Source organism: Novosphingobium oxfordense (assembly GCF_044029435.1).
Classification (GTDB): Bacteria; Pseudomonadota; Alphaproteobacteria; order Sphingomonadales; family Sphingomonadaceae; genus Novosphingobium.
The window spans coordinates 1,828,029-1,883,625 of sequence record NZ_CP147005.1 but is presented as its reverse complement, the minus strand read 5'-3'; the positions used below and the strand labels follow the sequence as shown (position 1 = coordinate 1,883,625).

Sequence of the window (55,597 nt, the reverse complement as noted above, 5' to 3'; positions counted from 1 at the left end):
CCGGAGGCGGGGTATCTCTACTTGCGCTATCGCAGCTATGATTGGCTGAACGAGGTTGATCCGCAGCTTTCGATCGAATGCCTCGATCCCGTGCCGCCCAAGCCGCGCCTTGCGCCTGAGGAAATCCTGCGGCGCATCAAGGAGATGGCGAAGTTCCCCGGCCGCAAGACCAAGCTTTACTACCCGATGCAGAACGGCGTGAAGGAGCGTGTGGGCTTCAACGTCTTCGAACCGATCCGCATGCCCGGCGCGCTGGTGAAGCAGGTCTATTGGCCTGCGTGCTTCCAGCTTGAGGCGGACGAGGCGCTGATCATCGAGACGGAGATTCCGGCCAAGGCGCCGTACTGGAACATCCAGCTCAACGATCCGTACTTCAACGCGCTGGAGTACGTCTATCGCATCTCCAGTTCGAACGGCCATTTCGCGAAGCTGAGTTCGGACGGGAAGTACCGTGCGGTGATCGCGCTGGAAGATCCCGGCGTGCCGAACTGGCTGGACCCGGCCGGCTATACCGAGGGTGGCATCTATGGCCGCTGGTACGATTGCGACAGCGAGCCCACGCCGACGATCAAGCGCGTGAAGCTGTCCGAACTGCGCGATCACCTGCCTGACGATACGCCCGTGGTCACGCCCGAGGCGCGCGAAGAGGAACTGCGTCAGCGCGTACGCGCCTGCCAGCGCCGCCGCCGTTGGTAGTCATGGGCCGTCGGTAACAAGAATAAGATACGAGAGAGGATACCCGATGGACTTCGGATACGATCCGCCGGAGCGGTTCCGCACCGCGTCGGACCAGGCGCATGAGATCGTCGCGCGCGAACTGGGGCACGACGATTTCGGACCCGGCGATTACCTGCACGGGCTGAAGGTCATGCTCCAGTCGATGGACTACGACCCGCATTTCACCGAACAGGGGCGGCGCGCGGCATGGGGGCAGGTGATCGGCGTGCTCCGCAGCCGGGCCGGCGCCTTCAAGGCGATGAAGGACAATCCGGGCTTCGATGCGGAAGCGATCACGAGCCCCGTGGTCATCACCGGCGTTCCGCGCACGGGCACCACGGCGCTCCATCGGCTGATGGCGGTGGACCAGCGTTTCCAGGGTTTGCAGACGTGGCTGCTGGACGCGCCGATGCCGCGTCCGCCCTTGAGCGAGTGGGAAAGCTATCCCGAATACCGCAAGACCGTCGCGGTGCTGGAGGCGCGCTATGCTGCCGCCCCGCAGAAGCGCGCGGCGCACCATATCGCCGCCGAGGAAGTGCACGAATGCTGCATGTTGCTGCGCCAGTCGTTCGTGTCGAACCTCTGGAGTTGCGGGTGGTCCGCGCCGACTTACGATGCTTGGTGGCAGTGCCAGAGCGAGCAGGCGGCCTATGACTACTATTACCGCTGCGTCCAGCTGATCGGATCGAACGATCGCGACAAGCGCTGGCTGCTGAAGAACCCCGGACATATCGAGAATCTCGATCTGCTCTTCGCGGTGTTCCCGGAGGCCAAGGTGATCCAGACCCACCGCGATCCGGCCAAGGCGGTGCCCTCGCTGGTGTCGCTGCTGATGACGCTTCATCCCACGATGGAGGAAGGCCGCGCCGACCAGCGCGCCGCCAACATGCTGGAACGCGAAGTGGCCAAGTGGGCGAACGCCGTGCGCAAGGCCGATGCGGTGCGGCAGCGCCATCCGGGCAAGGTGCTGGACGTGGTGCATCTCGATTTCCATCGCAACCCGATGGACGTGCTAGACCGCATCTATGCCTTCATCGGCATGGACATTCCGGACACGACGCGCGCGCAGTTCGCGCAGCGGATCGAGGAAAAGCCGGAGCTTCAGCACGGCGTCCATCGCTACTCGATTGCCGATTACGGCATGACGCCCGAACAGGCGCGGGAGCCCTTCGGGGACTACATCGAACGCTTCGATCTGGTGGAGAAAGGCAAGTGAGGGCAGCGCTCTATCCGGGCGGCGGCCGCCCGATCGTCATCGAAAGCCTGCCCGATCCGCGCCCCGGCCCGGACGATCTGCTGATCCGCGTGGACCGCTGCGGCATCTGCGGCACCGACCTTTCGATGACCAAGGGTGGCATGTGGGACTATGGCGCGAACGTGCAGTTCGGCCACGAATATGCGGGCGAGATCGTCGAGCTGGGCAGCAATGTGCAAGGGTTCCGGATCGGCGAGAAGATCGCCGTCCTGCCCTCGGTCGCCTGCGGGAACTGCCGCCAGTGCCGTGCGCATGGCAACAATGTGCTCTGCCAGTCCAGCCCGGCCAAGGCGATGGTAGGCTTTGCGGAACTGGCTTCCGTGCCAGCCAGCGTGGCGACCAAATTGCCCTCGACGCTTTCGCTGGCCGATGGCGCGCTGATCGAGCCGCTGGCGATCAGCCTTTACGGCACCAAGTTCGCCTCGATCGCGCCGGGCGACCGGGTGTTGGTGCTGGGCGGCGGCACGGTCGCGCTCTATGCGATCTACTGGGCAAGGCGATTGGGGGCAGGGCGCATCGTCGCCATGTCGCGCTCGGCGCGGCGCAAGGATCTGGCGCTGGCGATGGGCGCGGATGCCTTTGTCGCCTATGGCGATGGCGAGATCGGCGAAGTGGCCGAAGCGCTGGGCGGCCCCCCGCAAGTGGTGTTCGAGGCGGTGGGTGCGGAAGGCATGCTCTCCAAGGCGATCATGCATGCCGACCAGTTCGGCCGCATCGTGTCGTTGGGGTTCTGCACTGCGCCCGATCCGGTGATCCCGGCCATCGCCTCCTACAAGTGCGTCTCCATGCAGTTCGCAGTGGGCTATTCGATGAAGGAATTCGTCTACATCGCCGACCAGATGGACAAGGGCCATGTCGATCCCAAGGCGATCGTCACCAATGTGATCGGCCTGAACGAGTTGCCGGACATGTTCGCCACGCTGCGTGGACCGAACGAGGAAACCAAGGTCCACGTGCGCTGCAACGCATCCTGACGGAGAGCCGATCATGACGAAGATACCCGCGCTTGTCGTCGGCACCGGCTTCGGCTGCCGCGTCCACGTTCCCGCCTTGCGCGCCGCCGGTTTCGAGGTGGTGGGCCTTGTCGGCACCCGGCCGGACAAGCTGGAGCGCAAGGCCGCCGATGCCGGCATCCCCGCGTTCTTCACCGATCTGGACGAAGCGATCGAGAAGACCGGCGCGCAGCTTGTCACCATCGCCTCGACGCCTTCTACCCATGCACCGCTGGCGATGAAGGCCATCGCGCGCGGCTGTCATGTCCTTTGTGAAAAGCCCTTCGCGCTCGATGCGGCCGAGGGGGCGGCCTTGCTGGAAGCGGCAGAGCAGGCAGGCGTCGTCCACATGGTCGCGCATGAATTCCGCTGGCTGCCGGAGCGGGCGCTGTTCGGGCGCGCGATTGCCGATAGCCTGATCGGCGAGCCGCGCTTGCTGGTGATGGACCAGTTCATCCCCTTCTGCGCCGATCCCGAGGCGCGGCTGCCCGGCTGGTGGTTCGATGAGGCTTCGGGCGGAGGCTGGTTGGGAGCAGGCGGATCGCACCTGCTCGACCAGATCCGCGCTTGGCTGGGCGAGTTCGACAGCATTTCCGCGCGCCTTCTCACGGTGTCCGACCGGACGGACGTTGCCGACGACAGCTACTCGCTGCGGTTCCGGCTCGCCAATGGGCTGGAAGGCTCGATGCAGCAGAGCGCGGGTGCATGGGGGCCACCGGCGACTTTGGTGCGCTGCGCCGGCAGCAAGGGCACGGTCTGGATCGATGCTGGCAAGGTGATGCTGGCCGACAAGAGCGGGACGCGGGAACTTGAGGTGCCCGAAGATTTGCGCCTGCCCGTGGCGGAGGCCTCGGCTTCCGGGCGTCCGCCAAGTTTCGAACTCGGCCCGTTCACGCGGCTTTGCGAAGCGCTCCATGGGGCGATCACTGGCGGGGCCGGGCAGTCTGCCGTCGCCATTCCGACATTCGCGGACGGGCTGGCCTCGATGAAGATCATGGATGCGATCCGTCGTTCCTCTCAGGAAGGCGGCGCGTTGAAGGCGGTCTGAGGAGCATGACGATGGACAAGCGCGAACGCGGCATCGATTATCTCGGCAAGTCGCTGGCGGCGGGCGAGGGGGATAGCTTGCGCGAGCATCTGGACGGCGCGGACTTCGGAAAGGAGTGCGCGAGTTGGGCGGCGGACTTTGCCTACGGCATGGTCTGGTCGCGCGAAGGGCTGGACCCGCGTTCGCGCAGCTGTGTGGTGATCGGCATCCTGATGGCGCTGCGCCAGACGGAGGAGTTGAAGCACCACGTCCGCATGGCGCTGGCTAATGGGATCAGCCGCACCGAGCTGGAGGAAATCCTCTACCTTGCGGTGCCCTATGCCGGGTTTCCGGCCGCTAACACCGCGAAGTGGGCGATGAAGGAAGCGCTCGCCGCGATCGACGCGGCCGAACGAGGCGACTGACGCCGCGCTACCAGCGGCGCCTGCGCTGGCAGGCGCGCACTCTGCGGCGCAATTCCTCCGCGCGTTCCTCCGGCGTGATGACGGGCGTGTCCGACGGCAGATAGTCGCGCAGATCCGCCAGCCTTACGCGCTTGATCGTCGGTGTCGGCTCGCTGTCGCAATCGTACCAGCGGCCGTAGATCGTCCCCTGCTTGAACCCCGCCGGATCGAGCCAGTTCGGCACGCCGGGGTCCTCCAGCGCGATCACGGCGCGGAACTTTCCGTCCGAACTTACCCGCGCATAGTGGCCGTTGGTGCTGGAGAGGCGATAGACGTATTCGGTGGCGTTGAAGTACGGATCGTTGAGCTGGAAATTCCAGTAGCGCCGGTGCGCGGGCAAGTCGGTTTCGACGATCAGCGCTTCGCCATCCTCCAGTTCGTAGACGGCCGGTAGATAGACCTGGCGCGTGAACGATCCGCCGTATTTGATCGGTTCGAACACGTTCACGCCCACACGTTCGCGAATGCCGTTCTGCATCGGATAGAACAGGCGCAGCGCGCGTTCGGGCATATGCGCCATGTGGTCGATGCGTTCGAGGATCTCTTCGGGAGACAGACGCTGCTTCGGCCCCGCGGGATCGAGGCATTCGATCGACATGCGCGGATCGACCTCATTCTCCCAGTCGTAGCTGCGGTATCGCGTCATCAGCACCCGCGCGCCGGGGGCGATGCGCAGCCAGTTGCCCTGATGGCCTTCGGGGCGTTCGGCGCTCAGCAGCAGTTCGAAGTCGCCATTCGCATCGACCTGCAGGTCACCGTCGTCGATGTCGTTGTAGTGCGCGCCGGTCAGGTCGTTTTCCCAGGGCATGCCGGCAAGGCTGAGCTGGGTGGTGAAGGTCACCATCTTCACGGTGCCGCGATTACCGCTGATGCGATAGCGCCGCTCGCTGCTGATCGGGCAGTAGAGGTAGATGTCGTCCGGATTGGGCTGGAGCGTATATACCGGGTTCCACAGCGGCCCCCAGTCCGGATGGTCCGCATCGGCATGGAAGAACGCGAAGTAGGCGTAGGAGAACTGCATCGCGATCTGGCGATAGACATCGGCGCGGTAGGCCGGATCGTCCGGCCGCCAGGTGTTCGCGATTTCCGTCACGGCGTCTTCCAGCGGGGCGAGGTATTCCATCAGCGGTTTGATCGCGCTCGTCATGCCGGTTTCACCCTCTCGCTTCGGCAATCTCGTGCCTGTCGAATTAGATGGTATATACTATCTAATCTTGCGCAAGGGCTCTGTCGTCGATTGCGTCATTCCGGATAGCGTGTACTATCTTTTGGTCGAGTCCCGCGGCCTCGCAAGCGCCCGGGCTGTTCAGAGTCGAGGGAAGAAAATGAAACTGGAAGAGATGATCCTGATAAGCGTCGACGATCACATCTGTGAGCCGCCGACGATGTTCGACAACCAGCTTTCCGGCGACCTGCTCGCCAGCGCGCCGAAGCTGCGGATCGACAAGCACGGCAAGAACTATTGGGAATATCAGGGGCGGCGAAAGGGATCGATCGGCCTCAATGCCGTGGTCGGCCGGCCTTTCGAGGAATACGGCATGGAGCCGACCTCGCTCGATCAGCTGCGTGACGGTTGCTACGACGTTCATGCGCGGATCGACGACATGGACGTGAATGGCATCGCCGCATCGATGTGCTTCGGCAACTCGATCGTCTTCGATGGCCAGACCTTCCACCAAGCGCCGGACAAGGCACTGGCACTGCGCCACATGCAGGCCGCGAACGACTGGCATTACGAGGAATGGTGCATGGCCTATCCCGGCCGCTTCATTCCGCTGGGCGTGCTGCCGACCTGGGACATGGATGCGACCGTGGCGGAGATTCACCGCCTTGCGAAGAAGGGCTTCCGCACGGTCCAGATGAACGAGAATCCCACCGTTCAGGGGCTACCCAGCATCCACAACGATTACTGGAACCCGTTCTTCAAGGCGATTGCCGACACCGACATGACGGTGGCGCTGCATATCGGCAGCGGCAATCCGGCGCCGCACGCATCGATGGAAACGCCGATCGAGGCCTGGATCTCGACGATGCCGCTCTCCGTCGCGCAAGGCGTGGCGGACTGGCTTCAGCTTGAGGAACTGCACCAGTATCCGGACATGCGCATCGCCATTTCCGAAGGCAGCATTGGCTGGGTGCCCTATTTCATGGAGCGGGCCGACTTCTCCAACTGGCGCCACAAGACCTGGACGCATTCTCGGTTCCAGGATCTGAAGCCCAGCGACTTGTTCAAGCGGCACTTCCTGAACTGCTTCGTGGACGATCGCTTCGGCCTGCGCCACCTGGACGAAATCGGCGAGAACAATGTCGCCTACGAATGCGACTATCCGCATTCCGACACGCTGTGGCCGGACGTGCCCGAGCATCTGTGGGATTCGGTGAAGCATCTGACGGACGAGCAGATCGACAAGGTCACCCACACCAACGCGCTGCGCTGGTTCCGCTTCGACACGTTCTTCGAACACAACAAGCGTGAGGATATGACCGTGGGCGCATGCCGTGCGCGGGCGAAGGCGAAGGGCGTCGATACCTCGCCAAAGTCTTCGGGCGGCGCGCGACCGGTCGACGGTGCGGAGCCGCGCCCGGTGACTTCGGGCGACATCATGACGATGTTCAAGCACCATGCCGACGAACGGGCGACGGAACCGGCGAACTGAGAATGCGGCCGCGGGAGGCGGCTGCGGCCGCTTCCCGTCCCAACGAGAACCCTCAGGACTTGGCCGTGTTTACGGTGAGCCCTTCCATCACGAAGGCCGAGATCGCCATCCTGATGTCCTCAACCCCTGCAAGGCCGGGCTCGAACAGCCAGTCCTGAAACAGCAGGCAGGACAGGATCGAAACGAAGGAAATCCTCGCCAGCAGCGCCGGATGGACCGCCGGTTCGCCATCGATGTTCTTCAGTGCGGTGGCAGAGGCCTTGTCGAAGAAATCCCGCAATCCCTGCACGCCGGCAATGCCGTCGATCCCGTCCGTCTTGTAGGATTGCGCGACCATCAGCGACATCAGGGCCCGCGCATGGCGGCCGACGAAGTCCTGCAGCTGGCCGATATATTCGACGGTGAGCGCGCGCTTGGTGTCGGCTGTCTGCAATTCGGGCGGGTGATCTTGCATGAAGGCATCGAACTGGCGGCTGAGCGGCCCGAAAATCGCGTCCTGAAAGAGCTGGGTCTTCGATCCGAAATGTTTGAACAGCAGCGCCTCAGCCACGCCGGCGCGGCGAGCGATGGCGGCGGTGGTGGCGCCGCCGAAGCCCTTTTCTTCGAACTCGTGGGTAGCCGCATCCAGCAGTCTCTCGATGACCTCTTCGGTGCTGCGCCGCCCGCGTTTCGCAGGCAATCGGTCTGCGGGCGAGGAAGGAAGCTCGGCCCCCACCATCAATCCAGCGGCATGCCGCCAAGCGAGGGGCCGCCGTTCACGGCGATGGTCTGCGCGGTGACGTAGGAGGCGGCGTCGCTCGCCAGGAAGACGATCATGTTTGCCATTTCATCGGGCGTGCCGGCGCGGCCGAGGGGGATCGGCTTGGCCATGTCGTCCCCCGTCAGGCCGGCTGCGTCCCAAGCGGCCGCCGCGCGAGGGCTGGCGATCATTCCGGCGGCCACGCAGTTCACGCGAATGCCGTGGCGGCCCCATTCCGCCGCCGTGACCGTCGTGAACATCTGGAGCGCGGCCTTCGCGGCCGAGTAGTGCGCGCCGCCCTTCACGCCGGTGATGCCCGCGTTCGACGATATGTTGACGATGGCGCCGGACTTGCTGGCGATCATGTGCTGGCCCGCTTCGCGGGTGCAGAGATAGGCCGACTTTGCATTGAGGTCGAAGATCGCATCCCAGCCGCGCGTGGGGATCGTTTCCAGCGGGCCCATCCGCGTGCCGCCCGCGTTGTTGACCAGCACGTCGATCCGCCCGAACGCTTCCATCACGCGTTCGACCATGCGGATCACCGCCTCTTCGTTCTTCACGTCTGTGGGGATGGCCAGGCATTCGCTGCCGCTTTCCGCTGTGATGCGATCGGCGGCGGCCAGGAGTTCATCGGCCGAACGGCTGCAGATCGCCACGCGGCAACCCAGTTTGGCGAGTTGCAGCGCGGTGGCATAGCCGATGCCGGTGGCGCCGCCGGTGACGATCGCCACCTTTCCCGAAAAATCGAGATGATCGGTAATCATTGTTCGCTCTCCCGAGGACGCGGTGCCGCGCTGCATTGGGCCTTTTCAGGCGATGGCGCCGCTGGCCTTGAGCTGTTCGATCCGGTCCCACTCCATGCCCAGTTCCATCAGGACCAATTCCGTATGCTCGGACGCTTGCGGCGAGCGGGTCGTCTCGACCGGCGCATGGTCGAACTGCACGGGGCCGCGCACCAGCTTCATCGGCTTGCCGCTGCCATCTTCGGGATCGATCTCGAAGATCATGTCGTTGGCGAGGGCCTGCTCGTCGTTGGAAAGATCGAGCAGCGTCTGGAACGGCGCCCACTGGCCGGAGAAAGTCTTCATCTGCTCCCGCCAATAGGAGAAGGGGCGCGCGTTGAACTGGCGGTTCATCACTTCGGCCGCCGCCTCCCAGTTTTCCATCAGCGATCGGGCATCGGCAAAGCGCGGGTCCTCGGCCGCTTCGGGCACGCCGATCGTGGCGAAAAGGCTGCGGATATGCGGGCCGGGGATCAGCGTGTTGAGGTTGATGGTGCCGCCGTCCGACGTCTGGAAATTGCCCATGAACGGGTTGCCGGGCCGCCCGCCGCCGGTCGGCAGCTTGGAGCGCAGGACCTGTCCGCTCTCCACCTGCTGGTCCAGCCCGGCGCCTGCTGCCCACCACGCGCTGAGCAGGGAGACGTCCAGTTCCACGGGCTGGCCGGTGCGTTCGCGATGAAACAGCGCGGCCGAAATGCCGCCGGCAATGTTCATGCCGCCGATGGAATCGCCGAAGGCGGGGATGCCCTGCGCCAGAGGGATAGGAATGTCGGACGGGCTCATCGACAGGCCGACGCCGCTGCGCGTCCAGAACGCGGTATTGTCGAAGCCGCCAATCTCACGCTCCGGCCCCTTGTCGCCATAGGCGCTGCCCCGCGCATAGATGATGTTCGGATTGGCGGCGCGGATATGCTCAAGGTCGATGTTCAGTTTCCGCCGCGCGGCGGGCAGATAGTTGGTCAGGAACACGTCGGCGCTGCGGGCCAGTTCGTAGATGACTTCCTGCCCCTCCGCCGTGGAGATATCGACGCCCACGCTGCGCTTGCCGCGATTGGGATGCTCCATCAGCGTATTGCGCCGGGGATCGAGCTTCATGCCGCCCAGGTTGATCAGGCCGCGCATGGCATCGCCGCGCACCGGATGCTCGATCTTGATGACATCCGCCCCCCAGTCCGAGAGAATTGCCCCGGCCGATGGCACGAACGTATGCTGGGCAACCTCCAGCACGCGGATGCCTTCCATCACTTTGGTCATTCGCCTCTCCCGGGGCAATTTCGATTAAATAGTGAGCACTATTTATTCTGCGGGAGCGAGTGCGATCAAGCGTGGGTAGCCGGGGTCTGGGCGTTCGGTGGCAACAGATCGCGGGAGCGTTGGCGGGGGGTCACAGGCCGAAACCCTTCCCGGCGAACCAGGCGAACAGCCCGGCAATCGTCGCGGCGGCCAGGAACATGGCGATCGGGGCCCGCTTCACCGCCGTAGTGCCGGGGGCGAGCGCGCGGTCACGTCCGGTCACCATCGGCCCGACGAGGTTGCGTCGCCGGAACAGCAGGTAGAACGCGATCGCCAGAACGTGCAGGCCGATCAGGGCCAGCAGAAGGTTGAAGCTGGCTGCGTGAATTTCGGCGGCCAGCCGCCCCTGGTCGAACGTCACCAGGAAGGACAGTGGCCCGGATTCCAGCCCATCCGTGTCGGTGGCGAACAAGCCGGTGCCAACCTGGGTGGCCAGCAGCAGCAGCATGGCCAGCACGCTGTATCCGCCCAGCGGATTATGCCCTGCGCGCGGTTCGTGGTGCCCTTTCAGATAGGCGATCAGCGCCCGGGGCGATGCGAAAAGCGCACCGAAGCGTGCCGTGCTGGCCCCGGCGAAACCCCAGATCAGGCGGAATGCCAACAGGCCCAGCAGCGTGAGGCCGGAGAGATAGTGCCAGTCCATGTGCTGGTTTTCCGCGCTCCACCATGAGAACGCGAACAGCAGCACCAACAGCCAGTGGAACAGGCGGGTGGGCAGGTCCCAGACCCGGATACCGGGGGCCGCGCTCATTTCGCGGCTTTCGGCGCGAAGGAATTGCACAAGGCACCGGCATTGACCGGCCCGCCGGTGAGCATCTGGCAAGTCCCGCATCCGGCCGCCGCCGCCGTGAAGAACGCGCAGAGGCTGCAATGCCGCGTGGCATCCGGCGATGCGTCCACATATCCCAGGGCCCGCCTGCGGCTTTTCTGCGTGAAGGGTAGGGCGGCCGGGTCATAGCAGGCCGGGCCATTGCTCTGCGCGCCAAGTCTGGCGGCGAACAGACCGGCCGATGCGGCGACCGTGATGCCGGTTGCTTGCCGAAGGAAATGCCTGCGCGTGCCGGTCACTTCGCGCCTCCCGCGCTGCGGTTGCCCTGGATCACTTCAAGGGGATAGCCTTCGGGATCTTCCAACTGGAGAATGCGGTAGCCTTGAGCGGCTTCGTGTACGCCTTGATGGGCAATGCCGGCAGCGTCGAGCCGCGCGACAAGCGCATCCATGTCGGCGATCCGCAGGACCAGCCGGTCGAAGCCGTTGCCATGGGTCAGCCGGGCGGGAGCATTGGCGGCGCTGTCGTGAACCAGGATCAGCCCCGGCTCGGCAGGATCGGCGGAGAAACGCAGCATATATTCGCGCCGGGTGCCGTGATCGAGCGTCATGCCCAGCTTCAGGCCGAACGCGGTCTGGTAGAAGGCAAGTTCCTTCTCGATGGCCGCCGCGTTGAGCACCGTGCCGACAAGGCGCGTGGCGGGCGCCTCCTGCGCCTGTACGGCGGCGGGCAGAAGGGCTGTGAAAAGGGCCACGGTGGCAAGCGTCCCCCTCATGCCACCAGTTCCGCGATGGGTTTGGACGTTTCCATGCTCTTCGCGCCCCACTTGTCGACCGGCACGCCCATCACTTGCTGAAGCGTGAGCCCCACGCGGCTGACGGGGGTGCCAAGCCCGTCGACATAGACGCCGGTCTTCACGCGGCCGCCGGCGCTTCCGGCAGTCATCATCGGAATGTTGTCGATCGTGTGGAACTTCGCGAATTCGGTTTCGGAGTGGGCAAAGACCAGCGTGTTGTCGAGCAGGGTGCGCGGCCCCTCCTGCACTTTGTCCAGCGCGCCCACGAAGTAGGTCCACGCCTCGAAGATGCGGTTGAGGAAGTAGGTCGCTTCCGGCTGATAGCCCAGCCGGTTGTCCAGTGCTTCCTCGTGCGTCAGCTGATGGTGGGTAATGGTGCTGCCGATCCGCGTGAGCGAGGAGGCGCCGTTGTTGAACATCATGTTGAACACGCGCGTCTGGTCGCAGGCCAGGGCCATGACCATCAGGTCGGTCATCAGCGCGTGATTGGTTACCACGTTCTCGATCTCCGCATTCACCGGCCGGTCGGCGACGGGCTTGGGGACGAGGCAGGCCTGCAAGGGTTCCGGCTTGGTCAGTTCCACGTCCAACTGGTTTTCCAGCTGGCGGACCGAGGTGAAATACTGGTCCAGTTTCTGCCGGTCCGCCGCGCCCACCGCGCCTTCCAGCGCCTTGCGCTGCTCGGTGACGGCGGAAAGCACGCTGCGGCGGGCCATGACTTCGGGATCGGGCGTGAAGGTACCGCTGTTGGGATCCTTGAAGCCGGTCCCGAAGATGCGCCGGTAGAGGCCGGCGGCCGACCCTTCGGAGGGATTGAGATTGCCGCCGCCGCGCCCGCTGAGCGAATTGCGCGGATCGCCGGAGGCGGAGGTTTCCAAACTGCGGAACCGGGTGTGCGTGCCGATCCGATCGCCGATGGTCACATCGAAGCTTTCGCCCGGCAACCCGCCTTCCGCCGTGATCGCCCGCCCGGTGCGGATCGCGGGGCCACCGGAGGTGTGCGGCAAGTTCGGCGCGCCATCCAGCATGACGTTGAAATTGCCCAGAATGTTGACCTTCTGCTGGTACGGTTTGATTATTTCCAGTTCGGGCTTCAGGTCGTAGCCGGGCCCGACCTTGTCCGGAAACCAGCGGCTGGGATTGACGCCAAGGCCCCAGAACCACGTGCCGAAGCGGATCGGCACCGGCGCGCCAGTGGCGGCCATCGCTTCGCCGTTGCCGTCCAGAAAGATGTCGAGCAGCGGGACGCCCACGGTGATCGCGGCGCCGTTCAGCAAGCCCTTCAGGGCAAAGCGGCGGGACATGTCGAATGCCATGGTATTCTTCCTCCTGCTTTTCAGCGGCGCGTGGCCACAAGCGTGGTGCCGGCCTTCAGGTCTTCTGCGGGAATTTCGTAAGTCTGCGGCATCGTGGCGACCGTCTCGATCAGGCGGCGCAGGCGATAGCCGTCGGACGCGAAGCGGCTTTCCAACTGCTCCACCAGCTCGCCGTTCTCGCTGGGCCGCCCAGTGGCATATTCCAACGCGCGTGAAGTGACGCACATGGTGGCATCGGGGCTGGCGGCGATCGCCTTGCCCAGGCCGTCCGCCCCGGTGAAGGCCGCATCGTCCATCGCGCCGGAAACGTCGATCGGCGCGTCGTTCTCGCTCGCGCGGAAGGCGCCGATGCCGTCGAAGCGTTCGAGCGGCAGGCCGATCGGGTCGGTGATCTTGTGGCACCCGGCGCAGACCGGATCAGTGGTGTGGGCATCCAGCCGGATACGCGCGGTGGGCATCGCCTTGTTGGCGGTGTCCTGCACTGCCGTGAAGTTCACGTTGCCGGGCGGATTAGGCACCGGCTGACAGAGCAGCAATTCCCGGATCGCACGCCCGCGCAGCGTGGGCGAGCTGCGCCCGGAATGCGAATACATCGCCAGGAAACCGGCTAGCCCCAGCAGCCCGGAACGGTCCGAACCGGCGGCGAACTCGTAAGGCACCCATCCTTGGGACTTGCTGACGGGCACCTTGTAGAGCGCGCCCAGCGGCCGGTTCATCCAGGTCTTGCGGGTGGTGAAAAGCTCCCGGTAATCGCCGTCCCCGTCGAGGAGCTGGGTCGTGATCGTGCGCAGCATCTGTTCGGGCAGGGCCTGCAACACGTCCTGGTTGAAGTAGGGGTAGATCACCGGATCCTTGGCGAGTTCGTCGAACTTCTCGAACAGCAGCATGTCGGCGAAGAAGGCGCGCAGGCCCTGCTCGAACCGGGGGGAGCCGACCATGTGGTGCACTACCGCCGTCAGTTCCGCCTGATCGTTCAGCTTGCCGGCCGCCGCCGCATCCAGCAGCGCGGCATTCGGGGTGGAATTCCAGAGCATGAAGCTGAGCCGTGCCGCGCGAGAGGCGCCGTCGAGCCGCAAGGCGCCGGGGTGGGTAGGGTCAGGCTCGGCCGTCTCCACCACGTAAAGGAACCAGGGCGAGACCAGCATCGAACCCAGCGCCAGTTCCAGCCCCTTGGCAAAGGACTTGGTGGGCGCGGCGCCTTCGTTCGCGATGCGGACGTAGAGCGCCAATTCCTGCTCAGCCAGCGGGCGGCGGAACAGCAGTCGGCCTAGCGGGGCCAGCGTGCGCCGGGCGCAGTCGGCATCGGCCGCCGCCGGATCGGTGGGCTGGCAGGCCATGAACTGGTCACGGTGATGCTCGTCGAACACCTGCCGGGCGATGTCGCGGCCCATGGCGTCCAACTGTTCAAGGCCGGATGGCGAGATGGCCGCGCTGCGCGCGCCGGAGGCGATAAGCTGGTGCGCGGGGCGAACGATCGGCTCGAACCGCCCGGCAACGCGGATGTCGCTGCCGAAGATATCGGCGATGGTGTTGCGATACTGCGCCTCCGTCAGCCGCCGCATGCCGACGACTTGCGCGCCGGGCAGCAGCGTCTGCGCCGAATTCGCCTCCGCATGGACGGGGGAGGAGGTGGAAGCCGTGCCCGCCAGCCAGACGGTGGCGGCAAGCGCGGCGGCCGCGATGCCCAGGGGCACGGTGCGCAAGGGGGTCATGGGGCCTGTTTCCCGGCGTGAGAGGGAGGGGTGGGGACGTCGTTGACGAAGGCCGGCACCGCGTAGAGGTTCATCGCGCTGGACACGCCGGTGCATTTGCCGGTCTTCGGATCACGAATGCCGTCCGCATATTTGCGCAGGGTGGCGAGGGTTCCGGCGCAGTCGATCCCGGCGGCCAGCGCCGCGCCGACGCCGCCGATCGACGGGCTCTGGATCACGTCGAACACCGGCCGATAGCCGCCGACCAGACCGCGCAGCGAACCGTCCGGCTGAAACGCCAGACGCAGCTTCGCGTGCCGGAAATCGTAAGCCGTGCGGGATCCGCGAATGTCACCCGCGCCGCCCTGGCCCCAGGTCTGCGTCAGCTTGATATCCTTGGCATCGGTGACGAGCACGCCATTGACGATGCGCCCATGCAGCACGTTGCGGTGGCGGGGCGGCTTGTCGGAGATGGTGAAGCTGTAGCCGGGCAGGAAATTGCCGTGGCTGTCGAGCTGCGGGCGATCGGGCGTATTGCCGTAGATCACTTCCACATCGTCGTCGTTTTCCAGGCTGTCCACGCCGCGCAGCAGGATCACTTGCGTCCATTCGCCCGATGCGTGGAACTGGCGCATGCCGGTCAGCAGGTCTCCGCCGATCCCGTCCTTGCCCCGCCATTCCAGCGTGCAGCCCATCACGCGGTATTCCTGGTTGTCGATCCCGGTGCGACCATCGGGCGCGGTGAATTCCTCGTGCGCGCAGCTCTCCCCAGGGTCATCGTTATCCAGGTCCAGCCCGCCGGCATTCGCGCTTTGCACCGTGCGCAGCAGCGGCCGATCGAACTTGTCGGGCTGGGAGCAGATGTTGGTGCCGTCCGGCCCGAAGACCGTCGCCTGCCAACGCTTGGTCAGCTCGGGCTCGTTCTCCTTACGCTCCAGCCTCGCGCGCTCATCGGCGGGCTGGGACGCCAGATAGAGATCGCGGATCTTGGGGCTGGTGCCGGTGGGGCAGGCGTCCTTGCCCTGGATCACCGGCGGCACGAAGTCCTGCACGACGAAGCCCATCACACCGCCCGGCGGCGGGGCGGGCAGCTTGAGCGTCGTGGCATCGGCATGGGCAGTCGTCTGCATGGCTGACGTGCCGAGAAAGGCGGCGCCCATTCCCAACAGGCCCACGGCCACGCCGCCGGCCAGCAACTTACGTTGCGATTTCGGGCCGATCTTCCTGTCTTTCATTATCTCTCTCCCCCGTCTTTCCTGTTTTCAGGGTCGCAGGATCTTGCCGCCCGGCGGCACGGCATGCGGGTCGCTCTCGTTGCTGACGAACACGCGCTTGCTTTGAACGGTCCATTCGGGCTCATCACCGGAAAGGCTCACTTTCCAGTCGCGAAGGCCGCTGCTGGCCATGGGGGCGGGCAGCGGGTTCCATGTGCAGCCGTCCCCGCATTTGCCGGTGAACAGCACGCGGCCTTCCTTGTTCGTAAAGGCATAGGCGCCATCGACGAACGCGGTGCCTACCGCGCCCGGCGCGTCGATTTTCGGCGGCGGGGGAACGTATTTCAGGGTGTTCCAAGTCATCCCGTCGGCACCGTCGAAAGCCGTGGAAGTTCGGCTGCCTTCGCGGCGCGTGAAGACAAGGTGCCAGCCCTTGTAGACCCACTGCGGGCCCTGCACGCCCTGGACCACCGTCCAGTCGGGCGCCTTGCGCGGATCCACGAAGCCGTCGTCTGTGGAGGCTTTCTCGAAGCCGCCGGGATAGCGGATGTTCACTGTCGCCCCCGCCGGAGCGGAGAGCGGCTGCCAATCGCGGCTGCACGCCTCTCCACAGAACTTTGCGGGATCGGGCGACCAGCGCAGGACCGTGCGCATGTCCATGCCGTAGAGCACGTCGCCATGTGCGTCGGTGTAGACTTCCGCGCCTTGTACCTGCCGCGTCCGCACGCCAGGCGGCAGCGCGCTGCCATCGGCTGCAGCGATCGGGAAATCGGCCGGCTGTGCGAAGGCGGGCGCTGCCGTTGCGATAGCGAGCAGTGTGATCGTCAGCGCAGTTATCGATCGAACACCCATCTCAGTTTTCCGGCCCGCGGAAAGCGTCGTGACAACCCTTGCAGGTACCGCCCAGCCTTTGCGCGCCGGCGCGGATGGCAGAGACATCCTTCCCGGAAGCGACCCGCTGGAAATCGTCCGCCGCCTTGGCGAAGGCATCCTGCGCGGCCTTGAACTTTGCCGCCTGTTGCCAGATTTCCGGCTTCGCGCGCGTCTTCACGCCGGCTTGCGGACCGGACCCGGCGGGAAACCATTCGTACTGGGCGTGCGCCGCATTGCGGATCTGGCGCGCGGATTGGGCGATCAGCACGGTCTGGACGTCGCCCCGCAAACCGTCGTTCACCGCCTTGAAAGCCGCGCCGAGTTCGCGAAAACCGGCGATGCGGGTCCGCACGGCATCGGCGGGGGCGGCGAGCAGGGGCGTGGCCACTGCGGCTGCGGCAAGGGCCAGGGCGCAAGCGCGCCATCGTGCTTTCATCGTGAACTCTCCCAATCCTGATCGTTGATTTTATTGTTGTCGGAGGCGGCCTGCGAACCGCCGCCGCCTCTCAGCCGAGGACGACGGCGAAGGCCACGATATGGGCCAGGACCGCCAGGGTGCCGGCAAAGGCAAGGGGACGAAAATCGCGAGTCATGATCCTGCTCCTCACGGTGCCGGGCGTAGCGCTCCGGCGTGGTTGAGCATCGGTTGACACGAGGCGATTGGCCCGCAATCGCTAATGCGTTACGTATGTGGAACGGGCGTCAAACAGGCGAAAATCGTGGAATTTTCCAGCTTGCGTCGCGTGAACGGGAGAGAGTTTCGTGAGCTGGCTGCGTCGCGTCCTGATCGAGATGTGGGGAATGGTGGTGTTCGCCGCCCTGATCGGATTCCTGGGTCCCTTCGGCACGTATGGGCAGGCCGAATTCCCTGGTCGGGTGTGGCACTGGTGGATGCTGCTGATGGGCGCCTATGTGCTGGTGCGTCCTTCGCTCCTGCTGTGGGCAGCGATCGCCGACGTTACGTCGCTGCCGCGGCGAATGCTGATTTCCTGGGGCGTGCTGCTGTCCAGTTTCCCGCTGGCGCTGCTGTGGGAGTGGAGCGCCAGTGTGTTCTTCCACGCGCTCGGCGGGTTCGGCGGGTTGCTGCCGTTCGCCATGCTCAGCGCCGTCGGAGTGCTGCTGGTGACGATGTGGGCCAGAAGCGCGGACGACCATCTGCGCGAGAGCTTCTCGACCGCGCGGCCCGATGATGGACTGGCGCCTTCGGTCGCTGTCGATCAAGCGCAGTTTGCGCTGGCCGATGGCCCGAAGGCGGCCAATGCGTCGTCCTCCGGCACCGCCTCACCGCGTCTGGCCAGGCGCCTGCCAAAAGGGTTCCGTGGCCCGATCATCGCCCTGCAGGCGGAAGACCACTATGTGCGGGTTCATGGGACTGCCGGAAGCGAGTTGCTTCTCATGCGCTTGCGCGATGCAGTGGCCGAAATGGACGATTGCCCCGGATCGCAGGTGCATCGCAGCTGGTGGGTGGCAGCTGGCGGGATCGCCTCGATCGACATGGAGGGGCGGAACCGGACGATCCATCTGGTGAACGGCGAAACTGCGCCGGTGGCGCGGGAATCCGTCCGGGATCTGGAGCGGGCCGGGTTCCTTCAATACCGGGATGGGGTTGCGTAAGTCCGCTCGGCGATGCGGCGGCGAGGGGGGCGCCACCGCATCGCGAACGAGGGTCAGCCGGCCAGCACTGCGTCGATATCGGCGGCCGAGTGGCGTTCGCGCACGAAGCCGTCGCCATTGCGGTTGACGATCCGGCCGCGCTGAATGCCCTTGCGCGCGGCCAGTTCCTCGCCCCAGCGGACGAGATTGGCGTAGCTGGGCACATCCAGGAACGTGGCGGCATCGCCATAGGCATCGCCGCGCAGGAAGCCGCCGAACCAGCCGTAGCAGGCGATGTCGGCGATCGTGTATTCGTCGCCCGCCAGATAGCGGGTTTCGGCAAGGCGTTTGTCGGCCACGTCAAGGATGCGCTTGGTTTCCATAGCGTAGCGGTTGATCGGATATTCGAACTTTTCCGGCGCATAGGCGTAGAAGTGGCCGAAACCGCCGCCGATCATCGGCGCGGTGCCCATCTGCCACATCAGCCATGACATGCATTCGGCGCGGCCGGGCTGCGTGGTGGGCAGGAACATGCCGAACTTCTCGGCAAGGTAGAACAGGATCGAGCCGGATTCGAACACGCGCAGGGGCTTTTCGCCGGAGTAATCGAGCAGGGCGGGGATCTTGGAATTCGGATTGATGGCGACGAAGTCGGATCCAAATTGATCGCCTTGGCCGATGTCGATCAACCATGCGTCGTACTCTGCACCGGTCACCCCGGCGGCAAGGAGTTCTTCCAGCATAATGGTGACCTTTTGGCCGTTCGGGGTTCCCAGCGAGTAAAGCTGAAGTGAATGCGTGCCGCGCGGCAGCGTCTGCTCATGGGTTGCGCCGGAGACGGGGCGGTTGGTCTTGGCCCATTCGCCGCCATTGTCCTTGTCCCATGTCCAGACTTTCGGCGGTGTGTAGGTGTTTTCGGGCATGCGGGCACTCCATGGGTAACGTCGCGGGAGAGGTAGGAAGGCACAGGCCGCCCGGCAACCCTTTGCAGTGCTTCGGAAAGACACCCGGGGCGTATTAATTAAAGTAAATAAATCAATCTTATGAGCCGAAAGTATGAGGAGCGGAAACCCGCTTAATGCGTTGACTGCGGAGACAGGGATGTCCAAGCAGGAGGGGCATGATTCAATCGATTGAAAAAGAGCCCGGCACCAGAGCGGGCGGAAACAACCAGTCGCGTCGCCGAAACAAGGGGTTCGAGGAGACGCACCTGATTCTGATCGAAACCGCGGTGAAGCTGGTTTCGGCAAAGGGAATGGAGGCCCTGTCGCTTTCGGAAGTCGCGCGTGAAGCCGGAGTCAACCGCACGACGGTCTACTACCACTTCGCCGATCGCGAGGCGTTGATCGATGCCATTCGCGAATGGTCGAAGCGGCAGCTTGCAACCGTGCTGGCGCCCGTGGACACGGCGGAGAACCGCACGCGGCTTGTCATCCGCTACGTTCTGGAAAATCCGGAAGTGGTCGCCTTGTGGACGGAAGAGTTCCTCTCGCCCGGCCGGATTGCCGATCGCTACGTGACGTTTGACAGGCTGGCGCAAGATCTGGGCGTGCATTTCGCAAACGAGCCCAAGGGGGAGGGGATGGAAGGGGAAGTCTTCGCGACGTTCCTGCTCACCTGGTCGATGGTGGCACCCCGGGTCTATCGCAACAGCGTACGGCCCGATCTGTCGGTCGATGAAACGGTGGAGCGCCTGACGCGCACGCATATGGCGATGCTGCGCCAATGCGGTCTGGTGGAGATCTGAGCGGGCTTCATTCCGGCAGAGACATGCAATGAAAAAGGCCGGCGGGGTGTTCCCCGCCGGCCTTTTCGTTTCAGGCGATCTTGTGGATCCAGTTGTGCGTGTCCGCCGCTTCGCCGCGCTGGATCGAGACCAGGCGGTTCTTCAGCTTGGCGGTGATCTGGCCGGGGCCGCCCGAGCCGACGACGAACTCGCCATCGCGGCCCGAAACCTTGCCGACCGGGGTTACCACTGCAGCGGTGCCGCAGGCGAAAGTCTCGATCAGCTTGCCGGAGGTGGCATCGGCGCGCCACTGGTCCAGGCTGTACTTGCCTTCCTCAACCTTCAGGCCTTCCTCGCGAGCGAGCTGCAGCAGGCTGTCGCGGGTGATGCCGGGCAGGATCGTGCCGGTGAGGGCAGGGGTGAGCAGGGTGCCGTCCTCGAACACGAAGTAGAGGTTCATGCCGCCCAGTTCCTCGATCCACTTGTGCTCGGCAGCGTCGAGGAAGACGACCTGGTCATGCCCGCGCGAGATCGCCTCGGCCTGCGGAACCAGGCTGGCGGCGTAGTTGCCGCCGCATTTGGCCGCTCCGGTACCGCCAGGTGCCGCTCGGGTATAGTCCGAAACCCAGATAGAGACGGCCGGCGCGCCGGACTTGAAGTAGTTGCCGGCCGGGCTGGCGATGACGATGAACTTGTACTGCTTGGCCGGACGCACGCCCAGGAACGCCTCGGTGGCGATCATGAACGGGCGCAGGTAGAGCGAAGCGCCCTCGGCAGCCGGGATCCAGTCGCGGTCGGCCTGGACCAGACGCTCGATCGCCTCGATGAACAGGGCCTCGGGCAGTTCGGGCATGGCCAGGCGTTCGGCCGACTTGTTGAAACGCGCGGCGTTGGCTTCGGGGCGGAACAGCGCGATCGAGCCGTCAGCCTGCTTGTAGGCTTTCAGGCCTTCGAAGATTTCCTGCGCATAGTGCAGCACGGCCGCCGCCGGATCGAGCGCGATCGGCTGGCGCGGGCCCACTACGGCGTCATGCCATCCTTTACCCTCGGTCCATTCGACCACCACCATATGGTCGGAGAAATTGGTGCCGAAGCCGGGGTTGGCGAGAATGGTCTCGCGCGTTTCGGCGCTGGTCGGCGCGGGGTGGGGCAGAGTGCTGAAAGTCAGGCCGGCATCGGCGAGCGTCGCCATCGAACGAAATCCTCTAGACTGCGATTGCCTGCGCCCTCTGAATGAAAATTACGCTTAAGGCAATCAGAAAGTAATTTTGATACTCACGCTTATAGCTTTAGCACGGCGTCGAGGCGGATAAACCGGGAACTTGGCCAATGCTGCAGCAGGATGCTCCTTGCGCCCGCTTCGGCGCGAGGGCCAGTGCGAAATGCGCTGCGTGGATTGCATCTGCGCTGCGGTTGCGAGCGTTGGACCCAAAATGCATTTGGGCCAAAATGAGAAGGGCCGCCCCGGTTGCCCGGTGCGGCCCTTCGCATGGTCAGCGGCCGGAAGTGCCGCCAGCGAAAGCCTTTATCGCGAATTCAATTCAGCGATAATGCCTCGCGACGGAAAAAGCCGACCTCTCTGCTGAACCATGAGACATCGGATCACCTCCTTTCGCGCTGTTTGAGCCATAGGGCGCCGCTGGTTAAAGCGGCTGGGCTTCGGGGTGCTTCCGGGCGCGTTTCCCAGGGTCCCTCTGCCCTGTTCAAATGTGTCTCCGATTCCGCACCGCACAACAAGTCTTGTATTCGTTTTTTTTGCGGTCATTATCGATGCTTCGGGCCAGTTATCCCCAGCCTTTGAGCCAGTCTTGGACTCGATTGCCGGGGCCGCGGAGTGCGGCCTGAATCCCGCCGATTTTGCTGCAAAAACGACTGTCGAGGGGCTGGCGAAACAGGCCTGCGGAACGCATTTTCGCGCGTTCGGCGAGTCCCGTTCACCAGTGCACTTTGGCAGGCCTTATCGGCAGTCCTCGACCACGCGCGACACTTCGGTCCAGCTGGGCACGTAAAGCGTGGCCGTGCCCGGTGCCTCGATGGCGAAGCGGCCCTTGCTGAAGGCCATCGAATCGAGCAGCCCGTCGCGCGCCGGCAAGTCCACCGAAAGACCGGTGGTGGTGGCAGAGGCCGCCAATGTGCGCGCCGATTCCGATGTGCGCACGGTCAGGCTGGGTGCCGAGGCGCTGCCGGACCGGGCCAGGGTGACGGTGCCGGCCTGCCGATTGCAGCGCAGGGTGACCAGGCCGTCGGCGAACGTGGCCGTCCCCGGCGCGGTCATGCGCCAGTCGCCGGCCGTTTGCGGTGCATCCTGCCAGCTGGCGGGCGGCGGGGCCGCCGGCGGGGGAGCCTGGGTCGGCACCGGGCGCGGCGTGGGCGGCGGCGCCTTGGGCGCGGGCACGCAGGCGGCAAGCAACGCCAGCACGGTCAGCGGGGCGCTTGCAACAAGTTTGCGGGGGAACGACGGGTCGGCTGCTAGCCGGCGCGGATTTGCCTTCATGGCCCCGGTATGGAATGAGGCGCGCTCCTTCTCAAGTGCACAAAGCCATGACCGACCCGTCCGAGCCCCGACATATCGAAAAGAAAAGCCCTTCCAAGGCGCGCGTGGACCAGTTGCTGGTCGATCGCGGGCTGGTCGAAAGCCGCACCCGTGCGCAGGCGATGGTGCTGGCAGGGCTGGTGTTTTCGGGCGAAACCAAGATCGCCAAGCCGGGGCAGAGCATCAAGGCCGACGCCCCGCTGGAAGTGCGCGGGCGCGATCACCCCTGGGTCTCGCGCGGGGGGATCAAGCTGGCTCACGCCATCGAACATTTCGAACTGGACCCGACCGGCGTGACGGCGATGGATATCGGCAGTTCCACCGGTGGCTTCACCGACGTTCTGCTGACCAACGGGGCGGAGCATGTCTTCGCGGTCGATTCGGGCACCAACCAGCTTGCGTGGAAGCTGCGGCAGGACTCGCGCGTCACCGTGCTGGAGCAGACCAGCGCCCGCATCCTTACGCCTAGCGAGATCGACCGACCGTGCACTTGGGTTGTGTGCGATGCAAGTTTCATCGCGCTGTCCAAGGTTCTGGAAGCGCCGCTGCGCCTTGCGGCACCGCAGTGCCGCGTGGTGGCCCTGATCAAGCCGCAGTTCGAAGTGGGCCGCAACGAAGTGGGCAAGGGCGGTGTCGTGCGCGATCCCGCATTGCATGAGCGCGTCTGCGGTGAGGTGCGCGACTGGCTGGAGGGTGAGGGCTGGGCGATTCAGGGAATCGTCGAAAGTCCCATCAAAGGGCCGGAAGGAAACGTGGAATTCCTCATTTCCGCGTCCCGTGGGTGATGCATAACGGGCAGATCGGGTGACTTTTGCGGCACGCATCATTGCGCGTTGGCATTTGTCGTACCACAAACCGCCGAACTTGATGGTTTTTCCTGATTCGGGGGTTGCCAGGGAATGAACCCGATTGCCTCACCGGCCCAATTGCGTGCCAGCCTGTTGCGCTGGTCGCTGGTGCTTGTGCCACTGATCGTGCTGCTGGGTTTTCTTTCGGGCAAGATTGCCGGAAGCGGGCCGGGCAACGCGTGGTTCGATGCGCTGGCCAAGCCCGGGATCTATCCCCCGCCGATCACTTTCGCGATCGTGTGGACCTTGCTCTACGTGCTGATGGGGCTGGCGCTGGCGATGATCTGCGCGGCGCGTGGCGCCCGCGGACGCGGGTCGGCGGTAATCGCCTTCGTCGTGCAGTTCGTGCTCAATCTAGCGTGGAGCCCGGTGTTCTTCGCGATGCACAAGATGACCGGCGGCCTGGTGGTGCTGGGCCTGATGGTGGCGGCAGTGATCGTGACGATCCTGATGTTCGCCCGCGTTCGCCCGGTCGCTGCGATGCTGCTGGTGCCTTATCTGCTGTGGATCTGCTTCGCGAGCTATCTGAACTTCGCGTTCCTCCAGCTCAATCCGGATATGGACGGGGTGGAAGGTCCGCGCGCGGTTGAGCGTTTCAACATCTAAACGTGTTTCAAAAATGTGCTGCGGCGCATTTTATGCGGCATGGGCCGCAAAATCCGGCTGCACCGGATTTTCAAACGAAGAATTAAGCGCGCTCTTGCGTACGGGGGCGCAAGCGACCAAATAGCCCCCATGCAAAGCGAAAACCCCTTCGTCGCCGATTTCGTCAAGATGATGAACAGCGCCGCCGGCACGCTGGCCGGTGTCGGCCGCGAGGCGCGCGACAATGCGCGCGAGCGCTTCCGTGAATTCATGGGCGACATGGACTTCGTCAGTCGCGAGGAGTTCGAGGCAGTGAAGGAAATGGCCGCGACCGCGCGTGGCGAGATCGAGGACCTGAAGGCCCGCATCGCCAAGCTGGAAGGCAAGTCGGGCGAGTGATCGCCCGGCGGCTGCGTCCTTGATCGGCCTGCCGCCTTTCACCGCGCCCCGCGTTTCCTGAAGCATCGCTAGCCGCAGCCCATGCAGTTGCGTGCCCCTGCCATCGTTTGCGCCACCCGGCCCCACGGCGAAACCGCGATCATCGCGCGCCTTTTGACCGAGGAGGCCGGCGTGGTTGCCGCCTATGTCGCCGGAGGGCGCGGGCGGCAGCTTCGCCCGGTACTGATTCCCGGCAATCTCGTCGAAGCCGACCTGCGTTCGAAAACCGAAGAGCAGCTTCCCTTCGCGCGGGTCGAACTGCTCGAATCTCGTGGGCCGTGGCTTAGTGAACCCTTGCCCGCCGCCGCGATATCCTGGGTGACCGCGCTGGCGGCCGCCGCGCTGCCCGAACGACAGGCGTTCCCCACGCTCTATCAGGCGCTAGCTGCCGTGCTCGATGCGATCTGCGTTGCGCCGTCCGCGCGCGGGTGGGTCATGCCCTTGCTTTCCTTCGAAGTCCTGCTGCTGCGGGAGCTGGGTTACGGGGTTCCGGTGGGCCGTCCGGCGGATGACGACTGGCAGGCCATCCTTACGACTTTCGACCGGCTCGGCCCGGAGCTGGCGCGCTATCCGCTTGCCGAACGGCGCGGAGACGTTATGGGGGCGCGCGTCCTGCTGCGCGAGCGGCTCAGGCGGATTCACGGCTAAACGCCAAACGGAGAATGTACATGCGCATTGCGGTATTTGCAGGAGACGGGATCGGTCCCGAGGTCACCGAGCAGGCAGTGCGCGTTCTCAAGGCGCTTGAACTTCCCGGCCTCGAACTCGTCGAGGGCGATGTGGGCGGCGTCGCCTATCGCAAGCACGGCCACCCGCTGCCGGCCGAAACGCTGGAGACCGCGCGCTCTGCCGACGCGATCCTGTTCGGTGCGGTTGGCGATTTCTCGTGCGACCATCTGGAGCGCCACCTTCGCCCCGAACAGGCCATCCTGGGCCTGCGCAAGGAACTGGGCCTCTTCGCCAACTTGCGTCCGGCGCGCGTGTTCCCGGGTCTGGAAGACCTGACCACGCTGCGCGAGGAAGTCGCGGCCAAGATCGACCTGCTGATCGTGCGTGAGCTGAACGGTGACGTCTATTTCGGCGAGAAGGGCATCCGCACGCTGGAAGACGGCCGCCGCCAGGGCTGGGACATGATGTCCTATGCCGAGGACGAAGTGCGCCGCATTGCGCATGCCGGTTTCCAGGCGGCGATGACCCGTTCGAAAAAGCTCTGCTCGGTGGACAAGGCCAACGTCCTCGAAACCTCGCAGCTGTGGCGCGACGTGGTGATCGAGGTGTCCAAGGAATATCCCGAGGTCGAACTCAGCCACATGTACGTCGACAACGCGGCGATGCAGCTGGTGAAGAACCCCGGCCAGTTCGACGTGATCGTCACCGGCAACCTGTTCGGCGACATTCTTTCCGACCAGGCCTCGATGTGCGTGGGCTCCATCGGCCTGCTGGCATCGGCCAGCCTTGCCGAAGGCTCCTACGGCCTTTATGAGCCGATCCACGGTTCGGCGCCCGACATCGCCGGCAAGGGGCTTGCCAATCCAATGGCGACGATCCTTTCGGCAGCGATGCTGCTGCGTCACTCGCTCGGCCTTGAGGCCGAGGCGGTGCGGATCGAGGCTGCGGTGGCGAAGACGTTGGCCGATGGAATCAAGGGCGGCGACCTTGACGGTTCCGCCGGCACCCGCGAGATCGGGGACGCGGTTCTGGCCCGTCTGTAATCAGGCGTCTTTGATCGCCACTAAGGTTTCTTCAGGTTTACCACGTAAAACAGGGCGCATGAACATTACCCCTACCGATCTTGCAGAGGCCGTAGACGCAGCCACCGCTCAGGCATCCAAGCCGCTTGAGCTGGCTGTCGTCCTGCCGACCTACAACGAGCGCAAGAACCTTGCGACGATGATCGATCGTCTCGACAAGGCGCTCAAGGGCGTTTCGTGGGAAGCGATCTTCGTCGACGACAACAGCCCTGACGGTACTTCGGACGAGGCGCGCAACCTGTCGCTGCGCGATCCGCGCGTGCGCTGCATCCAGCGTATCGGCCGTCGCGGCCTTGCCAGCGCGGCGATCGAGGGCATGTGCTCCACCGCCGCGCCGGTGGTGGCGGTGATGGACGCGGATCACCAGCACGATCCCGAACTGCTGCCGCAGATGCTGAAGGCGATCGCCTCGGGCGAGTACGACCTTGCCTATGCCTCGCGCTTCGCCGAAGGCGCCAGCACTGAGGCATGGGGCCGTCCGGACCGCGTGAAGGCGTCCGGCATTGCCAACAAGATCGCCAACAAGGTCACCGGCGTCGATCTTAGCGACCCGATGAGCGGCTTCTTCATGCTGCCGACCAAGATTCTGCGGGCCGACGCGCATCGGCTTTCGGGCGTGGGCTTCAAGATCCTGCTCGACATTCTCGCCACGGTGGATACGCCGTTGCGGGTCAAGGAGTTTCCCCTTCACTTCGCCGCGCGCGCGGAAGGTGAGAGCAAGCTGGACAGGACGGTCGTGTTCGAATTCCTCGTTGGTCTTTACGACAAGTGGCTTGGCCGCTTCATTCCCACCCGTTTCGCACTGTTCGGCACCGTAGGCGGGCTGGGCGCGGTGCTGCACATGACCGTGCTGGCGCTGGTGCTCCACCTGTTCGGCGCGGAATTCGCGATGAGCCACTATCCCAAGGAAGTGGCGTTCATCACCGGCCAGACGATCGCGGCGATCGTGGCGATGACGTTCAACTTCGTTCTCAACAACGAATTGACCTATGCCGACAAGCGCCTGCGCGGTTTCGGCCCGCTGATGCGTGGCTGGGCCCAGTTCGCGCTGACTTGCGCCTTCGGCATGATCGCCAATATCGGCGCGTCGACCGCGCTGGTGCGCATCGGCTTCCATGACTACGCTGCCGCCATCATCGGCATCGTGCTGGCGTCGGTGTGGAACTTCGCGCTGTCGAACAAGTTCGTCTGGGGCAAGTACTGATCCCCGCAGGTTTCGCGCGGCACGGCGTGCCGCGCATCCAGACGGCGCTGCTGCTGCTTACCGCGGCGGCGGCGCTGTTCAGTCTTGTCGATACGCCGTTTCCGCGCCTGGCGCCCTTGCAGAACCTGCCGACGCTGGCGGTTCTGGCTGCGATAGGCTGGGCGCTGCGTCGCTGGCCGATGCCGACGAGTGCCATCGCGTGCCTATGCCTGTTCCTGATCCTGCACACGATCGGCGGACGCTACATCTATTCCTACGTTCCCTACGAGGATTGGGCCCGCGCTTTGGGCCTGCCGTCGCCGGCCGCCATGCTGGGGCTGGAGCGTAATTCGTGGGATCGATTGGTCCATTTCGCGTTCGGTGCGCTCTGGGTCCACCCGATCTCGGCATGGTTGGCGCGGCACAAGGGGCTGTCTCCGGCTCTGGCGACCTACATCGCGGTGGAGTTCGTGCTGGCGGGCAGCGCGCTCTACGAAATCTTCGAATGGCTGCTGACGGTGTTCATGGCCGGGCCTGACGCCATGGCCTACAACGGCCAGCAGGGCGATCCCTGGGATCCGCAAAAGGACATGGCGATGGCGGGACTCGGCGCGGTCTCTGCCGCGATCGTCCTGCGGGTGCGGGCGCGCTTTCGGTAGCTGCGGTGTCGCTGGTCGGCGGAACTAGAACGTTCGCCGGATAGGCTTTGAACCGGCCGCGACAATCCCGTTTCTTCCTTTCACGAACAGGTCCCTCTTCGGGCCGGGGAGAAGCGCATGATCTTTCATCTTTCCATAGACGCGCGCGATCCGCAGCGGGTGGCCGAAGTGCTGGCAGAGCTGCTGGGCGGCGAAGCGACGCCGTTTCCGCCGGTGGCCGAGGGGAGCTGGCTTGCGCACGCGGGCGACGAGCGCAACACGATGGTGGAGGTCTACCCGCGCGGCACCCAGCTGATCGAGGCGCCGGGCAAGGGCGAGTATATGGGCACGCCCGGTGCGCCGGGTGAGGGCGGGCTCAGCGCCACGCATTTCGCCATGGCAACGCAACTGGGTCCGGCTCAGATCTTCCTGATTGCCGCGCGAGAGGGCTGGCCGGCCAAATACTGCAAGCGCGGCGGCGCGTTCGGCGTGATCGAGCTTTGGATGGAAGGCAATCGCATGGTCGAGGTGCTGACGCCGGAGATGCAGGCCGAGTATCTCGCAGCGACGACGCTGCCGAACTGGAAGGCGATGCTTGCCCAGCGCGACGCGACGCACCGGATCATGGCGTGAGGTGCCCAACCGTTTTTTGTCTAGAGCGTAGCGTTTCCGAAAACACTCCGTCGCCCCCGCGAAGGCGGGGGTCCCGCTTGTTCTTTTTCGCGACGTTGCCGAAGGAAAGCGGGATCCCCGCCTTCGCGGGGATGACGAAACAGAGGTAGTGGGAAGGGAGGTGTAAACCCCTCAACGCCAGCTCGGCAGCCACATCCAGAAGTTGTAGGTCTCGTCCGTTGGCAGCGGCAGGCCCGAGATGATCGGGAAGAACAGCACGAACATCCCCAGCGTGACCGCCATCGACAGCGTCGCCAGATTGCGCCAACGGTCCTTGCGCTGCCACAGCGCCTCCAGCGCAAAGGCCAGCAGCGCCATCAGGAAGGCGCCCGGCAGCAGGTAGTGGTAGTAGAACTGCACCGGCTTGCCGTTCACAGCCCAGATCATCAGCGTGGCGGCATAGAGCACGCAGAAGGCGGCAATGTCGTTGCGGCGGCGGAACAGCGCGGCCCACAGGCCCCAGAAGAACGCCAGCAGCCCGGCCAGCATCGAGAAGGGATTGCCCAGCATCACGATGCCGCGATGGGCGCCGTCCACGTTCTTGAACAGATACCAGATCACCCGCCAATCGGCCGCCCACTGATACCAGAAGCTGCGGTAGGGGTGCGGCTTCTTCACGCTATCCTGAAGGCGGATCATCAGCTCATGCTGGCCGATGAAGTCGTAGGGAGAGAGCGTCAGGCGGGCGTAGAACATCGCGGGCGTGTAGGTGGCCCAATAGACGGCGAGAGGTAGCAGCCCCAGCCAGAACGCGGCTTCCACCAGCGAAACCCCCGGGATCGGCCCGGCGCGGCGCTGGCCCAGGAACTTCCACCCGGTCTCGCGAATGCGCAGCACCAGGAAGCACAGGCCCGGCATGATCAGCGCTGGCGCGCTACTCCATTTTGCCCCCAGCGAGAGGCCCATGGCGATGCCCGCCGCGGCCAGCCGCCCGCGCGCCGCGCCAGTGGTCTTGGCGTTCAGTGCAGCGGCGAACTGCCACAGGCCGACCATGCACATCGCCGCCTCCACCATGTCCAGCATGGCGATGCGGCTCTGCACGAACCACATGAAGTTGGTTGCCAGCAGCACGATCGCGGTGATCGTCGCCCGGCGGCGGTGCGAGGCGTGCCAGACCAGCCGACCGAAGGCGAACAGGCCGGCCGTGCCGAACAGCACCGGCCCCACGCGCCAGCCCGCCGGATTGTCGCCCAGATAGTGGATGAAGAAGGCGATGACTTCCTTGCCGAACAGCGGATGCTCGCGATTCGTGGGAATCAGGTCGAGCATCTTCAGCGCGGCGGGGACGTAGTGGACTTCGTCGAAATAATAGACGCTGGGCGTCGTGATCCGCCAGATCGCGAGGGCGAAGAACAGTCCGGTTACGGCAAGGCACCAGCCGAGCGGGTCACGGTCGTTGCGGGAAGCGTTCGGCAGCATTGAGGGCGCGGAATAAGGGGGATACGGGGCGACTGCAAGGCTACCTTGTGGGGTGTCACCGGCGCTTGCATCCTGCCTTCCGCAACCTTAGAGCCGTGGCCATGAAACGCACGACCGGACAGGACCGCAACCAGACCCGCAACTGGCGCCCCGCCACCCGCGCAATTCGCGGGGGAACCTGGCGCTCTGAAATGGGTGAGACCAGCGAAGCGCTGTTCCTCACCTCGGGCTATTCGTATGACGATGCCGCCACCGTTGCCGCCCGCTTCATGGGCGAGGACGACGGCATGACCTATTCGCGCCTCCAGAACCCGACCGTGCAGATGCTGGAAGAACGCATCGCCCTGCTCGAAGGCGCGGAAGCGTGCCGCACGCAGGCTTCGGGCATGGCGGCGATGACTGCCGCGCTGCTCTGCCAACTTTCGGCGGGCGACCACATGGTCTCCGCGCGCGCCGCCTTCGGATCGTGCCGCTGGCTGGGCGACAGCCTGCTGCCGCGCTTCGGCGTGGACGTGACCGTGGTGGACGCCACCGATCTTTCCGCCTGGGAAGCGGCGATCCGTCCCAACACCAAGGTATTCTTCTTCGAAACCCCGGCGAACCCGACGATGGACGTCGCCGATCTGGCCGCCATTGCCGAAATCGCCAAGGCGCACGGCATCACCACCGTGGTGGACAATGCTTTCTGCAGCCCGGCGCTCCAGCGCCCGTTGGAATTCGGCATCGACGTGGTGGCCTATTCCGCAACCAAGCTGATGGACGGGCAGGGCCGCGTGCTGGCCGGCGCCGTCTGCGGCAGCGAGGAATTCATCAACGACAAGCTGCTGCCGTTCCAGCGCAACACCGGGCCGAATCTCTCGCCGTTCAACGCCTGGGTGGTGTTGAAGGGACTTGAGACGCTGGACCTGCGCGCCAAGCGCCAGAGCGAGAACGCGCTGAAGGTGGGTCAGTTCGTCGCCGGCCGCGTGCCCAAGATTCTGCACCCCTGGCTGGACAGCCACCCGGCACAGGCGCTGGCGATGAAGCAGATGGATGCCTGCGGCCCGATCTTCAGCTTCGTGCTCGACGGCGGCCGCGCGCAGGCGCACGCGCTGCTCGACGCGCTGGAACTGGTCGACATTTCCAACAACATCGGCGACTCGCGCTCGCTGATGTGTCATCCTGCCTCCACGACCCACCACAACATGGGCCCGGAAGCGAGAGAGGCGATGGGAATCGGCGAAGGCATGCTGCGCATCAACGTCGGCCTGGAAGATCCGGACGACGTGATTGCGGACCTCGATCAGGCATTGGCGAAGGCGGGTCTCTGAACCCTACCGAACTTGGGCCCCAGCTCGGGACCGACGCCGCGGCGTTTCTCGCGGCGATCGTCGAATCAAGTGACGATGCCATTGTCGGCAAGTCGCTCGACGGCACGATCCTGAGCTGGAACCAGGCGGCCGAACGCATCTTCGGGTGGAGTGCCGAAGAAATCGTCGGCATGAACGTGCGCACGCTGATCCCGGAGGATCGGCAGGCAGAGGAAGACGCGATCATCGCCAGCATCACGCGCGGCGAACGCGTGCCCACGTTCGAGACGGTGCGCCGCCGCAAGGATGGCAGCCCAATCGATGTGGCGGTTACCGTGTCGCCGGTACGTGATGCGCAGGGCAAGGTCGTCGCCGCCAGCAAGATCGCTCGCGATATCGGGCCCAAGAAGCAGACCTTGCGGCGGTTGGAAGAAAGCGAGGCGCGCCTCAGCCTGCTGGCGGACAACATGTCGCAGCTCGCCTGGATCGCCGAAAGCGATGGCAAGGTCATCTGGCGAAACAAGCGCTGGTTCGACTACACCGGCACTACGCCGGAGGAGATGCAAGGCCTCGGCCGCCAGACGGTGCAGCATCCCGACCATATCGAATCCGTGACCGCGCGCTTTCACGAGCACCTCGCATCGGGTGAGGATTGGGAGGATACCTTCCCGCTGCGCGGTGCGAACGGAGAGTGGCGCTGGTTCCTCTCCCGCGCGACGCCGATTCGCGATATCGACGGCGCCGTCCTGTTCTGGTTCGGCACCAATACCGATGTGACCGAGATGCGCGATGCCGAACAGCGCATCGAACTGCTGCTTCAGGAAGTGAACCACCGCAGCAAGAACATGCTGGCGATCATCCAGTCACTGGCCCGGCGCACCGATATTGCCCGGCCCGATTTCCTCGAAAGGCTTGAACAGCGCATTCGCAGCCTGGCGGCCAATCAGGACTTGCTGGTGCGCCGGGCATGGTCGCATGTGCCGGTTTGCGAGATGGTCGATGTGCAACTGCAGGCGCTGGGAGATTTGCGGGCGCAGGTGGATTATACCGGGCCTGAGGTGATGCTGTCGCCCGGCGCTGCGGAGGCGCTGGCCATGGCCATCCATGAAATGGGCACCAACGCGCTCAAATACGGCGCGCTTTCCAGCGCCACGGGGCGCGTGGCGATCGTCTGGTCGGTCGTCCCGGCATGCGGAGATGATCCGACTTTTCGCATTTCGTGGCGCGAAAGCGGCGGCCCCGCGGTCGCAGCGCCTGAAAGACCTGGCTTCGGCACCCGCATCATCGTCGACGTGCCGCGCGTGAAGCTCGATGCCGTTGTCGAGATATCCTACGACCTGGCAGGTTTCACTTGGCAGCTTGAATGTCCCGTTTCGTCATTATCGTGATCCACCGATAATTTTCCTGCAATTTGCGGGAGCAGGGCAATGGGTCTAAGAGTTGCGTATAAGTCGTTAGCCGGTAAGGTTGGCCGTATCATGAAGGAATTGTTCCAACATAGCGCCATCACCGACGGGGTGACCGTTCGCGTCGCGGTGAACTTCCTGCCCGAGCAGTCTCGTATCGAGGCGGGCAAATGGTTCTGGGTCTACCACATCCGGATCGAAAACGATTCGGATGATACGCTCCAGCTCATGACGCGCCATTGGCGCATTACCGATGGCAACGGCGAAGTGAACCTTGTCGAGGGCGAAGGGGTGGTGGGCGAACAGCCGGTGATTCATCCCGGCCGCAGCCATGACTATGTTTCGGGTTGCCCGCTTTCCACGCCGCAGGGTTCGATGGAAGGGCACTACACCTTCGTGCGCGGCGACGGTACCGAGTTCGAGGCGCTGATTCCCTTCTTCCCGCTTGCCGCGCCCGCCCGCGTCGGCTGAGTCTTTCTGCCCGGCAGACTTCACCGTTGCCGCAGAAACGCCAAGCGCTTAGGGAAGCGCCATGAAGCGCACGCACTTGCCTCTCAATGCCCTGCGGGTCTTCGACGCCGCGGCACGTCATCTCTCGTTTACGCGCGCGGCGGACGAACTGGCGGTGACGCCGGCGGCGGTCGGCCAGCAAATTCGCGCGCTGGAAGACCTGCTGGGTGTCGTCCTGTTCCGCCGCACCAGCAAGGGCCTGGAACTGACCGAGGAAGCGGGCGCCGGCCTTTCGGCACTGCGCACCGGGTTCCTCCATTTCGAGGATGCCGTGCAGGCCATGCAGGCCGGCCAGTCCAGCCACGTCTACACCATCGCTGCCCCGCGTGAGTTCTTCGCCGCTTGGCTGGCGCCGCGCCTTGCCGCGTTCCGGGCCGAAAATCCGCAAGTGCGCTACGTGCTTGTCGATGGCGAATTGACCGACTTCACCGAAGCCAACCTCGACCTCGCCGTGCGCTGGACCGAGGGGCCGGACGATCTGGAAGGCGTGCGCCTTGGCGCGGCCGAATGGGTCGAAATGGGTGAGGGCGACTGGATCGGATGGCCGGGCGATCCCGCACCGGACAGTGACGAAGGTCCGGAAGCTGAGGACGCGAAGCCTGCGATCCAGCTTGCCGACGCCGGGCAGGCCGTTGCCGCTGCCGCCTCCGGCCTGGGCCGGGTGCGCGTTCCTGCGCTGCTGGCCGCAGGTCTGGCGGAAGGCAAGCGGATCAAGGTTGGTGCCAGCACCCCGTGCCGCCGCGCCTATTGGCTGGTCGCGCCGCTGCCGCAGTGGCGGCAGAAGAAGGTGAAGGCGCTGGTCGCCGCGCTGACCGAGGCCGACTAAGCCGGGGCTGGCGAATGACTTGAAGGGCGTGGTAGGTTCCGGCTGCATCAAGCTGGAGATTGCCATGTCCTTGATCGAAAACCCCTCCGACACGTCCGATACTTGCTGCCGCACCACACGTCGCAACGTGATCGGCGCCGTTGCCGCGCTGGCCGCAGCGCCGGCAATCGGCTTGGCTGCCGAGCCTACGGCGGCCGCGTCGGCGTCTCCCGAAACGCTTTCGCCCGATCAGGCGCTGAAGGAGATCATGGACGGCAACGCGCGGTTCGTTGCCGGGGCGCCCACCGCGCACACCAAGGACTTGGCCATTGTCAAGGCCCGCGCGGCCGAAGGGCAGTGGCCTATCGTCGGGGTACTATCCTGCGCCGATTCGCGGGTGCCGGTGGAGATGGTGTTCGACGAGCCGATCGGCCGCCTGTTCGTCACCCGCGTTGCCGGCAACATCACCACGCCGGAGATCATCGCCAGCTTGGAATACGGGATCGCCGTGCTGGGCATAAAGGCGGTGGTGGTGATGGGCCATTCGAACTGCGGTGCGGTGAAGGCGGCGATCGAGAACCCGGAAGTGCCCGGCCAGATCAGCGCGCTGTTTCCCGCAATCCTGCCGGCCGTCTACATGAGCGGCAGTGCGGACCCGATGGTGGTCACACGCCAGAATGCGGTGATCCAGGCAGCGACGCTGATCAATTCCTCCCCCGTGGTGGAAGGCAAAGTGAAGGCCGGTGAACTGAAGGTCGTCCCGGCGGTCTATGATGTCGCTACCGGCAAAGTGGAACTGCTGCCGATCCCGCCGGCAATGCGCATGAACAAATAGATGGAGCCGGGGACGGTTCGATCCCGTCCCCGGTTGCCATCCTCAGAAGCCGAGATCCTCGATCGGGCCGTCGAAATTGCCGCCCAGCTTGTGGATCGCCTGGGCCAGTTGTTCCTGCGGCACGCCCTTCAGGTAGCCGTCGATGATCCGCTGGTAGTTGCTGATCATCCCTTCCACGTCCTTCGACAGGCGCATGAATTCGAACCCGGTCGCATGCAGGCCCTTCTGCTGGATCGGGATGTTCGAATAGTCCTGACGCGGGATCGGCGGGAAGTCCGGGCTGTTATACGGCAGCACGGTGGCTTCCATCACCGTTTCGAAGTCCGTGTCCTCCGGCATGTACGTCAGCGACCAGATCTCGAAATAGCAGGATTCCGGCCCGGTCGGGCGGATGCGATAGGCCGACATCGAGGTGAAGTAGGGCAGCAGGAAGTAGTGCGGGAACAGGAATTCCACCGCCTTCACCGGATGGGTCTGCGCCACCGTGCAAAGGTCCGGCACCGGCTCGCCTCGCGCGGTCAGCTGCGCGGAGATCTGGTGCATGACGATGCCCAGCCAGTGGAACATGGCCATGTTCTGGTCTTCGGGCAGGCCTTCCTCGATACCGATCAACCCGCGCGCGATCTCCACTTCCTTTTCGTGGACCATGCCGGCCATGCCTTCGCTGAGCAGGGCCATGGAATTGACCTGCAACTCCTGGTTCTCGCGATAGGACAAGTGCGGTTCGGCCATGATCGGCACCGGGCCGCGCGGGCTCTTGTACATGGAATCGTACATCATCGGCGCGGCGTGCTGCAGCTGCGGGTGCGTCTGCATCACGTGGTAGCCTTCCATGAAGGCCTCCATCGCGACCTTCCAGTTGGCCGGCAGTTCGGCGCCATAGCACCATTCCGCGCGCATCTTGTCCAGATTGCGGGCTTCCAGGTTATCGGCGACAGGTCCCAGCGATTCCCGCACCGAAGGCGCATCGTCGTCATGGTTGATCCACACGCAGCCGATGAAGGTTTCCGCGCGGCAGGGGATCAGGTTGATGTCGTCCGGATTGAGCTGCCGGTCGGAGAACAGGTGCTTGCCGTAGACCTGCGTGGATTCGCCATCCATGTTCCAGCGCCAGCCGTGGAACGGGCAGACGAAGCCGGACTTCGTGCAGTTGCCGTGCGCATGGCCGGTGCCGCCCGCGAAGGGCACGCCGCGGTGGCGGCAGGCGTTGTGGAACGCCTTCACGCCGCTGGCGGTGCGCACGATGATGACGGACTTGCCGACATTCTCGTACTCGATCCAGTCGCCAACCTCGGGGATCTGTTCCTCGCGGCAGGCCATCTGCCAGACGTGCGGCCATAGGTGGTCCAGCTCCGCCTGATAGAAGTCGGCATCGTAGTAGCGCTTGACCGGGATCCGCTCAGGATCGTCGATCGGATAGGGGACGGTCCGCAGCCCGCCGTCGACAGATTTCAGCACTCCGACACCTCTCGGGTTATTCTTCATTCGTGTTGAACGAATGTACAACCCTGGGCGGGGCAGGCAATGGCCGGAGACGCAAGGCGCATCGCGGGCGCGCTAAGTGGGGACGGGGAGGGAGAGGCCGGAACCTCTCCCTGCCGACTTACTTCCGCAGCGGATCGAGGGCGGAGGCGCGGCGAACCGCCGCCGTCGGGCCAGCAGGTGCCTGCGATGCATCCATCGCCATCAGCGCGGCTATGCGCTTCTCGGTCGCCGGGTGGGTGGAGAACAAGTCCGACACGCCGGTAGGCACGATGTAGAGCTGCGCGGCGGCGGGATTGCGTTCCGACGCGACGCTGGGGATCGCCTGCGCCGGGCCTGCGATCTTGGCGAGCGCGGAGGCAAGGGCGCGGGGATTGCCGCTGATCTCTGCCCCGGCCCGGTCCGCGCTGAATTCGCGCGTGCGGCTGATTGCCATCTGCACGATCATCGCGGCGAACGGCGCCATCACGACGGCTGCCATTGCCACCATCGGGTTGGGCCTATTTTCACCATGACCACCGAAGAACATGCCGAAGTTGGCGATCATCGAAATCGCGCCGGCAATCGTCGCCACCATGGTCATGGTCAGCGTATCGCGGTTTTTCACATGGCCAAGCTCGTGCGCCATCACCGCCGCCACTTCGTCGCGCGTCAGCCGGTCGATCAGACCGGTGGTGGCGGCGACGGCGGCGTGTTCCGGATTGCGGCCGGTCGCAAAGGCGTTTGGGTTGGCGCTTTCGATCAGGTAGACGCGCGGCATCGGCAACTGTGCGCGGCGCGCCAGTTCGGCGACCAAGCCATAGAATTCCGGCGCGGAGCGGGCGTCCACCTCGCGCGCGTCGTGCATTTTCAGCACGATGCTGTCGGCGTTCCAGAAGGTGAACAGGTTCATGCCTGCCGCCACGATCAGCGCGATCATCGCGCCGCCACTGCCGCCGAACACATAGCCCAGGCCCATGAACAGCGCTGTCAGCGCCGCCAGCAGCATGGCCGTCTTCATCCCGTTCACTTCCTTAAACTCCTTGAAATCGTTGAATGTCGAATCTGGGTAGCACATCGCGGCTTTCAATATCCTGCATCGCCTGCGCGAATTGCTTCGGTCCATGCGCCTTCGGTGTCCCCAAGTGCGTCAATCCCCCCTAGGACCGCCGGAAAGAGGCTTTTTGGGGAGTTCACAGCCATGGCGTTCAAGACCCGCGTTACCGAGATGCTCGGCATCGAACATCCGATCGTGCAGGGCGGCATGCAGGGCGTGGGCCTGGCCGAACTGGCCAGCGCCGTGTCCAATGCGGGCGGCCTCGGCACGCTGACCGCGCTTACCCAGCCCAGCCCGCATGCGCTGCGTGAGGAGATCGAGCGCTGCCGGTCGATGACCGACAAGCCCTTCGCCGTGAACATCACCGTGTTCCCGACTCTGCTGCCGCCGGACTACAAGGCCTATGCACAGGCTGCGATCGATGGCGGCGTGAAGATCATCGAGACCGCCGGCACCCAGCAGGTGCGCGAGATCTGGGAAATGGTGAAGCCGCACGGCATCACCGTGCTGCACAAGTGCACCGCCGTCCGCCACGCGCTTTCGGCCGAGAAGCACGGCTGCGACATCATCTCGATCGACGGTTTCGAATGCGCCGGCCATCCGGGTGAGGACGATATTCCCGGCCTGATCCTGATCCCCTCTGCCGCGGACAAGGTGAAGATCCCGATGCTGGCCAGCGGCGGCTTCGGCGACGGGCGCGGCTTGGTCGCGGCGCTGGCCTTGGGTGCGGAGGGCATCAACATGGGCACCCGCTTCTGCGCCACGCAGGAGGCGCCGATCCACGACAACGTGAAGGCCAAGTACATCGAGAACGACGAGCGCGGCACCAACCTGATCTTCCGCAAGTTCAAGAACACCGCACGCGTCGGCAAGAACGGTGTGTCCGACGAAGTGGTCGAGATTTCCGCCCGCCCCGAATCGACTTTCGACGACATCAAGCACCTGGTCGCCGGCGCCGTTGGCCGCGAGCTGCTGCAGAGCGGCGATCTCACCAAGGGCATCTTCTGGGCCGGCATGGTGCAGGGGCTGATTCACGACCTGCCCACCTGCAAGGAACTGATCGATAGGATCGTTGCCGATGCGGAGGAAATCGTGAAAGGCCGGTTGGGACGGATGCTGGTCTGAGCCGGCACGGAACGGGACGGAGCGATGCCTGAAATGACTTACGAGAAGATCGTCTACAGCCTTGAGAACGGCGTCGCGCGGATCGCGATGAACGATCCGGCCACCCGCAATGCCGGCTCCGCCCAGATGGGTGAGGAACTGTTCGACGCCATGAACCGCGCCTCGTTCGAAGCGCGCGCGGTGGTGCTGACGGGCGAGGGCAAGGCGTTCTGCTCGGGCGCGAACCTGGGCGACGCGGCAGACATGCTGGCCGATCCGCGCCGTGACGTGGGCACGCTGCTGGACAGGCACTTCAACCCGGTGATCGTTGCCATGCGCGATATGGACCAGCCGGTCGTCACCGCCGTACGCGGTGCTGCGGCGGGCGTGGGCGCGGGCCTCGCCATGGCGGGTGACCTGATCCTGTGCGGTGAAAGCGGCTTTTTCCTGCAGGCCTTCCGGCATGTGGGGCTGGTGCCGGACGGCGGCTCCTCCTGGCTGCTGACCAAGGCCGTCGGCCGCGTGCGCGCCATGGAGATGATGCTGCTGGGTGAGCGGCTTCCGGCCGCCAAGGCGCTGGAATGGGGCCTGGTCAACCGCGTGGTGCCGGACGAGGAGCTGGACGCCGCTGCCATGGCGCTGGCGGGCGAGCTGGCGCAGGGCCCGTGGTCGCTGCGCCGGATCAAGCAGGTGGCCTGGGCGGCGACCGATTGCACCTTGGAGCAGGCGCTGACCAACGAACGCCTTGGCCAGCGCGATGCCTCCCGCACCGAGGATTTCGTGGAGGGCGTCACCGCCTTTTCCGAGAAGCGAGCGGCCGCGTTCAAGGGCTGCTGAGCGCAAGGTGGCTGAGTACAAGATGACGGGCAGGTTGACACGGTTGACACGGTTCAGGCCGAAAACTGTCACCTTGCGGCCTGAACCGTCACCTTGAGTGGCAAAGTGTAACCTTGTGCGCCGCGTAAGGCGGTCGGCGGGATAGCGCCGGGCAAGAGGCAAGGGCAGGGCGGCAAGCATCGGCCCAAGGATAGCGCGCGGGGCACGGTGTAGGAAAACGCCGCCTCCCGCCCCCCGCGCGCGACTGGGGAATGCCGGGATGCCCATCGAGGAACCTGCGGGTTTCACCCGATTTCGGTGCATCCCTTCGGCTGGATAGTCTGGTGGCCCCGCACTCGATGCGCCAGCGCCAAGGCTCTCGCCATGACCGACCTGGAAGCCCTGTTCCGGCACGGCCCGCCCCGCCGACTGGCGTACTTCGTGCGCGCCTCCCGCCCGCCGTTCGTCCGGCCGATGCCGCGCGTGCTGTTGGTGCTGGTGATCGGCTGGCTGCCGCTGTTCCTGCTGACTCTGCTGACGGCGCCGAATGACCTGCGCGATCTGCTTAACGACATCGCTGTGCACGCGCGGTATGCGGTGGCGACGCCGCTGCTGGTGGTTGCCTATGGTTCCTGCGGGCGGCGGCTGGGGCTGATCGCCGGCAATTTCGCCCGCGCCGGCCTGCTGGACGACCACGGCAAGCAGGTCCTGCGCGAACAACTTGCCGCCAGCCGCCGACTGCTCGACCTGCACGTGGTGGAAGTGGCCACGGTGATGCTGGCCTTTGCCGTGGCGATTGCGACCTTGAGCGGACTGACGATCAACGAGGATCTTGCCGCCTGGACGCGCGACCCTGGTGGGAAGGTCCTGTCGCTGGGCGGGTTCTGGCAGTTCGCGATCAGCCTGCCGCTGCTGCTGACGCTGCTGCTGGGCTGGTTCTGGCGCATCATGGTCTGGGCGCGTCTGCTGGCGCGCCTTTCGCGGCTGGACCTCAACCTGATCGCCTCGCACCCGGACCAGTGCGGCGGGCTGGGCTTTCTGGGGCAATCGTTGCGGGCCTATTCGGCGTTCGGCATGGCGCTGGGCACGATCGCGGCGGGGCGACTGGGGCATGACCACCTGCTCGGCACCTCGACCTCGTTTACCGATTGGCTGCTGGCGGGGGGAAGCCTTGCGCTGGTGGCCGTGCTTTGCCTGGGGCCGCTATGCGTGTTTTCGGGCGGGATGATGCAGACCTGGCGCTGGGGATCGATGGCCTATGGCGCGCTGGCGACGGACCTAGGCACGCGGCTGGAGACGACATGGCTGGGCCGGCAGCGATCGGCGGAACAGGAGGCGGCATCCAGAGAGCGGCCGGAGATACTCGAAGCGCCCGACTTCTCGGCCGCGGCGGACTTGTTCACGGTGACCGGCGGCGTGCAATCGATGCGCTTCGTGCCGGTGGATCCGCGCAGCGTGGTGGTCCTGACGGTCGCGACTTTGCTGCCGTTCGTGGCGGCGCTGTTTTTGACGATGCCTTTCAATGTCGTGATCGCGACGTTGAAGGGGCTGTTGGTTTGAGTTTTGGTGGTCTGAATTTGGATGGTCTTGGATGGTCTTGGATGGCCGCCGGACAGAGTGCTGTCGCCCTCGTCACCAATATCCCGTCATCCCCGCGTAGGCGGGGAGCCCGCTTGTTCTTCGATCCACAGCGCCGCGGCTCAAGAAAGCGGGGCCCCCGCCTTCGCGGGGGCGACGGAGTTTGGAGGCGATCAAGTAGACGGAGTGGCTGACCCTTATCGCTGGGTCGGATGACGATGGCGTAAGGCAACACCGATCCGGTCGGTCGGTCCGACCTGCTCAGACTCAGTTGGAGCAGGACGTGTCATCCTGCCTTTCGAGGCTCAGGGCCGGCGGCCCGGGAGGGCGGTCGGCCCGCCGACATCACCCCAAAAGCCGCCAGCGTCGATCAGATCGCCCCAGCCGCCCGCAATTCCGCCAACCGCTCCTCGCCGATGCCGATTTCCGCGAGCACTTCGGCGGTGTGTTCGCCCAGCATCGGCGGGGCCATGCGGATCGTTGCGGGGCTGGCCGACATCTTGGCGAGCGGGCTGGCGATCAGGTCCACCGTGCCGCTTTCCGCATAGGCATGCGGCGTCGTCGCGCGCAGTTCGCGGTGCTTGACCTGCTCATCCTCCCACACGTCCGCCAGTTCGTTGTAGCGCGCGGCGGGGATGCCGACGCCGTCCAGCATGTCCTGCATCTGGGTGACGGTGAAGCCGCTGCTCCAGGTGTTGATGATGTCCATCAGTTCGGCGCGGTTGGTCTTGCCGCGCTTCAGGTTGCTGTCGAAGCGCGGGTCGGTGAACAATTCGGGCTGCTCCATCAGCACGGTCAGGCGGCGATAGTGCTCGTCGGTGCCGGCGGTAAGGTAGATGATGCCGTCGGCGCAGCGCATCAGGTCCGCCGGGCCGCCGCCGTTGCCGCCGTTGCCAAGGCGGGGAGGGGCCTGGCCGCTGATCAGGTAGTCCTGCATGATGTGGCTGACCATCGCCACCGAGCTGTCGAGCAGGGCGATGTCGATGAACTGGCCCTCGCCGGTGCGGTTGCGGTACTGCAGCGCGCCCAGGATGGCGAGCGCGGTATTGTGGCCGGTCACGAAGTCTACCAGGCTGGGTCCGGTCTTCAGCGGTCCATTGCCGGGCTGGCCTTCGGGAATGCCGGTCACGGCCATCATGCCGCCGGTGGCCTGAAACAGCCCGTCATAGCCCGGCCGCGCGGCCATCGGGCCGGTCTGGCCGAAGCCGGTGACGGAGCAGTAGATCAGGCGCGGATTGATCTCTCGCAGGCTCTCGTAATCGAGGCCGAAGCGGCCCAGATCGCCCACTTTGTAATTCTCGATCAGCACATCCGCCGTCTTCACCAGTTCCTTGAGGATCGCCTGCCCTTCGGGCTTGGAATGGTTGAGCGTGATGGAGCGCTTGTTGCGGTTGGATACGGTGAAGAAGCTGGAATGGCGCGTCTCCACGCCGTCCTTGCCGGGCACCCATGAGAAGCCATAGCCGCGCCCGTCGTCACCCACGCCGGGGCGTTCGATCTTGATGACGTCGGCGCCAAGATCGCCAAGGATCTGCGCGCCCACGGGGGCGGCGAAGACGCGGCTCATGTCGATGACGCGGATGCCGGCCAAAGCTGAGTTTGGTGCGGCTTTATCGTTTGGGTTCGTGCTCATGATGGGCCCGACGCTAGACCCGCGTTCGGGGGCGGCCAAGGCGAGCGGGCCCGCTTATCGCAGCGACGATCAAGCATCGCTGCCGGCGTGGTCAGGCTTATCCGATGCGGCGAAAGCGCCTAGCCGGAAGCGAAGATTTATACGGGAGTATGCGATGAAGACGGCGATCATCACCGGCGCGGGCAGCGGCATCGGGCTGGAGACCGCGAAGATCCTCCATGCCGAAGGATACGCCATCGTCGGCGTCGGCCGCAGCAAGGACAAGCTGGCGACGCTGGAAGCCGCGATCGGCAATCCCGACCATGTACTGGCGATCAGTGCTGACCTTACCGATCCCGCCGCGCCGGCAGCGATCGTGAAGGCCACGCTGGAGCGGTTCGGCCGGATCGACGCGCTGGTGAACAACGCCGGCGTCGGCAGCCCCAAGCCGCTGGACGAGACCGACGACGAGACGCTGGACGACTTCCTCGACATCATGCTGGTCGCGCCGTTCCGGCTTTGCCGCGACGTGATCCCCCACCTTTCGCAAGGGGCCAGCGTGGTCAACGTCACCAGCACTTTCGCGCATATCGGCGGGCGGCGCGGCGGCGCCTATTCGGCGGCGAAGGGCGGCCTGAAGTCGCTGACCGAGCACATGGCCTGCGAATACGGCCCGCGCGGCATCCGCTCCAACTGCGTGGCACCGGGCGTGACGATGACCGACATGGTGCGTCACCGGTTCGAGGACGAGGGATTCAAGCGCGCCAATGTGGAGACGACGCCCTATCCGCGCCTCGCCTTGCCGGAGGACATCGCCAGCGTGATCGCGTTCCTATGCCTGCCGGGCAGCGAGATGATCAACGGCCAGTCGATCGTCGTCGATGGCGGCTGGACGGCGACCAAATACCTCAGCCCGCGCGTGACGCGCACCACCTGGGTTGAACCGGACGCGGATTGAAATATCGGGAAGGACAGGGCGCGATCGGCTTCGGCGTGATCGCGCTCACGCGCCGACCATGATTGCGCCGCCGCCTTTTCGCTTGGCACTGTAAAGCGCGGTGTCGGCCTGAACGAACAGCACTTCAGGATCCATCGACACGCGGCAGGGCACTTGGGCGATCCCCGCCGAAGCGCTCAACGGCAACAATTCGCGGCCCCAGGGCACCGGCGTCAACAGGTGCGGCATCCGGCGGCGCAGCATGCGGTCCGGCATCTCGATCTCGCCGGTGCGGTTCAGCAGCATGGCGAATTCATCGCCGCCGATCCGCGCGATCATGCGTGCTTCCGGGAAGGATTCGGACAGGCGCTGGGCGAAGGCGGCCAGGCAGGCGTCGCCCGCGACATGCCCCCAGCAATCGTTGACCTTCTTGAACGAATCGAGGTCGAACAGCACCAGCGTTCCCAGGTCCGCCAGCATCTGGTCGTCGGCCTGCCGGTCCAGGAAGTGCATTTCGAACAGCGCGCGGTTGGCGAGGCCGGTGACGGGATCGTTCTCTGCCATGTGGCGGAGGCGCTGCCAGCGGGCATGTTCCTCGGTCACGTCCTGCTTGGTGCCGAACAGTTCGACCGCGCGGCCATTTTCCATGCGCGCGGCAGCAGTCAGCCGCATCCATCGCAGTTCGCCGTCGGTGCGCCGGATCTGCGCGTCCATCGTGAAACCCGCGCCGGTGGCGATGGTGTGGGCGCGCAGGCGCTCCATCGTCTCGCGCGATTCGTCGCAATAGAGCGAGATGGCCTCTTGCCGGTCGATCCGCCGGTCGGCGGGCAGGCCGAACAGATCGAACACGCATTCGGTCCATGACAGGTTTTGCGTGGTAAGATCGCACGACCATGCGCCCAGCCCGATCAGGCGCGCTGCATTGGCGAACAGCATGGCGTCGGAACTGGCGGTGGGTCCGGTTTTCGAATCGGCTTTGGGCAGGGAGCCGATGGGCGAGTGGAGCAAGCGAATGTCCTCGGATGGGGGCAGCTATAGCGTGTCCGGGAAAGCACTCAAGTTAATAAACGGAAAAGGTAAATGCGGAATGACCGTCATCGACAGGCAAGCATGTCGCCGAGGCAGGCAAGCCGTGCCGATTGCCCGTTTGCACCTGTCCGCCGATAGTCGCGGCAAAGTGGCAAGGGAGAGCAGACCATGATCCGGGGCATCCACCATGTGGGCGTCAATTGCCGCGATATCGGCCGCATGAAGCGCTTCTATTGCGAGGCTTTCGGGTTCGAACCGGTGGATGACGGCTTCGGCTGGGCGGAAGAGCCGGTGATGGACCTGATCGTGGACGTGCCCGGCTCCGCCGCGAAAGGCGTGATGCTGCGCGCGGGGCAATGCTATCTGGAACTGTTCGAATATTCCGCGCCGCCATCGGATATAGAGCGGCCTTTGCGCCCCAACGATCGCGGCTACACCCACATGTGCATCGATGTGACCGATATCGAAAGCGACATCGTCCATCTCAAAGCCTGCGGCATGACCTTCAACGACCGCGACTTCGTGGACGTGGGCCACGTCCGCACGCTCTATGGCTACGATCCTGAGGGCAATGTGATCGAAGTGCAGCAGTGCATGCCGGCGAATGGCTTCACGCTGGAGGAATTGCGCGCCGGCAAGGGAACCGTCAGCGCGGGATAGCCGCTTGGGCGGCGAGGTCCGCCCGCGCGGCTTCGCCGATCGGCGCCACCGATGCGCGCAGGACCGGCCTCGCCTGCGCCACGGTTTCCGGCGACGGGGCAGAGGCGGCGCCGGCCAGCCGCATTACCGCGTCATGCCCCAGCCGGTCCCATGGCACGTGAACCGATGCGAGGGGCGGCACGGTCATCGTCGCCAGCGGCGTATCGTCGAACCCGGCGACCGAGAGTGCGCCGGGCACCGCGATCCCCATTCCGGCGGCGGCGGCAAGCGCGCCTGCGGCCATCTCGTCATTGCAGGCGACGATGGCGGTGGGGCGCGGGCTCAGTTCCAGCAGCAGGCATGCCGCCTCCATGCCGGAGGTGAAGGAATTGTCTCCGGACGCGACCAACCATGGCCCGCGGTTCAGCCCGCGTGAGGCTAGCGCGTCCTGATAGCCCAGTTCGCGTTGCCGGGCGGCGCGGGAGTCCTCCGGACCGCCGATCAGGCCGATCCGGCGATGGCCGTTGTCCAGCAGCCAGCGGACGAGATCGGCCATGGCCGTGCGCGCGGTGCCATCCGCCGCCGAATCGCCACCATCATGGCCAAGCCGGATGCACCGCGTGCCCGCCGCGTCGCACACCGCGGCAAGATCCCCGCGTTCGGACAGCGGCGGCAACAGCACCACCCCGGCCGGCGCATGGCGGTCCAGAAAGGCGCGTAATTCCGCCGTTCCGCCGCGTCGAAGCGGAAGCAACACCAGCGCCAGTTCGCTGCCCTCCATCGCGCGCAGCATGCCGGTTTCCACCGCTTCCCTGACGCCGCGATCCGATCCGTCATGAACCAGCGCGACAAGGAAGCTGCGTCGCAGCGCCAGCGCGCGGGCCTGGGCATTGGGCACGAAGCCAAGCTGCGCGATCGCCGCCTCCACCCGGGCGCGCATCGCCGCGCTGACGTCGGGCGAATTGTTGATGAAGCGGCTGATCGTCTTCTTCGAAACGCCGGCAATCCGGGCGACATCGTCCATCGTCGGGCGTGGAGTGAGCGGCGTCATGCGGCCATGATGGCGGTGGTCGGGCGCCATCCCAAGATCAGTTCGATCCGTTTCGGATTGATCGGATTCCGTCCCGCGATTGCACCGTCCGGGCGAGGCCGCGCGGCAAACGCGACGGAATGATACAACCCCGTCATTGCGGAAAAGCGCGGAAATCCCTAAGTGGGCGCCAGCATGAATGCTTTGTGAGCTGCGTTCCCGCTGTGTGGAACCGCCCCTTCCCACTGGAGTATGATGAAGCCCGCCCCGTCGCAACGCCACTATGGAATGGATTGGCTGCGCGTTGGCGCCTTCGTCCTGCTGATCTTCTACCATGTCGGTTTTTCGTTCACGCCGTGGGGTTTCCAGACCCCCACGCGCGGTGTGGTGGGCTGGGCGGAAATCCCGCTGCTGGGCCTCAGCGCCTGGCGTCTGGCGCTGCTATTCGCGATTTCCGGCTATGCCAGCGCGGCGCTGCTGAAGAAGGATGGCAACAACCGCGTCTTCCTGAAAAGCCGCTTGTTGCGCCTTGGCATTCCGCTGCTGTTCGGCCTGACGGTCGTGGTGCCGCCGCAGCCCTACATGGGGCTGATCAACAGCGGCTACGAGCACGGCTACGGCTACTTCCTGTTCCATGACGCCTTCAGCTTCCGCAAGGTTGGCTACGAAGACCTGCCGGCGACCATGCACTTATGGTTCGTCATCTACCTCCTCGTCTACACGCTGGTGCTTTGCACGGGGCTGATGTTCCTGCCCGATGCGTGGCGGGCGTGGATGCGGGAAAAGGCGGAAAAGCTGCTGTTCGGCCCGTTGATGCTGCCGCTGGGCATCGTGCTGATCTTCGGCATCCGCATGTTCTACGATGGTTGGACGGACATCCACAGCCTGTTCGTGGACCGCGCGGCGCACCTTCATTACTTCGGCATGTTCCTCTACGGCTTCCTGCTACGCGGGTCCGAGCCGATGCGCCAGGCGATCGCGAAGCAGTGGAAGGCGGCGCTGGTGCTGGGCGTGCTGGGCTATGCCTGGGTGATCGGCGATACGTTGCTCTGGCCCGGCAACACGCCGACCCCGGCCGAGTGGGAGCAGCCGCTTTCGTTCGCCAAGTCGGTCCAGTGCTGGGGCACGGTGATCGCGCTGTTCGGCATTGCCGATCGCTACTGGAACTTCGACAACAAGTGGCGCGCCACTTTGGTGGAGGCGGTGTTCCCGATCTACATCGCGCACCAGACGGTGATGGTCTTCGTCAGCTATGCCATCCGCGACATGGGCCTGACCGCGCTGCCGGAATTCCTGACGCTGTGCTTCACCGTGGCGGCGGGATCGTGGATATTCTACCTCGTCGGCCGAGAGATCGGTCCGCTGCGTCCGCTGATCGGCCTGAAGCGCCACCGCGCGCCGCGCAAGATGGCGGAGACGGTTGCGGTTTCGACGGCGGCTTGAGGTGGTTTAGAGGCGGTCATCGTCTCTGTCTGGCGCGCATTGCTAGCCGACACATTCGTCTCCGAACAACAAACCCGTCGCCCCCGCGCAGGCGGGGGCCCCGCTTTCTTGAGCCACAGCGCTATGGAGCGAAGAAGAAGCGGGATCCCCGCCTGCGCGGGGGCGACGAGGTTATTTGTTGCAGGCCAGTGGCCGCCCGATGGGAGAAGCCACCCGGCTGAGGTCGCGGCGAAACTCGAAATCCCCCGGCCTCGCAGGAGGAGAGCCTGCGAGGCCGGAAGGTCGATCAATCCCGCGCCAACAGCAGCGCCGCCGCCATCGGGCCGCCGCCCGAAGTCGCCACCGCCACCTTCGGATCGCCTGCGATCTGCCGCCCGGTGGCTGTGCCGCGAAGCTGGTTCACCGCCTCATGCGCGAAGCCGAAGCCGTGCAGGCGCCCGGCGCCAAGCTGGCCGCCGAAGGTATTGAGCGGCAGTTCGCCATCCAGCGCGATCCGCGTGCCGCCCTCGATGAACTTGCCGCCTTCGCCTTTCTCGCAGAAGCCCAGGCCTTCCAGCCAGGTGATCGGTAGGAACGCGAAACCGTCGTAGAACTGGGCGGTGTCCACGTCCTTCACTGCGTAATCGGTGCGGGTCCAGAGGTCCGCGCCGGTCTCATAGGCGGCGGGCCATTCGACCTGATCCCACGAGTAGCGATCGACCGATCCGGACATGGCGGCCACGCGCACAGGCGTGGTTTTGACGTCGCCCAGCGCATCTCCGGCCGAGACGATCACCACGGTGGAGGCATCGGAGAAGCGGTCGCAATCGTAGAGGCACAGCGGCGTGGTGATCATTCTTGCGGACATGTACTTGTCCAGCGTCAGCTCTTCCTTGGTGATCGCCCTTGCGCGCGGGTTGCGCATGGCGTTCTTCGATCCGTTGATGGCGATCTGGCCAAGCTGTTCGCGCGTCAGGCCATAGCGATGCATGTGCCGTGCCGCGTATTGCGCGGTCCAGCAGGCGGCGGAGGTGGCCCAGAACGGGCTGGTCCACTGCGAGGAGCCAGTGACGGTATCCTGCCGTGCGCCGGACATATACGTGCCCGGATCGGCCATGCCGCCGGCCTCGTACACGGTGCGGAAACAGATCGCGTGGCGGACGAGGCCCTGCTTCACCGCCATCACCGCCGCGCCGATGGCGGCAAGCTGGGCGGGTTGTTCGGCAGCGCCGAGGTGCCATTTGGACTTGATGCCCAGCACTTCGATCAGATCGTCGCTGCTGACGGGGGAGAAGGCGGTGTAGCCGTTCATCTTGCCGGGGTAAGTGAACACGCCGTCGATCTGCGAGAGCGTTAGCCCCGCGTCGTCCAGCGCCTCGCGCACGGCATCGACCGTCAGCAGCAGCGGATGGCGCGGCAGGCGCACGCCGACTTCGGACTGGCCGAGGCCGGTGATATAGGCTTCCTTGCTGGCCATCGGATCAGTCCGCCTTTTCGAAGAGGGGGTAGAAAATGCCGTCCTGCTCTTCGAACACGACGCGGACCTTGTCCTCGAAATCGACGGCGTCGACGGGGCAGTTCACGATGTTGGTGGTCAGGTAGACCCCCGGCGCGCCGTCCAGTTTCACGCGGGCGATCACGTAGGGCACTTCCAGATCCTTGGCCCAGGGCTGGTGGTTCACCGTGAAGCTGTCGATCGTGCCGGTGCCGGGCACCGCGTGGGGCGCAATGTTTTCGGACTGGCAATGGCGGCAAAGCAGACGCGGGGGATGCGTGAACTCACCGCAATCGCCGCACTTCACGATGTTCAGCTTGCCTTCGCTGCCGCCCGTCCAGAACGCGGTGTTCTCCTGGTCCAGCTTCGGCCTTGGCCGCGGTGGATTCATCGTATCTCTCCCAATTCGTTGGGATGAGAAGTCCGGCGCAGGCGCTCTCGCGTCAAGGCGGGGGCGGGATTGATCGTGACGGCGCTTCAATGGGCGTTTCACGACACGGCGGGCATGATCTCCTCGGCGATCCACTGGGTGTAATCGCGATAGGCCTCGATGCCGGAAAGCGGCGGAATCGGGATCGAACTCCAGGTAACGCCAAGGTCCGCCAGTTCGCCGAGGCGGGCGATCAGTTCCTCTTTCGACTGGCCGGGGCGGGCGCGGGGATCGGCATCCAGCACCTTGTGCCCCTCGCCGACGCGGGCGGTGGAAATGCCGTAGAATACGTCCGAGAGCTGCCCGTTGTAGTCGGGCTGGGAGCGGATGAAGTCCAGCCGCTGTGGGATCGTCTCCGGCTTGGTGAGGAACGGCCACCAGCCTTGCGCATGGCGCGCGGTGCGCTTCAGCACGGCGTCGGCGTCGCCACCGAACCACACCGGGATATGCGGTTTCTGCACCGGCTTGGGTTCGAAAGCGACATCGCGGAAGGAGACGTACTTGCCCTCGAACTCCGGGTTTTCCTGAGTCCAGAGCGCGAGGATGGCCTGGATGTACTCGTCTGCCATGGCCCCGCGTTCGTGGAACGGGATGCCGAGCAGGGCGAATTCCTCCTCCAGCCAGCCGACCGCGAAAGTGATCGTCACGCGGCCGGAGGAGAGCCAGTCCATCGTCGCCAGCGCCTTGGCCGTGACGATCGGATGCTGCGCTGGGAGGATGGCAATGCAGGAGTTGACCCGCACACGCTCGGTCGCGCCGGCGAAGTGGCTCATCGCGGTGTAGGCGTTGAAGTAGAACGGGCCGGAGAGATCGACATGGGCCTTGGGGATCACGTGATGCTCGGGCACCGCGATCATCTCGAAGCCCAGCTTTTCCGCCCATTTGGCGAGCGCGGTCTGGTCGGCGCCGGTTACGGCGGTCTCCCAGGGCTGCATCGTCGCCTTTAGTTCCAGCATGTGCGGCATCGCGAATGCGAGTTTCATTGGATCCCTCCCGCGTGGTGTTGGATCGATTTCAGTCGATCACCTTGCGCGCGATCAGATCGTCCATTTCGCTTTCGGACAAGCCCAGAAGCTCGCGATAGACGTAGCTGTTGTGCTCCCCAAGCAGCGGAGCGCCGCGTTCGACGGTGGGGCCGTCGGGGCTGATCCGCCATGACGGACCGATGATCGGGCGAGTGCCATTGCGATGGTCGCTGACCATCCGGAACGCCTCGCGCTGCCAGAGGAAGGCGTCCGAGCAGAGGTCCATCGAACTCATCGCCTTGAATGCGGGAACGCCCGCATTTCTGAGCTTTTCGGCAAGGTCTGCGGCATCGTGCGAGCGGGTGATCGCTGCGAGTTCGGCGTCGAGTTCGTGGCGATGGGCCAGCCGTTCCGAGAGGCTGGCAAAGCGCGGATCGGCGGCAAGGGCAGGGGCGTCGAGACCGTGGCAGAGGGCGCGCCATTCTGCCTCGTTCGCCACGGCGATACTTGTCCAGCCTTCGTCCGAGCAGGCGTAGAAGCCGTGCGGACACATCTCCGGATGGAAGTTGCCATCGGCTTGCGGAACGACTCCCGTCACGCTGGCGGCGAAGAGGCTGTCTCCCACCAGGCTGGTCATCGCTTCCACGGCCGACAGGTCGATGAACTGGCCTTCTCCGGTGCTCTCGCGGTGGTGGAGCGCCGCCACGCAGGCCAGCGCGGCGAGGGCGCCGGCCGTGGAATCGCCATAGCGGATGTTCATGCCCTTCGGCGTCTCGCCCTCATGCCCGACCAGCGCGGTGAGGCCCGAGAGCGCCGCGAAGCAGGGGGCGTAGCCGGTCTGATAGCCCAGCGGCCCGTTGGTGCCCCACATCTTGATCGCGCACTGGATCAGGTCCGGCTTGATCGCCTTGAGGCTTTCGTAATCGAGGCCGGACCGCTCCATTGCGCCGGGGCGGATGTTGTCGATCAGGATATCGGCGCTGGCGATCATGCGCTTCACGAGGTCGAGCCCCTCGGTGGTCTTCATGTTGACCTGAACCGAGAGGATTTCCTGGTTGATCGAGAGGAAATAGGGCGCCGCGTCGATGTCCACGCCGCCATAGGCGCGCATTTCGTCGAGGTTGGAGCGGGATTCGATCTTGATCACTTCCGCGCCGAGGTGGGCGAGCAGCTTGCCCGCGTAAGGGCCAGCCCAGACTTTGGTGAGTTCGACCACGCGGACGCCGGCGAGCGGGCCGGTGCGGTGGGGGAGTGCGCGCTTATCCTCCCCTGCAAGGGGAGGGGGACCGCCGCGTAGCGGTGGTGGAGGGGTGTCCGCCTCTCGGCCGGGTGCCTCGCCGAAAGCCTGACACCCCTCCGTCAGCCCTGGCGGGCTGCCACCTCCCCTTGCAGGGGAGGAACTGGTGCTCGCGCTCATGCGGCGGCCTCCTGATCGGCGCCGAGGCCGGGCGCGGGCTTGCGCACCGAGGCCGGCGTCGCGCTCATACGATAGGCGGCAGTCGGGTAGGACACCGCGCCGAATGCCGGATGCATCGCCTGCTGGAAGAACCCGCGATGGGCGAACTGTTCGTGGCGCGGCAGGTCCTCTGCAGTCTGCACCGGGACCATGGCGACACCGGCTTTCTGCGCGGCCTCGGTAATCGGGTGCTTGTCCTGCTGCGCGATCCACGTCGAGAAGTGTTCGCGGAACCTGGCGACGTTCGGCGGAGTGCAGTCGAACTCCAGCCAGTCCTCGCGCAGTTCGTCTGCCCAGGCCGGATCGCCCATCAGCGCGCAGAGGCCTTTCCAGTGCGCTTTCGTGGTCATCAGCAGGAAGACGTGGCCGTCGCGGCAGGCGAAGGAGGTGCCGGGGCCGCCCATGTCGTAGGCGGTGCGCGCGTCGCTGGGTTCGGCCTCGCCCGCGAGCATACGGTCGAGCACGCAGTCGATGCGGTTCAGTTGCACTTCGACTTCGGAGAGATCGACGAACTGCCCTTGCCCCGTGCGGCGCAGGCGCAGCAGCGAGGCCATGGTGGCCAGCGCGGCATCGATCCCGGCCTCGTAGTCGGACAGGAAGCGGCCCGCGCCTTTCAGCGGAGGCTTGTCGGCGGGTGTTTCGCTGGGGCTGTGATAGGCCCAGCCGCCAGCGGCGATGACATTGATCGGGCGGGCGCCCTGCCACTCGGCCGGCGCGCTCTGGCCGAATGGTGTGACCAGCGTGTGGACCAGCTTCGGATACGCGGCGGCGACCATTTCGGGCGTCAGGCCCATGGCCCGGCACCACCCGGCGTCGTGATCGTCGATCAGCGCATGGGCGCGGGCGAGCAGGCGGTCCAGCACCGCGCGGTCGGCGGCGTCGGCAAGGTTGAGCACGACCGACTTCTTGTTGGTGCTGAGGTACGCGAACAGCGTAGATTCCTCCGCCGCGAACGGTCCCATGGCGCGGGTGGGGGCGCCGCCGGGGCGCTCGACTTTGATGACCTCGGCGCCAAGATCGGCCAGCAGCTTTCCGGTATATTCGCCGCTGACCCGCTCGGCGGTTTCGATCACGGTCAGCCCTTCGAGGGCGCCTCTACTCGTCATAAGGACTGCCCATCGTCGATGGTGAAGGTCGCCCCGGTCACTTGCGCGGAGGCATCGGAAAGCAGGTAGAGCAGCATGGGCGTCAGCGCCTCGGCATCGAGCAGGCGGCGGCGGTTCAGGGCGGCGATGTCGGCCTGTCCGCGCTCGCTGGCGAACCAGTCCGTGTTGATTTCGGTGGCGATCCAGCCGGGCTGGATGGTGTTGACGTTGATCCCCTGCCGCACCCAGTCGCGCGCCAGTTGCCGGCCGAGGTGAGCGAGGCCTGCCTTGGTGGCGGCATACATGGCATCGCCGGTGCCGTTCTGCTGCGCAGTGATCGAACCGATCAGCACCACGCGGCCCCGTCCATGCTCGCGGCTCCCCCCGGCGATCAGCCGCCGCGCGCCTTCGCGGGCAACCAGCATCGCGCCGAGCAGGTTGGTGTCGAGCACGCGGCGCAGGCCTTCTTCAGGCACGTCGGTAGAGCGGCCCCCGGTGCCGACGCCGGCGTTGCAGATCACGCCGTCGATCGTTCCGAACTGTGCCTCCGCTGCGTCGAAAGCGGCACCGACAGATGCCTCGCTGGTGACGTCGAGTTCGACGGCCAGCGCGTTACCCAGTTCGGCGGCAAGCGCCTGGCAGCGATCCAGCCGCCGCGCGCCCAGCACGACGCGGCCCCCGGCGGCGGCAATGGCGCGTGCGAAGCCGGCGCCGATCCCGGAGGAGGCGCCGGCCACGAAAACGGTGCGACCTGCAAGCGAGAACGTCATCAGCGCTGGAGCGCCTGGACGTCGGGATGATAGGGCGGCATCGCCATGTACTTGTCGATGGTCTGTTCGAAGTGGCGCACGCGCACTTCTTGATAGTCGCCCAGGGTCAGGCCCGGCTTGGCGCTGGCTTCCAGCCCTTCCTGCTGGGCGTAGAGGTTGTCGGTATCCTGATCGAGGATATGGCCGAAGCTGGGATCCATGCCCTGCGCCTCCGCGAAGGATTGGTGGTCTTGCAGGATTTCGACTTCCGCCGTTTCCACCTCGCTGCCGTCCTTGGGCTTGGGGCGCATGAACATCACTTCGTAGATCGTGCGGCGATGGTCGCGCGCGTCTGGGCGGAAGCGGTAGATCATCGGCAGCGAGATGCCGGGAAACAGGAACAGGTTCGGGAAGAACGTGTAGCTGTAGGTATCCAGCAGTTCGGTGTCCGAAACGTGGCTGAGATCGGTGTTCGTCGCCGTCTCGAACATATCGCGGAACATGTCCGCCATCACCTGCCGCGCGCGCTCGCCCGCCTTCAGCTCGGGCTTGCTGCCGCCGAGCGAGGAACTGTCGCCCAGCGTGAAGTTGGCGATGATGTCCGCCTCGCTGTACTTGTCGCGCAGCTTGGGGCTGACCACGCCCAGCGTGGAGATGAAGCGGTCCACGTGATCGCCATAGACGTCGTATTGCGAGTTCACGTCGCCATTGGCGGGTGCGACTTGCGGGTGGGTGTCGCCGACGTGATAGGCCTCCATGAAGGCTTCCATCGTCAGCTTCCAGTTGGCCGGATAGCTCTTCTGGACATGGAGGTAGATGTAGCGGTCCTCCAGCTTCCACGCCTTGAGATGGGCCAGCGCCTCTGCGCCGAGGTAGTCCTCAAGGCTGGGCGCGGCGGGGTCCATGTTGACCCAGACGAAGCCGCCCAGCCTTTCCACCCGCGCTTCGGGCAGGCACATCTTCCGGGTGGCTGTATGCGCGAAGTCCCACTTTTCGGGGATTTCCTTCAGCGACCCGTCGAGGTTCCAGGTCCAACCGTGGAATGGGCACTTGAGGTTCGCGGCGAAGCCGGCGGTACCGGAAGGCTTAAGTTTGGTGCCGCGATGGAGGCAGGCGTTGAAGTAGGCGCGGATTTCGTCGTCATCACAACGCGTGACGACGAACGAGTACTGGCCGATGTCGTAGACGTAATAGTCGCCCACTTCGGGAATGTGATCCTCACGGCAGGCCATCTGCCAGGTGCGCGTCCACATCCGCTGGAACTCGCCCTTGGCGAAGGCGGGATCGGTGTAGCGTTCCTTGGAAACGTCCTCGCTGCCGAGGTAGTGATAGCTTTCGCTGGCGGCCCAGGCGGGGGCGGCATTGCGGTCCGCGGCGATGATGTCCTGCGTGGATTCGGCGGGGCAGCGGGCTTCGCCGGGCTTCAGCGTTCCGGTGGCGACGTTCATTCTGAGGCTCCTTATTCCGCCGCTTCGAGCGTCGGCGTATTCGCGCGTACGGCGAGGGCGGGGCTGATTTTCTGGACCACGCCGTCCTTCATCACGAAGGAGACCTTTTCCGGCCCGGCGAGGATGGAAATGTCGGCGATCGGATCGCCGTCGATCAGGATCAGGTCGGCCAGCTTGCCCGGCTGCAAAGTGCCGAGTTCGCCGCCGTATCCCATGGCGAGGCCGCCGTTGCGGGTGGCGCAGACCAGCGCCTCTGCAGGGCTGTAGCCGTAGAAATCGACGAAGGATTTGAGGTCGCGGCCCTGCGTGCCTTGCGGGCTCCAGCCGAAACCGTAGTCGCCGCCGATCAGGTGGCGGATGCCGCGCTTGCGCAGTTCGGTGTGCGTCTTCAGCGAGTTTTCCAGCAGGTCCGGGATGTTCATGTACCCGCCGACTTCGGGCGAAAGGCCGTGCGCCGAAGCCTCACCC

56 protein-coding genes (2 of these 56 only partly in view) are annotated in these 55,597 nt (G+C 65.1%); 27 read left to right on the top strand and 29 right to left on the bottom strand.

Annotated features, from left to right (window positions below):
• The 5 genes in view from WBP07_RS08740 to WBP07_RS08720 are tightly spaced (at most 46 nt apart) and all read left to right on the top strand, a layout consistent with a single transcriptional unit that may run on beyond the window.
• Positions 1-696, top strand: partial view of a hypothetical protein gene (locus tag WBP07_RS08740; RefSeq protein WP_395395560.1) — the 3' portion only. The gene continues 477 nt to the left of window position 1, outside the view; 696 of the gene's 1,173 nt are visible here — the last part of the coding sequence; its start codon lies beyond the left edge, outside the window; the stop codon is at positions 694-696.
• A gap of 46 nt (positions 697-742) precedes the next feature.
• The gene (locus WBP07_RS08735) at positions 743-1,933 is read left to right on the top strand and encodes a sulfotransferase family protein (RefSeq protein WP_395395559.1); all 1,191 of its coding nucleotides are present in this window, start codon (positions 743-745) and stop codon (positions 1,931-1,933) included.
• On the top strand, positions 1,930-2,946 hold the full coding sequence (locus WBP07_RS08730; RefSeq protein ID WP_395395558.1) for an alcohol dehydrogenase catalytic domain-containing protein: 1,017 nt from the start codon (positions 1,930-1,932) through the stop codon (positions 2,944-2,946). Before WBP07_RS08735 ends, WBP07_RS08730 begins: the two co-directional genes overlap by 4 nt.
• 13 nt (positions 2,947-2,959) lie before the next feature.
• Positions 2,960-4,012: a Gfo/Idh/MocA family protein gene (locus WBP07_RS08725; RefSeq protein ID WP_395395557.1), complete on the top strand. Its 1,053-nt coding sequence runs from the start codon at positions 2,960-2,962 to the stop codon at positions 4,010-4,012.
• An 11-nt stretch (positions 4,013-4,023) separates the two neighbouring features.
• On the top strand, positions 4,024-4,416 hold the full coding sequence (locus tag WBP07_RS08720; RefSeq protein WP_395395556.1) for a carboxymuconolactone decarboxylase family protein: 393 nt from the start codon (positions 4,024-4,026) through the stop codon (positions 4,414-4,416).
• A gap of 7 nt (positions 4,417-4,423) precedes the next feature.
• On the opposite strand, the gene WBP07_RS08715 is transcribed toward WBP07_RS08720, so the two are convergent.
• Positions 4,424-5,602, bottom strand: coding sequence for a DUF1214 domain-containing protein (locus WBP07_RS08715; protein WP_395395555.1), 1,179 nt, complete (start codon positions 5,600-5,602; stop codon positions 4,424-4,426).
• A gap of 178 nt (positions 5,603-5,780) precedes the next feature.
• On the opposite strand from WBP07_RS08715, the gene WBP07_RS08710 reads away from it, so the two are divergent.
• On the top strand, positions 5,781-7,112 hold the full coding sequence (locus WBP07_RS08710; protein ID WP_395395553.1) for an amidohydrolase family protein: 1,332 nt from the start codon (positions 5,781-5,783) through the stop codon (positions 7,110-7,112).
• A gap of 52 nt (positions 7,113-7,164) precedes the next feature.
• Here WBP07_RS08710 and WBP07_RS08705 read toward each other — a convergent pair whose 3' ends face one another.
• The 11 genes from WBP07_RS08705 to WBP07_RS08655 all read right to left on the bottom strand — a co-directional run bounded on the left by WBP07_RS08705 (position 7,165) and on the right by WBP07_RS08655 (position 17,021).
• Positions 7,165-7,791, bottom strand: a complete 627-nt coding sequence (locus WBP07_RS08705; RefSeq protein WP_395395551.1) for a TetR/AcrR family transcriptional regulator — start codon at positions 7,789-7,791, stop codon at positions 7,165-7,167.
• Positions 7,792-7,829: 38 nt separating this feature from the next.
• The gene (locus WBP07_RS08700) at positions 7,830-8,615 is read right to left on the bottom strand and encodes an SDR family NAD(P)-dependent oxidoreductase (RefSeq protein WP_395395550.1); all 786 of its coding nucleotides are present in this window, start codon (positions 8,613-8,615) and stop codon (positions 7,830-7,832) included.
• Positions 8,616-8,660: 45 nt separating this feature from the next.
• Positions 8,661-9,887, bottom strand: a complete 1,227-nt coding sequence (locus WBP07_RS08695) for a CaiB/BaiF CoA transferase family protein (protein ID WP_395395549.1) — start codon at positions 9,885-9,887, stop codon at positions 8,661-8,663.
• A 130-nt stretch (positions 9,888-10,017) separates the two neighbouring features.
• Positions 10,018-10,677 (bottom strand): cytochrome b/b6 domain-containing protein, encoded by a 660-nt coding sequence (locus WBP07_RS08690; RefSeq protein ID WP_395395548.1) that lies wholly within the window; start codon positions 10,675-10,677, stop codon positions 10,018-10,020.
• Entirely contained in the window at positions 10,674-10,994 is a 321-nt protein-coding gene (locus WBP07_RS08685; protein WP_395395547.1) for a high-potential iron-sulfur protein, read from the bottom strand. Before WBP07_RS08685 ends, WBP07_RS08690 begins: the two co-directional genes overlap by 4 nt.
• Positions 10,991-11,470, bottom strand: a complete 480-nt coding sequence (locus WBP07_RS08680; protein WP_395395546.1) for a VOC family protein — start codon at positions 11,468-11,470, stop codon at positions 10,991-10,993. Before WBP07_RS08680 ends, WBP07_RS08685 begins: the two co-directional genes overlap by 4 nt.
• Complete coding sequence (locus WBP07_RS08675) at positions 11,467-12,807, bottom strand: DUF1552 domain-containing protein (RefSeq protein ID WP_395395545.1); 1,341 nt, start codon at positions 12,805-12,807, stop codon at positions 11,467-11,469. Before WBP07_RS08675 ends, WBP07_RS08680 begins: the two co-directional genes overlap by 4 nt.
• A 20-nt stretch (positions 12,808-12,827) precedes the next feature.
• Complete coding sequence (locus WBP07_RS08670; RefSeq protein ID WP_395395544.1) at positions 12,828-14,519, bottom strand: DUF1588 domain-containing protein; 1,692 nt, start codon at positions 14,517-14,519, stop codon at positions 12,828-12,830.
• The gene (locus tag WBP07_RS08665; RefSeq protein ID WP_395395543.1) at positions 14,516-15,733 is read right to left on the bottom strand and encodes a hypothetical protein; all 1,218 of its coding nucleotides are present in this window, start codon (positions 15,731-15,733) and stop codon (positions 14,516-14,518) included. Before WBP07_RS08665 ends, WBP07_RS08670 begins: the two co-directional genes overlap by 4 nt.
• Positions 15,734-15,760: 27 nt before the next feature.
• Positions 15,761-16,564, bottom strand: a complete 804-nt coding sequence (locus WBP07_RS08660) for a hypothetical protein (protein ID WP_395395542.1) — start codon at positions 16,562-16,564, stop codon at positions 15,761-15,763.
• Position 16,565: 1 nt separating this feature from the next.
• The gene (locus tag WBP07_RS08655) at positions 16,566-17,021 is read right to left on the bottom strand and encodes a c-type cytochrome (protein ID WP_395395540.1); all 456 of its coding nucleotides are present in this window, start codon (positions 17,019-17,021) and stop codon (positions 16,566-16,568) included.
• 326 nt (positions 17,022-17,347) lie between these two features.
• Between WBP07_RS08655 and WBP07_RS08650 the strand changes: the two genes are divergently transcribed.
• Complete coding sequence (locus tag WBP07_RS08650) at positions 17,348-18,199, top strand: LytTR family DNA-binding domain-containing protein (RefSeq protein WP_395395538.1); 852 nt, start codon at positions 17,348-17,350, stop codon at positions 18,197-18,199.
• A gap of 53 nt (positions 18,200-18,252) precedes the next feature.
• On the opposite strand, the gene yghU is transcribed toward WBP07_RS08650, so the two are convergent.
• Positions 18,253-19,101 (bottom strand): glutathione-dependent disulfide-bond oxidoreductase, encoded by an 849-nt coding sequence (gene yghU / locus WBP07_RS08645; protein WP_395395536.1) that lies wholly within the window; start codon positions 19,099-19,101, stop codon positions 18,253-18,255.
• Positions 19,102-19,298: 197 nt separating this feature from the next.
• Between yghU and WBP07_RS08640 the strand changes: the two genes are divergently transcribed.
• Complete coding sequence (locus WBP07_RS08640) at positions 19,299-19,925, top strand: TetR/AcrR family transcriptional regulator (RefSeq protein ID WP_395395534.1); 627 nt, start codon at positions 19,299-19,301, stop codon at positions 19,923-19,925.
• A 70-nt stretch (positions 19,926-19,995) separates the two neighbouring features.
• Here the strand turns inward: WBP07_RS08640 and WBP07_RS08635 are convergent, their stop codons facing one another.
• Positions 19,996-21,096 (bottom strand): branched-chain amino acid aminotransferase, encoded by a 1,101-nt coding sequence (locus tag WBP07_RS08635; RefSeq protein WP_395332220.1) that lies wholly within the window; start codon positions 21,094-21,096, stop codon positions 19,996-19,998.
• Positions 21,097-21,861: 765 nt separating this feature from the next.
• Positions 21,862-22,398, bottom strand: a complete 537-nt coding sequence (locus tag WBP07_RS08630; protein WP_395395532.1) for a hypothetical protein — start codon at positions 22,396-22,398, stop codon at positions 21,862-21,864.
• Positions 22,399-22,445: 47 nt separating this feature from the next.
• Between WBP07_RS08630 and WBP07_RS08625 the strand changes: the two genes are divergently transcribed.
• The 8 genes from WBP07_RS08625 to WBP07_RS08590 all read left to right on the top strand — a co-directional run bounded on the left by WBP07_RS08625 (position 22,446) and on the right by WBP07_RS08590 (position 28,513).
• The gene (locus tag WBP07_RS08625) at positions 22,446-23,222 is read left to right on the top strand and encodes a TlyA family RNA methyltransferase (protein WP_395395530.1); all 777 of its coding nucleotides are present in this window, start codon (positions 22,446-22,448) and stop codon (positions 23,220-23,222) included.
• A 114-nt stretch (positions 23,223-23,336) separates the two neighbouring features.
• Positions 23,337-23,891 (top strand): TspO/MBR family protein, encoded by a 555-nt coding sequence (locus WBP07_RS08620; protein ID WP_395395528.1) that lies wholly within the window; start codon positions 23,337-23,339, stop codon positions 23,889-23,891.
• 129 nt (positions 23,892-24,020) lie between these two features.
• On the top strand, positions 24,021-24,269 hold the full coding sequence (locus tag WBP07_RS08615; RefSeq protein ID WP_395332228.1) for an accessory factor UbiK family protein: 249 nt from the start codon (positions 24,021-24,023) through the stop codon (positions 24,267-24,269).
• A gap of 81 nt (positions 24,270-24,350) precedes the next feature.
• Positions 24,351-24,956, top strand: a complete 606-nt coding sequence (locus WBP07_RS08610; RefSeq protein WP_395395526.1) for a DNA repair protein RecO — start codon at positions 24,351-24,353, stop codon at positions 24,954-24,956.
• Positions 24,957-24,976: 20 nt separating this feature from the next.
• Positions 24,977-26,020, top strand: coding sequence for a 3-isopropylmalate dehydrogenase (gene leuB, locus WBP07_RS08605; RefSeq protein WP_395395524.1), 1,044 nt, complete (start codon positions 24,977-24,979; stop codon positions 26,018-26,020).
• Between the two features lie 58 nt (positions 26,021-26,078).
• Positions 26,079-27,263: a glycosyltransferase gene (locus WBP07_RS08600; RefSeq protein WP_395395522.1), complete on the top strand. Its 1,185-nt coding sequence runs from the start codon at positions 26,079-26,081 to the stop codon at positions 27,261-27,263.
• Positions 27,218-27,901, top strand: a complete 684-nt coding sequence (locus WBP07_RS08595; RefSeq protein WP_395395520.1) for a DUF2238 domain-containing protein — start codon at positions 27,218-27,220, stop codon at positions 27,899-27,901. The genes WBP07_RS08600 and WBP07_RS08595 overlap by 46 nt, the downstream gene beginning before the upstream one ends.
• Positions 27,902-28,018: 117 nt before the next feature.
• Positions 28,019-28,513: a hypothetical protein gene (locus WBP07_RS08590; protein WP_395395518.1), complete on the top strand. Its 495-nt coding sequence runs from the start codon at positions 28,019-28,021 to the stop codon at positions 28,511-28,513.
• Positions 28,514-28,684: 171 nt separating this feature from the next.
• On the opposite strand, the gene WBP07_RS08585 is transcribed toward WBP07_RS08590, so the two are convergent.
• Positions 28,685-29,971, bottom strand: a complete 1,287-nt coding sequence (locus tag WBP07_RS08585) for a phospholipid carrier-dependent glycosyltransferase (RefSeq protein WP_395395516.1) — start codon at positions 29,969-29,971, stop codon at positions 28,685-28,687.
• A 101-nt stretch (positions 29,972-30,072) separates the two neighbouring features.
• Between WBP07_RS08585 and WBP07_RS08580 the strand changes: the two genes are divergently transcribed.
• The 5 genes from WBP07_RS08580 (at position 30,073) to WBP07_RS08560 (ending at position 34,816) form a co-directional block, all read left to right on the top strand.
• Positions 30,073-31,281 (top strand): trans-sulfuration enzyme family protein, encoded by a 1,209-nt coding sequence (locus tag WBP07_RS08580; protein WP_395395514.1) that lies wholly within the window; start codon positions 30,073-30,075, stop codon positions 31,279-31,281.
• A complete protein-coding gene (locus WBP07_RS08575; RefSeq protein WP_395395760.1) occupies positions 31,260-32,648 on the top strand; it encodes a PAS domain S-box protein in 1,389 nt (462 codons plus the stop codon). Before WBP07_RS08580 ends, WBP07_RS08575 begins: the two co-directional genes overlap by 22 nt.
• A gap of 90 nt (positions 32,649-32,738) precedes the next feature.
• Complete coding sequence (gene apaG, locus WBP07_RS08570) at positions 32,739-33,137, top strand: Co2+/Mg2+ efflux protein ApaG (protein ID WP_395395512.1); 399 nt, start codon at positions 32,739-32,741, stop codon at positions 33,135-33,137.
• A 61-nt stretch (positions 33,138-33,198) separates the two neighbouring features.
• Positions 33,199-34,002, top strand: a complete 804-nt coding sequence (locus WBP07_RS08565) for a LysR family transcriptional regulator (protein WP_395395511.1) — start codon at positions 33,199-33,201, stop codon at positions 34,000-34,002.
• Positions 34,003-34,066: 64 nt separating this feature from the next.
• Complete coding sequence (locus tag WBP07_RS08560; protein WP_395395509.1) at positions 34,067-34,816, top strand: carbonic anhydrase; 750 nt, start codon at positions 34,067-34,069, stop codon at positions 34,814-34,816.
• 42 nt (positions 34,817-34,858) lie between these two features.
• Here the strand turns inward: WBP07_RS08560 and WBP07_RS08555 are convergent, their stop codons facing one another.
• A complete protein-coding gene (locus WBP07_RS08555) occupies positions 34,859-36,274 on the bottom strand; it encodes an SRPBCC family protein (protein WP_395395508.1) in 1,416 nt (471 codons plus the stop codon).
• A gap of 145 nt (positions 36,275-36,419) precedes the next feature.
• Positions 36,420-37,307 (bottom strand): zinc metalloprotease HtpX, encoded by an 888-nt coding sequence (gene htpX / locus WBP07_RS08550; RefSeq protein ID WP_395395759.1) that lies wholly within the window; start codon positions 37,305-37,307, stop codon positions 36,420-36,422.
• A 171-nt stretch (positions 37,308-37,478) separates the two neighbouring features.
• Here htpX and WBP07_RS08545 point away from each other — a divergent pair, with 171 nt between their 5' ends.
• The 3 genes from WBP07_RS08545 to WBP07_RS08535 all read left to right on the top strand — a co-directional run bounded on the left by WBP07_RS08545 (position 37,479) and on the right by WBP07_RS08535 (position 40,814).
• Entirely contained in the window at positions 37,479-38,459 is a 981-nt protein-coding gene (locus WBP07_RS08545) for an NAD(P)H-dependent flavin oxidoreductase (RefSeq protein WP_395332253.1), read from the top strand.
• Positions 38,460-38,483: 24 nt separating this feature from the next.
• On the top strand, positions 38,484-39,275 hold the full coding sequence (locus WBP07_RS08540; protein ID WP_395395507.1) for an enoyl-CoA hydratase-related protein: 792 nt from the start codon (positions 38,484-38,486) through the stop codon (positions 39,273-39,275).
• 363 nt (positions 39,276-39,638) lie between these two features.
• Positions 39,639-40,814 carry a hypothetical protein gene (locus tag WBP07_RS08535; RefSeq protein WP_395395506.1) on the top strand — a complete coding sequence of 392 codons (1,176 nt, stop codon included), beginning with the start codon at positions 39,639-39,641 and terminating at the stop codon, positions 40,812-40,814.
• 388 nt (positions 40,815-41,202) lie between these two features.
• Here WBP07_RS08535 and WBP07_RS08530 read toward each other — a convergent pair whose 3' ends face one another.
• Positions 41,203-42,423, bottom strand: a complete 1,221-nt coding sequence (locus tag WBP07_RS08530) for a CaiB/BaiF CoA transferase family protein (RefSeq protein WP_395395505.1) — start codon at positions 42,421-42,423, stop codon at positions 41,203-41,205.
• A gap of 196 nt (positions 42,424-42,619) precedes the next feature.
• Between WBP07_RS08530 and WBP07_RS08525 the strand changes: the two genes are divergently transcribed.
• Positions 42,620-43,402: an SDR family NAD(P)-dependent oxidoreductase gene (locus WBP07_RS08525; protein ID WP_395395504.1), complete on the top strand. Its 783-nt coding sequence runs from the start codon at positions 42,620-42,622 to the stop codon at positions 43,400-43,402.
• A 45-nt stretch (positions 43,403-43,447) separates the two neighbouring features.
• Here WBP07_RS08525 and WBP07_RS08520 read toward each other — a convergent pair whose 3' ends face one another.
• Entirely contained in the window at positions 43,448-44,389 is a 942-nt protein-coding gene (locus WBP07_RS08520) for a GGDEF domain-containing protein (protein ID WP_395395503.1), read from the bottom strand.
• Between the two features lie 189 nt (positions 44,390-44,578).
• On the opposite strand from WBP07_RS08520, the gene WBP07_RS08515 reads away from it, so the two are divergent.
• Positions 44,579-45,070 (top strand): VOC family protein, encoded by a 492-nt coding sequence (locus WBP07_RS08515; protein WP_395395502.1) that lies wholly within the window; start codon positions 44,579-44,581, stop codon positions 45,068-45,070.
• Here WBP07_RS08515 and WBP07_RS08510 read toward each other — a convergent pair.
• Positions 45,057-46,130, bottom strand: a complete 1,074-nt coding sequence (locus tag WBP07_RS08510; RefSeq protein WP_395395501.1) for a LacI family DNA-binding transcriptional regulator — start codon at positions 46,128-46,130, stop codon at positions 45,057-45,059. The genes WBP07_RS08515 and WBP07_RS08510 overlap by 14 nt on opposite strands.
• Before the next feature lie 237 nt (positions 46,131-46,367).
• Between WBP07_RS08510 and WBP07_RS08505 the strand changes: the two genes are divergently transcribed.
• Positions 46,368-47,522: an acyltransferase gene (locus tag WBP07_RS08505; protein ID WP_395395499.1), complete on the top strand. Its 1,155-nt coding sequence runs from the start codon at positions 46,368-46,370 to the stop codon at positions 47,520-47,522.
• Positions 47,523-47,808: 286 nt separating this feature from the next.
• On the opposite strand, the gene WBP07_RS08500 is transcribed toward WBP07_RS08505, so the two are convergent.
• The 8 genes from WBP07_RS08500 to WBP07_RS08465 all read right to left on the bottom strand — a co-directional run.
• Positions 47,809-48,978 (bottom strand): thiolase family protein, encoded by a 1,170-nt coding sequence (locus WBP07_RS08500; RefSeq protein ID WP_395395497.1) that lies wholly within the window; start codon positions 48,976-48,978, stop codon positions 47,809-47,811.
• Between the two features lie 4 nt (positions 48,979-48,982).
• Positions 48,983-49,387 carry a Zn-ribbon domain-containing OB-fold protein gene (locus WBP07_RS08495; RefSeq protein WP_395332275.1) on the bottom strand — a complete coding sequence of 135 codons (405 nt, stop codon included), beginning with the start codon at positions 49,385-49,387 and terminating at the stop codon, positions 48,983-48,985.
• Between the two features lie 98 nt (positions 49,388-49,485).
• On the bottom strand, positions 49,486-50,409 hold the full coding sequence (locus tag WBP07_RS08490; RefSeq protein ID WP_395395496.1) for a TIGR03619 family F420-dependent LLM class oxidoreductase: 924 nt from the start codon (positions 50,407-50,409) through the stop codon (positions 49,486-49,488).
• Positions 50,410-50,440: 31 nt separating this feature from the next.
• Positions 50,441-51,808 (bottom strand): CaiB/BaiF CoA transferase family protein, encoded by a 1,368-nt coding sequence (locus tag WBP07_RS08485; protein WP_395395494.1) that lies wholly within the window; start codon positions 51,806-51,808, stop codon positions 50,441-50,443.
• Entirely contained in the window at positions 51,805-52,953 is a 1,149-nt protein-coding gene (locus WBP07_RS08480; protein ID WP_395395493.1) for a CaiB/BaiF CoA transferase family protein, read from the bottom strand. The genes WBP07_RS08485 and WBP07_RS08480 overlap by 4 nt, the downstream gene beginning before the upstream one ends.
• A complete protein-coding gene (locus WBP07_RS08475) occupies positions 52,950-53,702 on the bottom strand; it encodes an SDR family NAD(P)-dependent oxidoreductase (RefSeq protein WP_395395492.1) in 753 nt (250 codons plus the stop codon). Before WBP07_RS08475 ends, WBP07_RS08480 begins: the two co-directional genes overlap by 4 nt.
• The gene (locus WBP07_RS08470) at positions 53,702-55,129 is read right to left on the bottom strand and encodes an SRPBCC family protein (protein ID WP_395395490.1); all 1,428 of its coding nucleotides are present in this window, start codon (positions 55,127-55,129) and stop codon (positions 53,702-53,704) included. Before WBP07_RS08470 ends, WBP07_RS08475 begins: the two co-directional genes overlap by 1 nt.
• Before the next feature lie 11 nt (positions 55,130-55,140).
• Positions 55,141-55,597, bottom strand: the final stretch of a protein-coding gene (locus WBP07_RS08465; RefSeq protein WP_395395488.1) for an amidohydrolase family protein. Its footprint extends 830 nt past the window's final position; only the last 457 of its 1,287 coding nucleotides appear in the window; its start codon lies beyond the right edge, outside the window; the stop codon is at positions 55,141-55,143.

Excerpts from the sequence above, each read along its gene's own strand:
- WBP07_RS08735 (WP_395395559.1), top strand. The coding sequence starts at position 743 with ATGGACTTCGGATACGATCCGCCGGAGCGGTTCCGCACCGCGTCGGAC.
- WBP07_RS08725 (WP_395395557.1), top strand. The coding sequence starts at position 2,960 with ATGACGAAGATACCCGCGCTTGTCGTCGGCACCGGCTTCGGCTGCCGC.
- WBP07_RS08720 (WP_395395556.1), top strand. The coding sequence starts at position 4,024 with ATGGACAAGCGCGAACGCGGCATCGATTATCTCGGCAAGTCGCTGGCG.
- WBP07_RS08715 (WP_395395555.1), bottom strand. The coding sequence starts at position 5,602 with ATGACGAGCGCGATCAAACCGCTGATGGAATACCTCGCCCCGCTGGAA.
- WBP07_RS08710 (WP_395395553.1), top strand. The coding sequence starts at position 5,781 with ATGAAACTGGAAGAGATGATCCTGATAAGCGTCGACGATCACATCTGT.
- WBP07_RS08700 (WP_395395550.1), bottom strand. The coding sequence starts at position 8,615 with ATGATTACCGATCATCTCGATTTTTCGGGAAAGGTGGCGATCGTCACC.
- WBP07_RS08695 (WP_395395549.1), bottom strand. The coding sequence starts at position 9,887 with ATGACCAAAGTGATGGAAGGCATCCGCGTGCTGGAGGTTGCCCAGCAT.
- WBP07_RS08690 (WP_395395548.1), bottom strand. The coding sequence starts at position 10,677 with ATGAGCGCGGCCCCCGGTATCCGGGTCTGGGACCTGCCCACCCGCCTG.
- WBP07_RS08680 (WP_395395546.1), bottom strand. The coding sequence starts at position 11,470 with ATGAGGGGGACGCTTGCCACCGTGGCCCTTTTCACAGCCCTTCTGCCC.
- WBP07_RS08675 (WP_395395545.1), bottom strand. The coding sequence starts at position 12,807 with ATGGCATTCGACATGTCCCGCCGCTTTGCCCTGAAGGGCTTGCTGAAC.
- WBP07_RS08670 (WP_395395544.1), bottom strand. The coding sequence starts at position 14,519 with ATGACCCCCTTGCGCACCGTGCCCCTGGGCATCGCGGCCGCCGCGCTT.
- WBP07_RS08665 (WP_395395543.1), bottom strand. The coding sequence starts at position 15,733 with ATGAAAGACAGGAAGATCGGCCCGAAATCGCAACGTAAGTTGCTGGCC.
- WBP07_RS08660 (WP_395395542.1), bottom strand. The coding sequence starts at position 16,564 with ATGGGTGTTCGATCGATAACTGCGCTGACGATCACACTGCTCGCTATC.
- WBP07_RS08655 (WP_395395540.1), bottom strand. The coding sequence starts at position 17,021 with ATGAAAGCACGATGGCGCGCTTGCGCCCTGGCCCTTGCCGCAGCCGCA.
- yghU (WP_395395536.1), bottom strand. The coding sequence starts at position 19,101 with ATGCCCGAAAACACCTACACACCGCCGAAAGTCTGGACATGGGACAAG.
- WBP07_RS08640 (WP_395395534.1), top strand. The coding sequence starts at position 19,299 with ATGATTCAATCGATTGAAAAAGAGCCCGGCACCAGAGCGGGCGGAAAC.
- WBP07_RS08635 (WP_395332220.1), bottom strand. The coding sequence starts at position 21,096 with ATGGCGACGCTCGCCGATGCCGGCCTGACTTTCAGCACTCTGCCCCAC.
- WBP07_RS08630 (WP_395395532.1), bottom strand. The coding sequence starts at position 22,398 with ATGAAGGCAAATCCGCGCCGGCTAGCAGCCGACCCGTCGTTCCCCCGC.
- WBP07_RS08625 (WP_395395530.1), top strand. The coding sequence starts at position 22,446 with ATGACCGACCCGTCCGAGCCCCGACATATCGAAAAGAAAAGCCCTTCC.
- WBP07_RS08620 (WP_395395528.1), top strand. The coding sequence starts at position 23,337 with ATGAACCCGATTGCCTCACCGGCCCAATTGCGTGCCAGCCTGTTGCGC.
- WBP07_RS08615 (WP_395332228.1), top strand. The coding sequence starts at position 24,021 with ATGCAAAGCGAAAACCCCTTCGTCGCCGATTTCGTCAAGATGATGAAC.
- WBP07_RS08610 (WP_395395526.1), top strand. The coding sequence starts at position 24,351 with ATGCAGTTGCGTGCCCCTGCCATCGTTTGCGCCACCCGGCCCCACGGC.
- leuB (WP_395395524.1), top strand. The coding sequence starts at position 24,977 with ATGCGCATTGCGGTATTTGCAGGAGACGGGATCGGTCCCGAGGTCACC.
- WBP07_RS08600 (WP_395395522.1), top strand. The coding sequence starts at position 26,079 with ATGAACATTACCCCTACCGATCTTGCAGAGGCCGTAGACGCAGCCACC.
- WBP07_RS08590 (WP_395395518.1), top strand. The coding sequence starts at position 28,019 with ATGATCTTTCATCTTTCCATAGACGCGCGCGATCCGCAGCGGGTGGCC.
- WBP07_RS08585 (WP_395395516.1), bottom strand. The coding sequence starts at position 29,971 with ATGCTGCCGAACGCTTCCCGCAACGACCGTGACCCGCTCGGCTGGTGC.
- WBP07_RS08580 (WP_395395514.1), top strand. The coding sequence starts at position 30,073 with ATGAAACGCACGACCGGACAGGACCGCAACCAGACCCGCAACTGGCGC.
- apaG (WP_395395512.1), top strand. The coding sequence starts at position 32,739 with ATGAAGGAATTGTTCCAACATAGCGCCATCACCGACGGGGTGACCGTT.
- WBP07_RS08565 (WP_395395511.1), top strand. The coding sequence starts at position 33,199 with ATGAAGCGCACGCACTTGCCTCTCAATGCCCTGCGGGTCTTCGACGCC.
- WBP07_RS08560 (WP_395395509.1), top strand. The coding sequence starts at position 34,067 with ATGTCCTTGATCGAAAACCCCTCCGACACGTCCGATACTTGCTGCCGC.
- WBP07_RS08545 (WP_395332253.1), top strand. The coding sequence starts at position 37,479 with ATGGCGTTCAAGACCCGCGTTACCGAGATGCTCGGCATCGAACATCCG.
- WBP07_RS08540 (WP_395395507.1), top strand. The coding sequence starts at position 38,484 with ATGCCTGAAATGACTTACGAGAAGATCGTCTACAGCCTTGAGAACGGC.
- WBP07_RS08535 (WP_395395506.1), top strand. The coding sequence starts at position 39,639 with ATGACCGACCTGGAAGCCCTGTTCCGGCACGGCCCGCCCCGCCGACTG.
- WBP07_RS08525 (WP_395395504.1), top strand. The coding sequence starts at position 42,620 with ATGAAGACGGCGATCATCACCGGCGCGGGCAGCGGCATCGGGCTGGAG.
- WBP07_RS08515 (WP_395395502.1), top strand. The coding sequence starts at position 44,579 with ATGATCCGGGGCATCCACCATGTGGGCGTCAATTGCCGCGATATCGGC.
- WBP07_RS08510 (WP_395395501.1), bottom strand. The coding sequence starts at position 46,130 with ATGGCGCCCGACCACCGCCATCATGGCCGCATGACGCCGCTCACTCCA.
- WBP07_RS08505 (WP_395395499.1), top strand. The coding sequence starts at position 46,368 with ATGGATTGGCTGCGCGTTGGCGCCTTCGTCCTGCTGATCTTCTACCAT.
- WBP07_RS08500 (WP_395395497.1), bottom strand. The coding sequence starts at position 48,978 with ATGGCCAGCAAGGAAGCCTATATCACCGGCCTCGGCCAGTCCGAAGTC.
- WBP07_RS08495 (WP_395332275.1), bottom strand. The coding sequence starts at position 49,387 with ATGAATCCACCGCGGCCAAGGCCGAAGCTGGACCAGGAGAACACCGCG.
- WBP07_RS08490 (WP_395395496.1), bottom strand. The coding sequence starts at position 50,409 with ATGAAACTCGCATTCGCGATGCCGCACATGCTGGAACTAAAGGCGACG.
- WBP07_RS08485 (WP_395395494.1), bottom strand. The coding sequence starts at position 51,808 with ATGAGCGCGAGCACCAGTTCCTCCCCTGCAAGGGGAGGTGGCAGCCCG.
- WBP07_RS08480 (WP_395395493.1), bottom strand. The coding sequence starts at position 52,953 with ATGACGAGTAGAGGCGCCCTCGAAGGGCTGACCGTGATCGAAACCGCC.
- WBP07_RS08475 (WP_395395492.1), bottom strand. The coding sequence starts at position 53,702 with ATGACGTTCTCGCTTGCAGGTCGCACCGTTTTCGTGGCCGGCGCCTCC.
- WBP07_RS08470 (WP_395395490.1), bottom strand. The coding sequence starts at position 55,129 with ATGAACGTCGCCACCGGAACGCTGAAGCCCGGCGAAGCCCGCTGCCCC.